General features: G+C 64.8%; 56 protein-coding genes and 1 pseudogene (2 of these 57 only partly in view). 29 read left to right on the forward strand and 28 right to left on the reverse strand.

What is annotated here, in order from left to right:
- On the reverse strand, positions 1-929 hold the 5' portion of the coding sequence (locus NMQ03_RS05060; protein ID WP_255174661.1) for a CdaR family transcriptional regulator. The gene continues 694 nt to the left of window position 1, outside the view; 929 of the gene's 1623 nt are visible here — the first part of the coding sequence; it begins with the start codon at positions 927-929; its stop codon lies beyond the left edge, outside the window.
- A gap of 140 nt (positions 930-1069) precedes the next feature.
- Between NMQ03_RS05060 and NMQ03_RS05065 the strand changes: the two genes are divergently transcribed.
- The 4 genes from NMQ03_RS05065 to NMQ03_RS05080 are packed head-to-tail and all read left to right on the forward strand — an operon-like array spanning position 1070 to position 5091.
- Complete coding sequence (locus NMQ03_RS05065; protein WP_255174662.1) at positions 1070-2338, forward strand: alpha-hydroxy acid oxidase; 1269 nt, start codon at positions 1070-1072, stop codon at positions 2336-2338.
- A 27-nt stretch (positions 2339-2365) separates the two neighbouring features.
- A complete protein-coding gene (locus NMQ03_RS05070) occupies positions 2366-3274 on the forward strand; it encodes an ABC transporter substrate-binding protein (RefSeq protein ID WP_255174663.1) in 909 nt (302 codons plus the stop codon).
- A gap of 6 nt (positions 3275-3280) precedes the next feature.
- Positions 3281-4327, forward strand: a complete 1047-nt coding sequence (locus tag NMQ03_RS05075; protein WP_255174664.1) for an amino acid ABC transporter permease — start codon at positions 3281-3283, stop codon at positions 4325-4327.
- Complete coding sequence (locus NMQ03_RS05080) at positions 4324-5091, forward strand: amino acid ABC transporter ATP-binding protein (RefSeq protein ID WP_303694825.1); 768 nt, start codon at positions 4324-4326, stop codon at positions 5089-5091. Before NMQ03_RS05075 ends, NMQ03_RS05080 begins: the two co-directional genes overlap by 4 nt.
- 10 nt (positions 5092-5101) lie before the next feature.
- Here the strand turns inward: NMQ03_RS05080 and NMQ03_RS05085 are convergent, their stop codons facing one another.
- Complete coding sequence (locus tag NMQ03_RS05085; RefSeq protein WP_255174665.1) at positions 5102-5992, reverse strand: potassium channel family protein; 891 nt, start codon at positions 5990-5992, stop codon at positions 5102-5104.
- A gap of 50 nt (positions 5993-6042) precedes the next feature.
- Between NMQ03_RS05085 and NMQ03_RS05090 the strand changes: the two genes are divergently transcribed.
- The 3 genes from NMQ03_RS05090 to NMQ03_RS05100 are packed head-to-tail and all read left to right on the forward strand — an operon-like array spanning position 6043 to position 7795.
- Complete coding sequence (locus NMQ03_RS05090; protein ID WP_255174666.1) at positions 6043-6555, forward strand: GNAT family N-acetyltransferase; 513 nt, start codon at positions 6043-6045, stop codon at positions 6553-6555.
- A complete protein-coding gene (locus NMQ03_RS05095) occupies positions 6552-7226 on the forward strand; it encodes a DUF1214 domain-containing protein (protein ID WP_255174667.1) in 675 nt (224 codons plus the stop codon). Before NMQ03_RS05090 ends, NMQ03_RS05095 begins: the two co-directional genes overlap by 4 nt.
- Positions 7223-7795: a DUF1254 domain-containing protein gene (locus NMQ03_RS05100; RefSeq protein ID WP_255174668.1), complete on the forward strand. Its 573-nt coding sequence runs from the start codon at positions 7223-7225 to the stop codon at positions 7793-7795. Before NMQ03_RS05095 ends, NMQ03_RS05100 begins: the two co-directional genes overlap by 4 nt.
- Positions 7796-7895: 100 nt before the next feature.
- Here the strand turns inward: NMQ03_RS05100 and NMQ03_RS05105 are convergent.
- Positions 7896-9570, reverse strand: a pseudogene (locus NMQ03_RS05105) (FAD-binding dehydrogenase).
- A gap of 62 nt (positions 9571-9632) precedes the next feature.
- Complete coding sequence (locus NMQ03_RS05110) at positions 9633-10085, reverse strand: SRPBCC domain-containing protein (RefSeq protein WP_255174669.1); 453 nt, start codon at positions 10083-10085, stop codon at positions 9633-9635.
- Positions 10086-10270: 185 nt separating this feature from the next.
- Between NMQ03_RS05110 and NMQ03_RS05115 the strand changes: the two genes are divergently transcribed.
- The 3 genes from NMQ03_RS05115 (at position 10271) to NMQ03_RS05125 (ending at position 12772) form a co-directional block, all read left to right on the forward strand.
- On the forward strand, positions 10271-11077 hold the full coding sequence (locus tag NMQ03_RS05115) for a slipin family protein (RefSeq protein ID WP_255174670.1): 807 nt from the start codon (positions 10271-10273) through the stop codon (positions 11075-11077).
- Between the two features lie 161 nt (positions 11078-11238).
- A complete protein-coding gene (locus tag NMQ03_RS05120; RefSeq protein WP_255174671.1) occupies positions 11239-12624 on the forward strand; it encodes an OFA family MFS transporter in 1386 nt (461 codons plus the stop codon).
- Between the two features lies 1 nt (position 12625).
- Positions 12626-12772 (forward strand): hypothetical protein, encoded by a 147-nt coding sequence (locus tag NMQ03_RS05125; protein WP_255174672.1) that lies wholly within the window; start codon positions 12626-12628, stop codon positions 12770-12772.
- Between the two features lie 229 nt (positions 12773-13001).
- On the opposite strand, the gene NMQ03_RS05130 is transcribed toward NMQ03_RS05125, so the two are convergent.
- The gene (locus tag NMQ03_RS05130) at positions 13002-13433 is read right to left on the reverse strand and encodes a DUF2177 family protein (protein ID WP_255174673.1); all 432 of its coding nucleotides are present in this window, start codon (positions 13431-13433) and stop codon (positions 13002-13004) included.
- Positions 13434-13704: 271 nt separating this feature from the next.
- Between NMQ03_RS05130 and NMQ03_RS05135 the strand changes: the two genes are divergently transcribed.
- Together NMQ03_RS05135 and NMQ03_RS05140 are read left to right on the forward strand one after the other, a co-directional pair.
- Positions 13705-14574: a DUF1295 domain-containing protein gene (locus NMQ03_RS05135; RefSeq protein ID WP_255174674.1), complete on the forward strand. Its 870-nt coding sequence runs from the start codon at positions 13705-13707 to the stop codon at positions 14572-14574.
- A gap of 218 nt (positions 14575-14792) precedes the next feature.
- A complete protein-coding gene (locus tag NMQ03_RS05140; protein ID WP_255174675.1) occupies positions 14793-15824 on the forward strand; it encodes a TerC family protein in 1032 nt (343 codons plus the stop codon).
- Between the two features lie 133 nt (positions 15825-15957).
- Here the strand turns inward: NMQ03_RS05140 and NMQ03_RS05145 are convergent, their stop codons facing one another.
- Positions 15958-17343 carry an MBL fold metallo-hydrolase RNA specificity domain-containing protein gene (locus tag NMQ03_RS05145; RefSeq protein WP_255174676.1) on the reverse strand — a complete coding sequence of 462 codons (1386 nt, stop codon included), beginning with the start codon at positions 17341-17343 and terminating at the stop codon, positions 15958-15960.
- 412 nt (positions 17344-17755) lie between these two features.
- Between NMQ03_RS05145 and NMQ03_RS05150 the strand changes: the two genes are divergently transcribed.
- Both NMQ03_RS05150 and NMQ03_RS05155 read left to right on the forward strand, forming a co-directional pair.
- Entirely contained in the window at positions 17756-18211 is a 456-nt protein-coding gene (locus NMQ03_RS05150) for a universal stress protein (protein WP_255174677.1), read from the forward strand.
- A 382-nt stretch (positions 18212-18593) separates the two neighbouring features.
- Positions 18594-19457, forward strand: coding sequence for a DUF1524 domain-containing protein (locus NMQ03_RS05155; RefSeq protein ID WP_255174678.1), 864 nt, complete (start codon positions 18594-18596; stop codon positions 19455-19457).
- A gap of 6 nt (positions 19458-19463) precedes the next feature.
- Here the strand turns inward: NMQ03_RS05155 and NMQ03_RS05160 are convergent, their stop codons facing one another.
- Positions 19464-19925, reverse strand: coding sequence for a hypothetical protein (locus tag NMQ03_RS05160; protein WP_255174679.1), 462 nt, complete (start codon positions 19923-19925; stop codon positions 19464-19466).
- 88 nt (positions 19926-20013) lie between these two features.
- On the opposite strand from NMQ03_RS05160, the gene NMQ03_RS05165 reads away from it, so the two are divergent.
- Positions 20014-20535 (forward strand): SRPBCC family protein, encoded by a 522-nt coding sequence (locus NMQ03_RS05165; RefSeq protein ID WP_255174680.1) that lies wholly within the window; start codon positions 20014-20016, stop codon positions 20533-20535.
- Between the two features lie 161 nt (positions 20536-20696).
- On the forward strand, positions 20697-20963 hold the full coding sequence (locus NMQ03_RS05170) for a hypothetical protein (protein WP_255174681.1): 267 nt from the start codon (positions 20697-20699) through the stop codon (positions 20961-20963).
- Between the two features lie 338 nt (positions 20964-21301).
- Here NMQ03_RS05170 and NMQ03_RS05180 read toward each other — a convergent pair whose 3' ends face one another.
- From NMQ03_RS05180 to NMQ03_RS05195, 4 genes are read right to left on the reverse strand one after another with little or no spacing between them, the layout of a single operon-like run.
- The gene (locus NMQ03_RS05180) at positions 21302-21904 is read right to left on the reverse strand and encodes a TMEM175 family protein (RefSeq protein ID WP_255174683.1); all 603 of its coding nucleotides are present in this window, start codon (positions 21902-21904) and stop codon (positions 21302-21304) included.
- A gap of 21 nt (positions 21905-21925) precedes the next feature.
- Positions 21926-22651 (reverse strand): hypothetical protein, encoded by a 726-nt coding sequence (locus NMQ03_RS05185; RefSeq protein WP_255174684.1) that lies wholly within the window; start codon positions 22649-22651, stop codon positions 21926-21928.
- A complete protein-coding gene (locus NMQ03_RS05190) occupies positions 22648-25359 on the reverse strand; it encodes a PEP/pyruvate-binding domain-containing protein (protein ID WP_255174685.1) in 2712 nt (903 codons plus the stop codon). The genes NMQ03_RS05185 and NMQ03_RS05190 overlap by 4 nt, the downstream gene beginning before the upstream one ends.
- The gene (locus NMQ03_RS05195; protein ID WP_255174686.1) at positions 25356-26042 is read right to left on the reverse strand and encodes a DUF998 domain-containing protein; all 687 of its coding nucleotides are present in this window, start codon (positions 26040-26042) and stop codon (positions 25356-25358) included. Before NMQ03_RS05195 ends, NMQ03_RS05190 begins: the two co-directional genes overlap by 4 nt.
- A 285-nt stretch (positions 26043-26327) precedes the next feature.
- Here NMQ03_RS05195 and NMQ03_RS05200 point away from each other — a divergent pair, with 285 nt between their 5' ends.
- On the forward strand, positions 26328-26648 hold the full coding sequence (locus NMQ03_RS05200; RefSeq protein WP_159632709.1) for a GYD domain-containing protein: 321 nt from the start codon (positions 26328-26330) through the stop codon (positions 26646-26648).
- Between the two features lie 443 nt (positions 26649-27091).
- Here NMQ03_RS05200 and NMQ03_RS05205 read toward each other — a convergent pair whose 3' ends face one another.
- From NMQ03_RS05205 to pxpA, 6 genes are all read right to left on the reverse strand, one after another.
- Positions 27092-27409: a hypothetical protein gene (locus NMQ03_RS05205; RefSeq protein ID WP_255174687.1), complete on the reverse strand. Its 318-nt coding sequence runs from the start codon at positions 27407-27409 to the stop codon at positions 27092-27094.
- 172 nt (positions 27410-27581) lie between these two features.
- Positions 27582-28568 (reverse strand): biotin-dependent carboxyltransferase family protein, encoded by a 987-nt coding sequence (locus NMQ03_RS05210; RefSeq protein ID WP_255174688.1) that lies wholly within the window; start codon positions 28566-28568, stop codon positions 27582-27584.
- Positions 28558-29463, reverse strand: coding sequence for an allophanate hydrolase subunit 1 (locus tag NMQ03_RS05215; RefSeq protein WP_255174689.1), 906 nt, complete (start codon positions 29461-29463; stop codon positions 28558-28560). Before NMQ03_RS05215 ends, NMQ03_RS05210 begins: the two co-directional genes overlap by 11 nt.
- Positions 29460-30809 (reverse strand): acetyl/propionyl/methylcrotonyl-CoA carboxylase subunit alpha, encoded by a 1350-nt coding sequence (locus tag NMQ03_RS05220; protein ID WP_255174690.1) that lies wholly within the window; start codon positions 30807-30809, stop codon positions 29460-29462. The genes NMQ03_RS05215 and NMQ03_RS05220 overlap by 4 nt, the downstream gene beginning before the upstream one ends.
- 9 nt (positions 30810-30818) lie before the next feature.
- Complete coding sequence (locus NMQ03_RS05225; protein WP_018770516.1) at positions 30819-31058, reverse strand: acetyl-CoA carboxylase; 240 nt, start codon at positions 31056-31058, stop codon at positions 30819-30821.
- Between the two features lie 13 nt (positions 31059-31071).
- On the reverse strand, positions 31072-31836 hold the full coding sequence (gene pxpA, locus NMQ03_RS05230; protein WP_255174691.1) for a 5-oxoprolinase subunit PxpA: 765 nt from the start codon (positions 31834-31836) through the stop codon (positions 31072-31074).
- 100 nt (positions 31837-31936) lie between these two features.
- On the opposite strand from pxpA, the gene NMQ03_RS05235 reads away from it, so the two are divergent.
- Positions 31937-33382, forward strand: a complete 1446-nt coding sequence (locus NMQ03_RS05235) for a helix-turn-helix domain-containing protein (protein ID WP_255174692.1) — start codon at positions 31937-31939, stop codon at positions 33380-33382.
- On the opposite strand, the gene NMQ03_RS05240 is transcribed toward NMQ03_RS05235, so the two are convergent.
- Positions 33379-34434 carry a LacI family DNA-binding transcriptional regulator gene (locus NMQ03_RS05240; RefSeq protein ID WP_255174693.1) on the reverse strand — a complete coding sequence of 352 codons (1056 nt, stop codon included), beginning with the start codon at positions 34432-34434 and terminating at the stop codon, positions 33379-33381. The two genes, NMQ03_RS05235 and NMQ03_RS05240, sit on opposite strands and share 4 nt — an antisense overlap.
- Before the next feature lie 267 nt (positions 34435-34701).
- Here NMQ03_RS05240 and NMQ03_RS05245 point away from each other — a divergent pair, with 267 nt between their 5' ends.
- Genes NMQ03_RS05245 through NMQ03_RS05275 form a run of 7 tightly spaced genes read left to right on the forward strand, consistent with a single transcriptional unit; the run spans position 34702 to position 41050 of the window.
- On the forward strand, positions 34702-35721 hold the full coding sequence (locus NMQ03_RS05245; protein WP_255174694.1) for an asparaginase: 1020 nt from the start codon (positions 34702-34704) through the stop codon (positions 35719-35721).
- A gap of 44 nt (positions 35722-35765) precedes the next feature.
- On the forward strand, positions 35766-36656 hold the full coding sequence (locus tag NMQ03_RS05250) for a polysaccharide deacetylase (RefSeq protein WP_255174695.1): 891 nt from the start codon (positions 35766-35768) through the stop codon (positions 36654-36656).
- On the forward strand, positions 36653-38044 hold the full coding sequence (locus NMQ03_RS05255; protein ID WP_159632693.1) for an MFS transporter: 1392 nt from the start codon (positions 36653-36655) through the stop codon (positions 38042-38044). The genes NMQ03_RS05250 and NMQ03_RS05255 overlap by 4 nt, the downstream gene beginning before the upstream one ends.
- Positions 38031-38798: an SDR family NAD(P)-dependent oxidoreductase gene (locus NMQ03_RS05260; protein WP_255174696.1), complete on the forward strand. Its 768-nt coding sequence runs from the start codon at positions 38031-38033 to the stop codon at positions 38796-38798. The genes NMQ03_RS05255 and NMQ03_RS05260 overlap by 14 nt, the downstream gene beginning before the upstream one ends.
- Positions 38799-38835: 37 nt before the next feature.
- A complete protein-coding gene (locus NMQ03_RS05265) occupies positions 38836-39576 on the forward strand; it encodes an SDR family NAD(P)-dependent oxidoreductase (protein WP_255174697.1) in 741 nt (246 codons plus the stop codon).
- A gap of 41 nt (positions 39577-39617) precedes the next feature.
- A complete protein-coding gene (locus NMQ03_RS05270; RefSeq protein WP_255174698.1) occupies positions 39618-39953 on the forward strand; it encodes a hypothetical protein in 336 nt (111 codons plus the stop codon).
- Positions 39950-41050, forward strand: a complete 1101-nt coding sequence (locus NMQ03_RS05275) for a tRNA-dihydrouridine synthase (RefSeq protein ID WP_255174699.1) — start codon at positions 39950-39952, stop codon at positions 41048-41050. Before NMQ03_RS05270 ends, NMQ03_RS05275 begins: the two co-directional genes overlap by 4 nt.
- A gap of 19 nt (positions 41051-41069) precedes the next feature.
- Here NMQ03_RS05275 and NMQ03_RS05280 read toward each other — a convergent pair whose 3' ends face one another.
- The 7 genes from NMQ03_RS05280 to NMQ03_RS05310 form a co-directional block, all read right to left on the reverse strand.
- The gene (locus tag NMQ03_RS05280; RefSeq protein ID WP_255174700.1) at positions 41070-41819 is read right to left on the reverse strand and encodes an SDR family oxidoreductase; all 750 of its coding nucleotides are present in this window, start codon (positions 41817-41819) and stop codon (positions 41070-41072) included.
- 901 nt (positions 41820-42720) lie between these two features.
- Positions 42721-43272 (reverse strand): TerD family protein, encoded by a 552-nt coding sequence (locus NMQ03_RS05285; protein WP_255174701.1) that lies wholly within the window; start codon positions 43270-43272, stop codon positions 42721-42723.
- A complete protein-coding gene (locus tag NMQ03_RS05290) occupies positions 43273-43716 on the reverse strand; it encodes a hypothetical protein (RefSeq protein WP_255174702.1) in 444 nt (147 codons plus the stop codon).
- A gap of 96 nt (positions 43717-43812) precedes the next feature.
- Complete coding sequence (locus NMQ03_RS05295; RefSeq protein WP_255174703.1) at positions 43813-45006, reverse strand: toxic anion resistance protein; 1194 nt, start codon at positions 45004-45006, stop codon at positions 43813-43815.
- Between the two features lie 102 nt (positions 45007-45108).
- The gene (locus tag NMQ03_RS05300; protein ID WP_255174704.1) at positions 45109-45690 is read right to left on the reverse strand and encodes a TerD family protein; all 582 of its coding nucleotides are present in this window, start codon (positions 45688-45690) and stop codon (positions 45109-45111) included.
- Positions 45691-45717: 27 nt separating this feature from the next.
- Positions 45718-46308, reverse strand: coding sequence for a TerD family protein (locus NMQ03_RS05305; RefSeq protein ID WP_255174705.1), 591 nt, complete (start codon positions 46306-46308; stop codon positions 45718-45720).
- Between the two features lie 23 nt (positions 46309-46331).
- A complete protein-coding gene (locus NMQ03_RS05310) occupies positions 46332-47396 on the reverse strand; it encodes a DUF475 domain-containing protein (RefSeq protein WP_255174706.1) in 1065 nt (354 codons plus the stop codon).
- A gap of 449 nt (positions 47397-47845) precedes the next feature.
- Here NMQ03_RS05310 and NMQ03_RS05315 point away from each other — a divergent pair, with 449 nt between their 5' ends.
- The 3 genes from NMQ03_RS05315 to NMQ03_RS05325 all read left to right on the forward strand — a co-directional run bounded on the left by NMQ03_RS05315 (position 47846) and on the right by NMQ03_RS05325 (position 50200).
- A complete protein-coding gene (locus tag NMQ03_RS05315; protein WP_255174707.1) occupies positions 47846-48613 on the forward strand; it encodes a VWA domain-containing protein in 768 nt (255 codons plus the stop codon).
- A 10-nt stretch (positions 48614-48623) separates the two neighbouring features.
- On the forward strand, positions 48624-49382 hold the full coding sequence (locus tag NMQ03_RS05320; RefSeq protein WP_255174708.1) for a hypothetical protein: 759 nt from the start codon (positions 48624-48626) through the stop codon (positions 49380-49382).
- Positions 49383-49456: 74 nt separating this feature from the next.
- Positions 49457-50200 carry a hypothetical protein gene (locus NMQ03_RS05325; RefSeq protein WP_255174709.1) on the forward strand — a complete coding sequence of 248 codons (744 nt, stop codon included), beginning with the start codon at positions 49457-49459 and terminating at the stop codon, positions 50198-50200.
- Positions 50201-50344: 144 nt separating this feature from the next.
- On the opposite strand, the gene NMQ03_RS05330 is transcribed toward NMQ03_RS05325, so the two are convergent.
- From NMQ03_RS05330 to NMQ03_RS05340, 3 genes are all read right to left on the reverse strand, one after another.
- A complete protein-coding gene (locus NMQ03_RS05330; RefSeq protein ID WP_255174710.1) occupies positions 50345-50806 on the reverse strand; it encodes a hypothetical protein in 462 nt (153 codons plus the stop codon).
- Positions 50807-51014: 208 nt separating this feature from the next.
- Positions 51015-52676 (reverse strand): thiamine pyrophosphate-binding protein, encoded by a 1662-nt coding sequence (locus tag NMQ03_RS05335; protein ID WP_255174711.1) that lies wholly within the window; start codon positions 52674-52676, stop codon positions 51015-51017.
- Between the two features lie 121 nt (positions 52677-52797).
- Entirely contained in the window at positions 52798-53301 is a 504-nt protein-coding gene (locus NMQ03_RS05340) for an Lrp/AsnC family transcriptional regulator (RefSeq protein WP_255174712.1), read from the reverse strand.
- 93 nt (positions 53302-53394) lie between these two features.
- Between NMQ03_RS05340 and hisC the strand changes: the two genes are divergently transcribed.
- On the forward strand, positions 53395-54427 hold the 5' portion of the coding sequence (gene hisC, locus NMQ03_RS05345) for a histidinol-phosphate transaminase (RefSeq protein WP_255174713.1). 77 nt of this gene lie beyond the right edge of the window; only the first 1033 of its 1110 coding nucleotides appear in the window; the start codon lies at positions 53395-53397; its stop codon lies off the right edge, out of view.

Below are 54427 nucleotides of genomic sequence, written 5' to 3' on the forward strand. Positions count from 1 at the left end.
CGGATGGAGTCCGCGGAGATACCGAGCCGGATAGCTGCCAGCTCGGCGCGTTTGGGTTCGAACAGCAGCGGCTGCACCATGTCCAACTGCCGCGTGAGGTTCGAAACGTAAGTGGTGCGCTTGTGCAGGATATGGAGTGCAGCCACGTTCGCCGCTTCCCGCAGGATCCGGGCTGCATCCTTATTCTGGTGACCGGCCCGTTCCAGGAGCCAGAGAGATCCCAGCACGCCCGCTCCCGCGCGGATGGATATGGCGGTGCGGCGCAGCTCCGGGTCTTCGGTCTTCACGTCCACCACATCGCTGGCAGCATGGACGCGCCGGTAGTCCCTGTCGGTCTCGGCAGAGCGCGGTACCTGCAGGCGCAGGATGGAACTGCGCCGCGTCTCATCGATGGGCTGGTCCGGGAGTGTTGAATAGGCAAGGATGGTTTGGTCGGGATCCACAATGGCCACGGCACCCCCTGCCTGCGCGGCCACTGTGTTGGCGAGATCGAACAGGTCGCCGGGACGGATGTCCACCAGTGTCCGCCCCGACTGGCGGTGCGGTATGACGGCCGCATCCATGATCTCTGCCAACTGGTTCCATGGCACTGAATCCGAGGCCCGAAAGAGCGCCATTCCCGTCTCGCGGGCGGCCGCCCGGAGCACGATGTCCGGTTTTCCATTGGTCTTGTAAACGATTCCCACATAGCCGGCGTCGGCGAGGTCCTGGACCTTGGCCCGCAGGCGCTTTCCGGACAACGAGAGGCCAATGGCCAGGGCAAGAGCCCCGGGATACTTCGCGGGCGGGGCCATGGAGTCGTACAGGACAGAGCCCGCCACCGCCTGCTGGTCATGGTCAGGCATCTCCACCAGGCGCACAATCTCCGAATCCGTGGAGCGTGCCACATCCGAAAGCGTGGGCAGGGAGAGGGGCTCGACGGCGGTCACGCGGCAGCGCCGAAGCAGTCACTTTGGTAGTTTGCGCTAATTCGAAAACTCCTGCCTTGTGGATTTCTCTATAGTCGCACAGCCCGCGGCTTCCTACGCTGAAGTCAACGAACGCAAGCGCAAGCAGTGGAAGGCCGTCATTGAAGATCAGCGAAGCCAAGGAGCTCATCCAGGTCAAAGCACCCGTATTCCCCCGGCGGCGCCGCGTGCTGGCCAACGCGTACAACGTGGAGGAATACCGGAAGTCCGCGCGCAAAGTCCTGCCCGCCGGAATCTTCGACTACCTCGACGGCGGGTCAGAGGACGAGGTGACGCTGCGCCGCAATCGCGCTGTCTTCGACTCCTGGGCCCTCATGCCCAGCTGGGGGCCGGTCGAGGGACCTGATACCAGTACAGCCCTGCTTGGCAGGACCAGCGCCCTGCCACTGACGCTGACCCCCACCGGCGCCACCCGGCTGTTCCACCCCGAGGGAGAGGCAGCCGTCGCGGCGGCAGCCGACCGCGCCCACATCCCTTACGGACTTGCCGGGCTCAGCACAGTGGCTATGGAGACCATTGCCCGGAGCCACCCCGGCTTGGACCGCTGGTTCAACTTCGGGCTGGGCTCGGACCCGCAGGCCGCGAAGGACAAACTGGCACGCTGCGAAGCTGCGGGATTCACCACACTGATTGTCGGCGTCGACACCCGTGCACTCGGTGCAAGGGAACGCGACCTCCACAACGGCTTTACCGCTCCGCCCGCCTTGACGCTTTCGACGATTGCTGACATTGCCCGCCGCCCATCCTGGTGGGTCAACTTCCTGAAGTCAGAGGGCATCAGCTTCCCCAATCTGGATCCACACAGTGCCGCTGCCACCCCCATGGTCACCCCCTCCATGTGGCAGCACATCCTGGGCCATTCGGACGCATCCAGCGGCTGGAAGGAACTCGAAGCACTGCGTCAGGCCTGGCAGGGCAAGATCGTACTCAAAGGCTGCGTCAACCCATCCGATGTGGACAAGGCAGCCCGGATCGGGCTGGACGCCGTGCAGTTGAGCAACCACGGCGGCCGCCAGCTGGACCACATGCTGAGCCCCATGGACGTCCTCCAGGAATCGCGGCAGCGGGTGGGTGACTCGCTGGAGATCTACGTGGACTCGGGAATCCGGCGGGGCAGCGACATCCTCAAGGCGCTGGCGCTCGGAGCAGACGCCTGCTCCATCGGCCGGGCCTACCTCTACGGTCTGGTCGCTGCGGGCTCTCCTGGCGTAGGCCGCATCATTGACATCCTCGCGGACGAACTCAGGCGTACCATGACGCTGGTAGGTGTTTCCAGCGTCCCTGAGCTGAAAGCCAGGGGTGGGGAGATCCTCCGGGACCTCCGTTCTTCCGGCGAAATTCTTGAGACAACGAAGTCAGGCAACAACTAAAGAAGATCCCTGAAAGCTAAGGAAGCCATGCGCACCAGATACGTACTCCCCGTCCTTACCGTAGCCTCGGCACTCGCGCTCTCCGGATGCGTGGACAACAGCCAGCCGGCCGCCACCGGGCCCGCCTCGGCGAGCGGCACCGCCGCCGCCGTCGACGTCAAAAAGAACGACTCCATCGCGGCGTCCCTGCCGGACAAAATCAAGAGTGCCGGGGTCCTGAACGTCGGCATGGCCAACAACTACCCGCCCAACGAGTTCAAGGATGACAACGGGGCGCCGGTCGGGTGGTCCGTTGACCTCACCAATGCACTGGGCAAGGTGATGGGCCTGAAGGTCAACTTCGATATCGGCACCTTCGACAACATCCTGCCCGCGGTGCGTGCAGGCAAGGACGACATGGGCATGTCCTCGTTCACGGACACCAAAGAACGGGAAAAGCAGGTGGACTTCCTCAATTACTACTCGGCCGTCATCCAGTGGGCAGCCCCCAAGGGTAAGACCGTGGACCCTAACAACGCCTGCGGACTGAAGGTGGCTGTCCAGGCAACCACTTATGAGGACACCGACGAAGTGCCCAAGAAGTCAAAAGCCTGCACCGACGCAGGCAAGCCCGCAATTCAGATCTTCAAGTTCGACGCGCAGGACCAGGCGACCAATGCACTGGCCGTGGGGCAGGTGGATGCAATGAGCGCTGACTCGCCCGTCACCCTCTATGCGATCTCCAAGACCAAGGACAAGCTGCAGACTGCCGGCGACGCATTTGAAGTGGCTCCATACGGCATCCCCGTCGCCAAGGGCAGCGACTTCACTCCGGTCCTCCAAAAGGCGCTCCAGTCGCTGATCGACGACGGCACCTACACCAAGATCCTGTCCAAGTGGGGAGTGGAAGCCGGTGGAATAAAGACGGCTGCACTCAACGTGGCATCCAAGGGGTAACAGAACATGAGCAGGGCGGAATCCGACGGAATGATTGAGGCGGACCACGGCAGAGGCCCGCGCAGCGGCAGCGGGCGCGCCGCGGACGATGCTCCGCCCGAGGCCATCGTCGCGATTCCGCTCCGCCACCCCTGGCGGATTCTGATTGCCGTTGTCCTGGTGCTCGGGCTGGCGGTGTTTGTGCTGGACGCCGCACAGCGCCCGGACTACGGCTGGCCGGAGGTGGGCAAATACATCTTTGACCGCCGGATCAGCCAGGCTGCGTGGGTGACATTGTCGCTGACCATCTACGCCATGATCGGCGCGATCGTCATCGGCCTGGTGCTGGCCATCATGCGCCTGTCGCCCAATCCGGTGCTGAAGAACATCGCCTGGCTGTACATCTGGATCTTCCGCGGAACCCCGGTGTACGTGCAGCTGGTCTTCTGGGGCCTGGTGTCCCTGATCTACCCGGTGTTCACGCTGGGCATTCCGTTCATGGACCCGTGGGTCACCATCCCGAACGGGATCTTCACCAACCTCTTCATCACCGCCGTCATTGGGCTCGGCCTGAACGAGGCCGCGTACATGTCCGAGATCGTCCGTGCAGGACTCTTGTCCGTGGACCGGGGCCAGGAGGAGGCCGCCACGGCGCTGGCCCTGTCCTGGGGCCAGACCATGAGGTTCGTCGTGGTCCCGCAGGCCATGAAGATCATCATTCCGCCCACCGGCAACGAAGTGATTTCCATGTTGAAGACCACCTCGCTGGTGGCCGCCATCCCCTTGAGCATCGACCTGTATGGCGTGTCCCGCGGGATCTCCGCCGTTACCTTCACCCCGGTCCCGCTGCTGATCGTGGCGTCGCTCTGGTACCTGCTTTTCACGTCAGTCCTGATGGTGGGCCAGCACTTCATCGAGAAGAGGTTTTCCCGCGGCACCGGCCGGGCGGACTCGGGCAGGCGGTCACCGACGTCGGACACGGCACAAGCGGCAGGCCCGACGGCAGCCCCCGGAGCGGTGCTTCCGGGAGAGCCAGGCGCGCCGCTTGGCAATGACTTTGGAGGTAAGGGATGACGGGCGTGCCGATGGTGCTTGCCGAGAAGGTTTCCAAGAATTTCGGTACGAACAAGGTCCTGCGGGGTATAAGCCTGGAGGTGGGCCGCGGCCAGGTGCTGTGCATTGTGGGGCCGAGCGGATCGGGCAAGTCGACGTTCCTGCGCTGCATCAACCATCTGGAAAGGGTCGACGGCGGCCGTCTTTCGATCGACGGCGAGCTGGTGGGCTACCGCCAGAAGGGCGGCAAGCTCTACGAGCTCAAGCTCTCGGAAGCGGCCTTTCAACGCCGTGAAATCGGGATGGTTTTCCAGCGTTTCAATCTCTTTCCCCACCTGACGGCCATGGAGAACATAACTTTGGCCCCCATCCGGGTGAAAGGCCTCTCCAAGGCCAAAGCCACCGCCCGGGCAAAAGAGCTGCTGGAGCGTGTGGGGCTGGGGGACAAGGGGGACGCCTACCCGGCCCACCTGTCCGGCGGGCAGCAGCAACGTGTGGCCATCGCCCGTGCCCTTGCCATGGACCCCAAGCTGATGCTCTTTGACGAGCCCACGAGTGCCCTGGACCCCGAGCTGGTGGGGGAGGTGCTCGAGGTCATGAAGGAACTGGCCAGGAGCGGCATGACCATGGTGGTGGTGACCCACGAGATGGGGTTCGCCCGTGAGGTCGCGGACACGCTGGTCTTCATGGATGAAGGGGTGGTGGTGGAGGCCGGGCCGCCGCGGGAGGTTCTCAATAATCCCCGGCACCAACGGACCCAGGAGTTCCTTTCCAAAGTGCTGTAACTTCTGGCGCTCACGCCCGCGTTTCCGGGGGCCGCCGGTGCCGGTGGTGGAGTTCGTAGTGGTCGAACACGTCGGAGGATGTGTCTCCCACATGGCCGAACTTTCCGCGCAGCACTTCTGCCAGGTCATCCAGGGCCGCGTAGAGCATGCGCCCGGCAAACCGCAGTTCAGGGTTGTCGCTGGCCTGGGCTTCCGAGGCCAACTGGTGGGCGTAGGCAACGGTGGTAAGCAGCGATCCCCGCTGTTCCACCTCGTGGAAGTAGTAGGTCTCGTGGAACGAAAGAAGGTCGATGCTGACGGAGGCCACGTTTTCGGCCATCGCCTCCAGCAGTCCCGCCGCATGACCGGCTTCCAGCGCGGCAATGCCGGAGGTTCCTGCCGCTTCCCGGAACAGGTTGAGCCGGTGGGCAAGGGCACGCCGCCGGCTCAGCGCCGGGTAGGTCTGCAGGATCCAGGAGACCGTGGCGGTCAGCAGGCCAAAACCTGCCACGGCCTGGAACGCCATCACCAGGCGAAGGACCGGATGGATGGCCACGATTTCACCGAACCCCGCCGTGGACAGGGCCACCAGGGAAATGTAAAGCGCTTCGGCGAAGTCCGCCTGCCGGGGGATGTCGTTTGAATAGGAGAAGCCGTCCGGCAGGTGGGGGAGGTACAGGAGCGCCCAGCCCACGGCAGCCAGGGTGGCCCATGCGGCGATGACCGCAGCCATGGCCAGCGGGGCGGCGACCGATGAGGCGCCGCCCCGCAGTTTCCTGGACAGCAGCCAGAACCCGCGCATGATGGTCCGGCCCACGGGACCGGAGCCATGCGGGTAGAGCAGTGTGTGGAAGACGTCGGCGATCATCAGCAGAATCAGCGCCGCGCCAACCGCCGTCAAAAGCACGCCCTCGAAGTCCATGCCTCATCTTAAGTGCCGCGGAGTGCCGGTCCGCTGGCTAGGCTGGCGCCATGGACTTTCGACTTCGCCAGGCCACCCCGGAGGACGCCGAGGCGGTGGTGCTCATGCAGACGCTGGCGCACGAGGAGTGCTACCCGCACCTGCTCTCGCCGGCCTTCTTCGAGCGGCGCCGGGCCGGCATCCCGGAACGGGTGGAGCGGCGGCGGGCGTTCCTGGACACCCATGAGCCGCGGATCCTCGCCTTCGACGCCGACAACCAGCTGGTGGGCTCCGCGGACGCCGGACCCGGGCGGGAGGCGGATGCTCCCGGGGCGCTGGAGCTCTACGCGATCTACACCCTCCGGCGCACCTATGGAACCGGCCTGGGGGCAGCACTGGTGCGTGCCGCCGTCGGCTCCGGTCCGACGTACCTGTGGGTGCTGGAAAACAACCCGCGCGCCCTGGCCTTCTACCTGAAACAGGGATTCCGGCCCGACGGGAAACGCAACACCCTGCCGCCCGAATGGGAGGCACTTCCCGAACTGCGGCTGGTCCGGAGGGCCAAGGAAGCAACGGAACGTTGAGGAGGGCCTATGCCTACTTCGCCGCGCTGGTGGGCATCATCTGCGTGGCGTTCATCCTTGCCATGCTCTTCCTCCCGCTGAACCGGACCGTCCGCAGCGATGTGCTGCAGGGCTTTCTGATTGGCTTTGGCCTGGCTTTCGTTACTGCCCAGGTGTACGCGAGGATCAAAGCCGTCCGTGTGAACGGGTGGGTCACCATGCCCGGCCTGGGCGATCCGGGCAACGGCGTGCTGATGCGCGCTGCCTGCGCGCAGTTGTTCCCGGGCCCGGTGAACACACCGGAAGAGGCGGTCTACTGGTGGGCCAACTCGGATGCGACGGGCGCCCAACTGACCGGCCGGCATGAGTACGTCCTCCGGTTCCCGCCGGGCGGTTTGCCGCCCACCAACGCCTTCTGGTCGCTGACGATGGGCGATGCCAGGAACCGCTTCGTGGCCAACCCCCTCCGCCGGTACAGCGTGAGCGACAGGTCCGGATTGGTCCCCGGCCCGGACGGCTCTGTTGAGGTCTGCATCCAGGCCACCCCTCCGGCAGGCCGCGAACGTAACTGGCTGCCCGCCCCGGACGGAAAGTTCATTCTCTGGCTGCGTGTCTACGAGCCCGGCCCGGCAGTCCTGGACGGAAGCTATGTGGTTCCGGCAGTGGCCAGGGCGGGAGGCGGGACGCCATGAGTCTGGAACACCTGCTCATCTTCGGCACGGTCATGGCGGCCACGTGGTTCGCTGCCACCTATTTTTGGCCCCGCATGCTCCTGTCCGTGTTCAAGCGGGCCATCGTGGTCAAGGGCTTCGGCGAAGGTCCCATTCCCGTCAATACCCTGTACACCCAGTCGCAGGCGCTCTTCGCCGACCCCCTCAATGTTCCGGCGGGCACCTCCCGGGTGGCATCGGCCGGTGTCAACCGGGACACCCTCCTGACCTTGGGTTGGCTGGACCTCTCGAAAGGTCCGCTGGTGCTCCACGTGCCGGACATGGGAGGGCGCTACTACAGCGTGCAGTTCACCAACCCCTCCAACAACACCAATTTCGCCTACGTGGGCAAGCGCACCACCGGCACAGGGGCAGGGGATTTCCTCATCACGGGGCCTGGATGGACCGGTGATGTCCCGGGCGGGATGGGACATATCGCTTCGCCGCGCCGCTCGGTGCTCCTCATCGGCCGCGTGCTGGTCTACGACGACGGCGACCTTGCAACCGCACACAGGCTCTCGACGCAGCTGCGACTGGCGCCCCTGCCGTAACTTCAAGAAGGCACAACGGACGACGGCGGCACAGGGCCGGGTGCCACAGCTGACTTTGGCGCGGCCCGGGCCTTGGTGCACCCCGGGCTACAGCGGGGGCTTAGAGTGCGGCGGCGAGCGTGCGGGCCACGGTGAGGCCGGTGAAGATGCACCCGCCCAGGAAAGTGCCTTCGAGCGCGTTGTACCCGTGGGCGCCGCCGCCGCCGAAACCTGCAGCTTCCCCGGCAGCGTAAAGCCCGGGAACGGGAACGCCGTCCCGTCCCATTGCCTGGCCTGTAAGGTCCGTCTGGATTCCGCCCAAGGTCTTCCGGGTGACCACGTGCAGACGCACGGCGATCAGCGGCCCGGCTTTCGGGTCCAGGATCCGGTGCGGCTTCACGGTGCGGAAAAGCCGGTCTCCCAGGTAGCGCCGCTGTTCCGGATGCTACCACCTGGCTGTCCTTGGAATAGGGATTGCGGATCTCGGCGTCGCGCTCCTCGATCTGCCGCCGGAGGTGCCCGTGGTCCAGCAGCGGCTGGTCCGTCAGGGCGTTCATCCCGCTGACCAGCTCCGCCAGGTTGTCCGCCACCACAAAGTCAGCGCCGTGCTCTTTGAACGCCTCAATGGGGCCGGACGCGCCGCGGCCCAGCCGGGTCTTCAGCAGGAGCTTGAGGTCCCGGTTGGTGATGTCCGGATTCTGCTCCGAGCCGGAAAGAGCGAACTCTTTTTCGATGATGCGCTGGTTGAGGATGAACCAGGAATGGTCGTACGGCTGAAGCTCGGGGGTGGTCCGGAGCAGGCGGAGGGTGCCCAAGGTGTCGTAGCCGGGCAGGCCGGGTGCGGGGAGCCGGCGGCCCAGGGCATCGAACCAGAGCGACGACGGCCCGGGCAGGATCCGGATGGCATGGTCCGGCCAGATGGGGTTCCAGTTCCGGATGCCCTCCGTGTAGTGCCACATGCGGTCACGGTTCACCAGCCGGACGCCGGAGTCGTCGGCGATGTCCAGCATCCGCCCGTCCACATGCTGCGGCACCCCGGTGACCATCCTGCCCGGCGGCGTCCCCAGCCGCTCCGGCCACCAGCGGCGCACCTGCCCGTGGTTGCCGCCGATCCCGCCGGACGCAATCACCACCGCCTGCGCCCGCAATTCGAAGTCCCCAACCATGTCCCGGGTGGAGGACACCCCGCGGGGGGAGTCATCAGGCGCCAGCACCGCGCCCCGCACCCCGGTGACCGTGCCGCCGTCGTACGTTAAACCGTCCACCCGGTGCCGGAAGAAAAACCTGACGGCGCCCGCCGCAGCAGCCGCGCGGGCCTTGTCCGCGAACGGTTCCGACACCCCGGTGCCGGTGCCCCAGGGGACGTGGAAGCGGGGGACCGAGTTGCCGTGGCCGCCGGCCCTGCCATCACCGCGCTCGGCCCAGCCCACCAGCGGGGTGAACCGGATGCCCTGCTGCTGCAGCCACGCGCGCTTCTCACCGGCGGCGAACTCCACGTACGCGCGCCCCCACCTGGCCGCCCATTCGTCCTCCGGGCAGGGGCCGGTGAGGCGGTCCCACTGCGCCGAACCCTGCCAGTCCTGCCATGCCAGCTCAGAGGAATCCTTCACGCCCAGCCGGCGCTGCATCGGGGTGTCCACCAGGAAGAGGCCGCCCAGCGACCAGAACGCCTGGCCGCCCAGGTTGGCCGCGTTCTCCTGGTCCACGATGGCCACCCGCCGTCCGGCTCGGACCAGCTCGTTGGCGGCCACGAGCCCGGCCAGCCCGCCGCCGATAATGATGACGTCCGCGTCCATGCGATCCCCGCCCTGCCTGACGATAAGTGAGAGTCCAGCATCAACCTACAGCAGGGCAGCGGCTACGCCCGTCCCGCGAGGACCGTGCCGAGTTTTTGGAACGAATCGCTCCAGCCTGCGGTGTGCAGTGCCAGCCGTTCTTCCGTCAGGAACGGTCCCTGCGAGAGGACCACATGGGTCCCGCTGTCGGCCCGGGCCAGGGAGAGATCGACGACGGTCTCCCGGTCGTCGGGTGCCGGTTCTTCCCACGAGAACGTGTAGACCACGCGCCAGGGCGGGTCGATTTCCAGGAACGTACCGGAGAGATGGAACGGCTCGCCCTCCGGCGGGGCCATGGTGAACCGGTAGCGGCCGCCGGCCACCAGATTGACCTCCACCGCCGGGATGGTAAAGCCGTGCGGGCCCCACCAGGCTGCCAGTTCGTCCGGTTCCGTCAGCAGCCGGAATGTTTCCTCCGGCTTAGCAGGGACCGTGCATTCCAGGTTCAGGACCAGGCCGGACGTGTGCTCGCTCATCGTTCCACTCTGCCACCACCGGTGTCCGGCGAACAGGTGGCAGTGGGACCCGGCAGGAGGCACATTCCGCCTGTGCGAGCCAGGCTTCCTTCGGCCAGTTGGTGGGACAATGGAGCCAGGACTCCTGTCACGGTGCCGGCCCCGGCACCGGCACCTTCCGCTCAACAAACCAGGAGGGGATCCTGATGGACCCCACCACTGTCATCGCGATTATTGTCGTCATCCTGCTGCTCATCGTGGCGAGGATGTCCATCCGGATTGTGCGCCAATACGAGAAGGGCGTGCTCTTCCGGCTCGGCAGGGTCATCGGTGTCAGGGATCCCGGGCTGCGGCTGATCGTCCCGGTCATCGACCGCCTGCCGCTGGTCAGCCTGCGGATCGTCACCATGCCCATCCAGTCCCAGGGCATCATCACCCAGGACAACGTGAGCGTGGACGTCTCGGCCGTGGCCTACTACCGCGTGGTGGACGCCGTGAAGTCCATTGTCGCCATCGAAAACGTTGCCGCGGCCATCGACCAGATCGCCCAGACCACCCTGCGGAAAGTCGTGGGCCAGCACACCCTGGACCAGACCCTGTCCGAGACCGCGCGCATCAACGCTGACATCCGGAAAATCCTCGATGTGCTCAGCGTCGAGTGGGGCGTGGAGGTCACGCTGGTTGAGCTGAAGGACATCCAGCTGCCTGAAAGCATGAAGCGGGCCATGGCCCGCCAGGCTGAAGCTGAACGCGAGAAGAGGGCAAAGATCATCGCCGCCGAAGGCGAGGCCATCGCCGCCACGGCGCTCGGCGACGCGTCGGACACCATGATGGCCCACCCGCTGGCCCTGCAGCTCAGGAACCTGCAGTCCCTCGTGGAGATCGGCGTCGACAAGAACACCACCGTTGTTTTCCCGGCGCCGCTTATGAGTACCATCGGCGAACTCTCGGCGTTCCTGGCCCGGGAGGGCCAGGCGGCATCGTCCGGTAAGCCACCCATCAAGGCCGCCTGAACGCCGCTCGCCGTAAAATCCCCGCCGTTCGGCGCGCCAACAGTACGTTTGCTGATGATTTGCATGATGATTGCCCAAGGCAAGGGGCCTGGGCTCATCAAGGTCTTACGCCTCTGGATCGATCAGACATCGACGTCATCGACAAGTAAAAGGAATCAACCATGGGCTTCCTGGACCGTGACCACTCCATCGCCCCGCCGGGCTTCAACCGCTGGCTGGTCCCTCCGGCGGCGCTCGCCGTCCACTTGTGCATCGGCCAGGCCTACGCCACCAGCGTGTACAAGACGGCGTTGGTCAAGCACTTCGGTGCCAGCCTCACCGAGGTGGGCGTGATCTTCTCCATCGCCATTGTCATGCTGGGCCTTTCCGCCGCGGTCATGGGCACCTGGGTGGACACCAACGGCCCGCGCAAGGCGATGTTCACGTCCGCGATGTTCTGGGCGGGCGGCTTCCTCATAGGCTCGGTGGGCATCTTCACCCGGCAGCTCTGGCTGGTCTACCTGGGCTACGGCGTGGTGGGCGGCATCGGACTGGGCATCGGCTACATCTCGCCGGTGTCCACGCTGATCAAGTGGTTCCCGGACCGGCCGGGCCTGGCCACCGGCATGGCGATCATGGGCTTCGGCGGCGGCGCACTGATCGCCAGCCCGGTATCCCAGGCCCTGCTCAAGGCGTACGATCCCAACTCCGGTACCCAGGGCTGGGTTGCCAGTGGTGACGCCGTGGGCAAGCTCTTCCTGACCCTCGCCGTCGTCTATCTCGCCTACATGCTGTTCGGCGCGTTTACCGTCCGGGTGCCCGCCGACGGGTGGCGCCCGGCCGGGTTCGACCCCTCCAAGGTCAAGGCGGCCAAGCTGGTGACCACGGAGAATGTCTCTGCCAAGAACGCCATCAAGACGCGCCAGTTCTGGCTGGTGTGGGTGGCGCTGTTCTGCAACGTCACGGTAAGCATCGGCATCCTGGAGCAGGCGGCGCCCATGATCCAGGACTTCTTCCGGCAGTCCGACGGTAAGTCCCTGGTGAGCGCCGGCGTGGCCGCAGGCTTCGTTGGGCTGCTGTCCATCGGCAACATGTCCGGCCGGTTCGCCTGGTCGGCCACCTCCGACGTCACGGGCCGCAAGCGGATCTACATGGTGTACCTGGGCGTGGGTGCCGTGCTGTACACGGTGCTGGCGCTGGCCGGTTCCAGCGCCACGGCCCTGTACGTGGTGCTCGCCTTCGTCATCATCTCGTTCTATGGGGGCGGCTTTGCCACCGTCCCGGCCTACCTGCGGGACCTGTTCGGGACGTACCAGGTGGGCGCCATCCACGGCCGGCTGTTGACCGCGTGGTCCGCCGCCGGTGTGGCCGGGCCACTGATCGTCAACAGCATCCTGGACGCACAGGGCAAGCCCGGCCAGCTGAACGCGGTGTCCTACCAGCCGGCGCTGCTGACCATGGTGGCACTGCTGGTGATCGGCTTTGTGGCCAACCTGCTGGTCAAGCCTGTAGACGCCCGGTTCCACGAATCCCGCCCCGAGCGGCACGAATCCACCATGGAGGCCTGAAATGAGCAGCACCGCACACACCCACGGCGCACACGAGCCGGTCCGCAAGTCCACCGGCAGGCTGGTCCTGGCCTGGGTCCTGGTGGGGATCCCGCTGGCCTATGGCGTCTTCCAAACGCTGACCCAGGTGGCCGCCCTGTTCGGTTGAGTTCTTGAGTTCTTGCTCCGAGTGTCACACTGGCCCGGTTTTGGCGGCCCAACGGCTGTGGTTGCCCGTTGGTTCCCGCGCCCTGCGCTGAAAACTGGGCCAGTCTGTCCGCCGGGCGTCACCCAGAGCAGGGTTTTGGCAGGACGGACGACGGCGGCCCCCGGAATTCCGGGGGTTCGCCGCCGTTTGGGGGTTTAAAGCGTGCCGTCCGTGACGCGGGTGCGAACCGTCAGGCCGCGGCAGGCTTCATGAGCCGCCGCCGCAGGATGGTGGCCGTCACCCACGTGACCAGGCTGCAGGCCGCGGCGCCCCAGAGGATGTCCGTCACGGCCACCAGCGCGGTGAAGTCCTTCAGCACGGCGAAACCGGTCAGCGCCCATGTGGCGTAGGTGAAGAACCCGAACAGGGCAGCGCCGGTGACGCGCTGCCCCAGCGTAGCCAGCGGGTCGTTGGGCCGGATGCCGTAGTGCACCATGCCCGCCACGAAGATGACATAGAACAGCACCGCGCCCAGCAGGTTGGCCTTGGGCGCCAGCAACCCGCCGATTTGGCTCTGGTACAGCGGGTTGGCCACCAGCAGGATCCATGCCACATCCAGCACGGCGAAAATCAGGGCGCTGACCACGTAGGCGGTCAACCAGTTCTTGGTGCGGGGGCTCATGGCGGGCTCCTTGGCTCGGGTGGGGCTCGGGTGCGGTTCAGGAGTGGTTCGCAGCCACGGCCGGGTGTGGACTGCCCGGATCCGCATACTTGCAGGAGTGGAACCGGCAACCGTGCCGGTTCCACCCCATACAGGATGGCCCCCGCTCCGAACACTTAGTGGACAAGGCCACCATGGCTGAGTTGTTGTTGGATACAGCCGTGCCCGGAGGGGCGCGGATGGGACCGGCCGTGCAGCAGCGCGCGGCAGACCAGGGGAAAGGAATCTGTCCGTGAACGAAAAGAGCCGCAAGGCCCTCATCAGCACCATTATCGCCGTGGTGGTCGCGGTGCTCATTGCCCTCGCAGGCAGCCAGGGCGGGTCGAGGATCGGCGGGTTCCCGGTGTTTGCACTGGGCGTTGCCATCGCCTTCGTGATCCAGTGGCTGGTGTTCATTCCGTCCTACAAGGCGCAGACGGAGAAGTTCTACGACCTCACCGGCGCCCTGACCTACATCTCCATCACGGTGTTCCTGGTGCTGGCGTCCCCCGGCGTGGATGCCCGCGGCATGCTGCTGGCGGCCATGGTGGTGCTGTGGGCCGCGCGGCTGGGGAGCTTCCTGTTCCTGCGGATCAGCAAGCATGGCAAGGACGACCGCTTTGACGAGCTCAAGCCGGACTTCTTCCGCTTCCTGAACACCTGGACCATCCAGGGCCTGTGGGTGGTGCTCACGGCGGCGCTCGCATGGGTGGCCATCACGTCGGACAAGAAGGTGGGGCTGGACGGGTTCTTCTGGGTTGGCCTGCTGGTGTGGCTTGTGGGCATCACCATCGAGACCGCGGCGGACCTGCAGAAGAACCGGTTCAAGGACGATCCCGCCAACAAGGGCCGCTTCATCAGCACGGGCCTGTGGTCCAAGTCCCGCCACCCCAACTACTTCGGCGAGATCACGCTGTGGGTGGGTGTTGCCATCATCGCCCTGCCCGTCCTGCAGGGCTGGCAGTGGTCGGCCCTGGTCTCCCCGGTGTTCGTGGCACTGCTGCTGACCAAGGGCAGCGGCGTGCCGCCCCTGGAGAAGAAGGCGGACAAGAAGTGGGGCGGCCAGGCGGACTACGAGGAGTACAAGAAGAACACGCCTGTGCTGGTGCCCAAGTTGAAGTAGGGCTCTCTCCAGCAGGACTAACGACGGCGGCATCCGGAACCGGGCGCCGCCGTCGCCCGTTGATCAGTTACGATTTAACCCATCAAGGGGAGTACTCCCGTCTGTGAGTGGCCCGTCAATACGGATGCAGCGAAGCATCCCGGGCCACCGGCTCCGGTTCCCACCGGGCGGAGGAGACCTTGGCGTACATGTCAACGCCTACCCTTTGGAGTACCGCCATGCAGGTAACACCCCTCGTCTGGATCATCACCATTGCTGTGACAATCCTGTTCTTCGTTTATGAGTTCTTCGCCCACGTCCGCAAACCGCACGAACCGTCCATCGGTGAATCGGCGCGCTGGTCGGCCTTCTACATTGGACTCGCGCTCGTCTTCGGCGCCGGGATTGGGATGGTCTCCGGCTGGACGTACGGCGGCGAGTACTTCGCCGGTTACCTCACCGAAAAAGCCCTGTCCGTGGACAACCTGTTCGTCTTCCTCATCGTGATGACCGGGTTCGCCGTTCCCAAGAAGTACCAGCAGAAGGTGCTGATGGTGGGCATCATCATCGCCCTCATCCTCCGCGGCGGGTTCATCGCCATTGGCGCCACGCTGATCGAAAACTTCTCCTGGGTGTTCTACATCTTCGGTGCCCTGCTGCTGGTCCTCGCTTACCGGCAGGCGTTCGGCGGCCATGACGCCAACCCGGCCGACGGGAAATTCATGACCCTGGTCCGCCGCGTCCTGCCGGTCACCCCGGACTACCACCGGGACAAGCTCACCGTGAAACTGGACGGCAAGCGTTTCGTGACCCCGATGATGCTCACCATTATCGCCATCGGCTTCGTGGACCTGATCTTCGCCGTCGACTCGATCCCCGCGATCTACGGCCTGACCAGCGAGGCGTACATCGTCTTCACCGCCAACGCCTTCGCCCTCATGGGACTGCGGCAGCTCTTCTTCCTCATCGGGGGACTGCTGGAACGCCTCGTCTACCTCGCCCAAGGCCTCGCCGTCATCCTCGCCTTCATCGGCGTGAAGCTGGTCTTCCACGCCCTGCACGTCAACGAGCTCCCCTTCATCAACGGCGGCCAGCCGCTCCTCTGGGTCCCGGAAATCCCCATCTGGCTCTCCCTGCTGTTCATCGGCGCCACGATCCTGGTGGCCACGGTGGCCAGCCTGCTCAAGACCCGCGGCGGCCATGCAGTCCATGGTGATGTTGACGCCCGCGAAGGTGAGGACTCGGATACGCCGGCCCGGGCCCCGCGCTAGCAGCCGGCTGGCTCCCTGCGCAGGACGTACGACGGCGGCACTCCAGGTGGGTGTCGCCGTCGCCCGGGTGACCGGCACCCGAGCCGGTAGCGGAGGAATCGGGTGGCGGAGGGCAGGGGTTTTCAATCGTCCCTTAAAGGGGCTTGTCCAGTGAGATGGTTTCCATGTGCTCGGGGACGCGGACCCTCCATCCGAGCTGGCGTTTGATTCTGGCCCGGAGGGCATCAGAGGCATCCGGCTCTCCGTGGGTGATGTAGGTCATTGCCGGCGCCTGGGGCGCGGCCTTCATCCACTGGATCAGTTCGTCGGAGTCGGCATGCGCGGACAGCCCTTCCATCTGGATGACCTCCGCCTCGATATTGACGTCCTGGCCGTAGATCCGGAGGTGTTTTTCGCCTGCGGCGAGGGAGGCGCCCCGGGTTCCTCCTGCCTGGTATCCGCTGAGAATGATGGCGTTGCGCCTGTCAGGTCCATAGGCAGTGAGGTGGTGCAGAATCCTGCCGCCAGTGAGCATGCCGCTTGCGGAGATGATGATCATGGGCCCGCCGCGGAGATTAAGCAATTTGGACTCATCAGGGCTGCGGACGGGCTTCGCCACCTTGTACATGGCCTCGAATTCGTGTGGCTTGAGCCTGTGTTCTTCGCGGTGGCGCTGGTACATGTCGGATGCATCGATGGCCATCGGGCTGTTGAGGTAGACCGGGACGGAGGGGATTGCCTGTTTCGCCAAGAGGCGAGAGATGTGCAGCAGCACTGTTTCGGCCCGGCCTACAGCGAACGCTGCGATCAGGATGACTCCATGCCGCTTGGCCACCCTTGTAATGATTTCCCCGAGTTCAGTCTCAGGATCTCCTGCCGGGTGTGCCCGGTTCCCGTAGGTGGATTCCGTGACCAGCACGTCCACGGGCTCAAGGCCCCGCGGCGGGTACATCAGCGGGTCACGGGCGCGGCCAAGGTCTCCGGTGAAGTGGATGGTGCGTCCGGCCAGTCTGAGATGCACCTGTGCGGCGCCGAGGATGTGTCCGGCGGGAAGGAATGATGCTTCGATTCCTCCGGGCAGGGGGAACGGGCGGTCAAAGTCCCGGGTTTTGAAGTTGTTGAGTGAACGGACGGCATCTTCGGCGGTGTAGAGGGGTTTGGGGGGATGGTGGGTTGATGATGCCTTGCGATCTGCGTAGCGGGCTTCCTCTTCCTGAAGGTAGCCGCTGTCGGGAAGCAGCAAAGTACACAGTTCTGCGGTACCAGCCGTCGCATAGACGGGGCCGTGGAAACCGTCCCGCACCAAGGCAGGGATATACCCGCTGTGGTCCAAGTGGGCATGGGTGAGGACAACTGCATCGATGTCGGCCGGTGTGACATGGAACGGTATGCGGTTACGGTCGCGGAGGAGCTTATAGCCCTGGAAGAGCCCGCAATCGACCAGGACCTGGTGTCCTTGGGAACGGACCAGGTACCGGGAACCCGTCACGGTGTCCGTTGCGCCGAGAAACTGCAGCATCGGGGGATGCTGTTCTCCCATGACTGCTCCTTGTTATTGCACTGTGGCGGTGGAGGAAAAAATTCCCACGCCAGCCACGCGTGATGGGAAGCTTCTTCGGTTCCGTGGCCTGCACTTCGTCGGGAAGCGGAGCGCGGACTTGCAGGACCCCGTTGGAAGGCGTTCTTGAGGTGCCGGCGTCAGTCCAGTTAATACCCACGAACGTTGGGCTGTTAGGGACAAAAGGCCCTCCTGCCGGGGGCCGTCGCTCGCGGATGGCCGCAGGTGTTTGTCCCGATGATTAGGGGATTTCGCCCCTGCCGGCAGGCGGGCAACGCGCTGTACTTTGTGATCGGGAGGGACGCCGGAAGGTAAGCATGCGGCCCGTCCACACCGTCTGCCCCAGGACCCTGAATGGAACTTCACCATCCAGGGGGCAGTGAAAGGAAGACACATGACTGGCACCGGTTCGTTCTTGATAATTGTCGGTTTTGACGGTTCCGAACATTCCCGGGCGGCACTGACCTGGGCGTTGGACGAGGCACACCGGCGCAACGGGCAGCTCCGCCTGGTCACAGCCTGGAACAAGCCGGCGATGGCATGGTATCCGGCTGTCCTGGAAACAGCGGCGGGTGAGATTGCCGCCGAAGAGTCTCCGGAGCACATCGCCCGGAGCCTCCAAGAAGACGCGCTAAAGTCCGCCGAAAATGCAGGCGTACCAGCTGCAGGGCGGCTGGTAGACACGCATTCACCTGCGTCGGCAATTCTCGATGCGGCCAGTGACGCGGACCTTATCGTCATAGGTTCCCGGGGACACGGAGGATTTCCCGGTTTGCAGCTGGGTTCCGTTTCTGCCCAGGTGGTCAACCACGCCGAATGTCCTGTCCTGGTGGTTCACTCCAAGGCATGATTCCAGCACTGCCCCCTGTTGGAGAAGCGGGTCCCGTCCTACACTTAAAGCGCCTGCAGGTAACCATCAGATGACGCCGGGTTGTTCAGGACATGAGAATGTCCGAGCCTTCTCTTAGCGAGATCGCGAAGGTACCTGCAGGTTCTGCGTCTGAAGACTCCGGTGCTGGTGGGGCCGTCCCTTTGCTGTCACCGTGCGCCGTATGTGGATGCCCCGGATCGTTCCCAGGCGCAGCGTTCGCGCAGGAGTCGGGAAGGATTGCCCGAGTTCCAGTGGAACCGGCCAATTGAGGGCATTCCCCGACGCTAAGCTCTTGCGTGGCGTCAGCGGTAATGGGGGCTGACGCACCAAACTTTTCCTGCACACAACCTGGGGAATCTGCATGTCCAGCCACGCGTCCTTGCCCGACACCACGCCTGCCTCCGGCACCCGCTGGACGGCCGCCGTCGTCCTTTCCGCGCTGCTGGCCCTCTTCGGCGCAAACCTGCCGGCGGTTGCCGCCGACACAGGCACCGAGCCGTCAGCAACAGTCCAGGCCGCGGACCTGCTCGAGACCCTGCCGGTCAAGGGCCGGGCACCCAAGACCGGGTACGAGCGCTCGCTGTTCGGGGCAACGTGGGCGGACGTGGACCAGAACGGCTGTGACACCCGGAACGACATCCTCAACCGGGACCTGACGGAGATCACGTACGTCACCGGCGTCCCGTGCACGGTCAAGACCGGCGTACTTGCGGACCCTTACACGGGCACTGTCATCAACTTCGTCCGCGGGACCACCACCAGCAGTGCAGTACAGATCGACCATGTGGTGGCACTCAGCGACGCCTGGCAGAAGGGTGCCCAGCAGCTGACCTCGGAGCAGCGGACGGCCTTCGCCAACGACCCGCTGAATCTGCAGGCGACGGACGGGCCCACGAACCAGCAAAAGGGCGACGGCGACGCCGCCACCTGGCTGCCTCCGGCCAAGGGCTTCCGGTGTGAGTACGTCGCCCGGCAGGTCTCTGTGAAGGCGCGGTACAGTCTGTGGGTGACGCAGGCGGAGCACGACGCCATCGCCGGGATCCTTGCCACGTGCCCCGGGCAGCAGGCACCGGCCACCGTAGCGGCCGCCTCCAGCGCCACGGTCGTCTACTACGCGAACTGCTCCGAGGCGGTGGCTGCCGGGGCTGCCCCGCTGTATGCCGGCACCCCCGGGTACCGTTCCGGACTGGACGGCGACGGCGACGGAGTAGCCTGCGAGGGGTAGCTCCCGCTATACCGCGTGAGGCCCTGTCCGGGGCGGCGCGTCCTTGTTCAGCGTCAGGCCTGCGATGATCGCGCCGGTCAGGAGGAGTATGAACGGCGTTTGGAGAATTGAACCCAGAAGTGCGTACCCCGAGTCCGCAATAGGTCTTGACGCCGCAATGAGGCAGGCAATGTCCATAGCCAGGGCCATCACGTAGCCGGCGACGAAAATGACCATCACCGCAGGCGGCCGGAAACCCTTGGTAAAGGCCCGCACTGCCGAGTCGTAGGCCACGAATTTCAGGCCGATGAAGATCGGCGTGAAGGTCAGCAGGTCCACGATATGCACATTGTCCGGGAATCTGCGCAGCGGCACGTTCGCGGCGCCTTGGTAGACGCCCTCGGAAAAGAACCACCGGGTGCCCAGGTGGATCCCGATCAACAGGGCCGACAGCAGCCCGTACCGCAGCCATGTTCCACGCCGTGTCATCCCCATCGCCCAGTATGGCTGTGCGTGCCATGTGGGTTTCAAGGCAGTTGCCGCAAACTTGAGGTGCCGGCGGGGGTGCAGGCCGTTCATGCTCTTCCCCGGACGGCCTGCAGATGGCAGATTGTTCCTTGGCACCGGGATAACCGGGGACGAAAAGACTCGCTTAGGGGCAGCCACGGCTCACGCCGAGAACCAGATCACCATCAGCCGTTCGCCCGACGAGGTTTACATGTTCCTGGCCGACGGGTTGAACAACACGGCGTGGCGTGCAGGCGTTCAGTCCATCTCGCTGAAGAGCGGTACTGCCGGAATGCCCGGCGCGGTGTACAGGCAGACGCTGAGCGGACCGGGCGGCCGGGCCATCGACGGCGACTACGAGATCATCGCCGCCGAACCCGGCAGGCTCCTCGGCTTCCAAGTGGTGGCCGGTCCTGCCCGCCCCTCCGGCGCCTACCACCTCGCGCCATCCGACGGCGGGACAACGGTCCGCTTCACCCTGGACCTGCAACCCAAGGGACTGATGAAACTCGCTGGGCCGATGGTCCAGCGCACCATGGACCAGGAGGTCGCCCAGCTGGCAAAGCTGAAAACAGTCCTCGAGGCACGGTAGGCACGGGCGGGTTTCGCCGGCGGGCCCAAGCCGCGCGGGACTAACACCGGCAGGGATGGACTTCCGCGTCATGAATCACGACGGCGGCACGCGGCAGGGTGCCGTCGGCATGGGGTTCGTGCGGCAGACTTGGGGGTGCTCCCCAACGAAAGCAGGACCACGTGATCACTCTCCAGCAGGACGCCGACGGCTTCGTCCGCATGAACCGCCATTACCCGGCCAGTGTCCGGATCCGGATTGCCTTCAACGACGGCAGCAGCGGCGAGTTTTCGGGCCGGACCCTCAACAACGCCTACGACGCCGCGCTTGCCGAGTTCCGCGCCCAGAACGGTCTCGACGCGAAGGGCTTTAACCGGACCCCGGCAGGCCGGACCAACTCAGGCAACAAACTGGATTTTGTTCCCGTGCACCCGGGCATGGGGGAGTAGCCGGAGCCGCATTACGGAAGCGGCAAGCCTGAGGGTGGTCACTCGGTAAGGGCATCGGCATGCCGGTGCGCAACCTTCCACTTGCCGTCCTCGCGCAGGTAAACCTGTGTGGCCCGGAGCGTGAGGCCTGCGGGCTCGCCGTCCCGTCGGAACGAGATGCGTTCGATGCCGGCGGTAGGCCACGTCCCCGCATGCCTGCAACTCGAACTCCCATGGGGTGCAGTCGGAAACGCTGTCCTCCAGGTACCTGAAGGTAAGTCCTCGCGGTCACTCATGCGTCAAGGTACGCGCGCCGTGCGGGCCCGGCAGGGGGGAAGCGCCGGTGCAGTAACCCGTGGTTACGCCTGCTCCGCGCTGTCCTGGTGGGCCGCCACCACGAAGTGTTCCACCCGCCGGTCCGGAACCAGCCAGATCAGCGCGACGATGGTGAAGACCGCGACTCCCAGCAGCGGCTGGACCAGGGTGAGGGCAATGCCGGTGAGGTAGATCAGCGGAGAAGCCTTGCCCTTCCAGTCTTTCCCCACGGCCTGGGCAAGCGCCCCATCTTTGCCCTGCACTGCGATCAGCCGCCGCTCCAGGATGAAGTAGGCGATCGCGGCGCACAGCAGGTTGACGCCGTACAGCAGCACGGGGACCTGCAGGAAACCGGACTCGTCCATCCACCGGGTGGTGAACGGGAACAGGGACAGCCAGAACAGCAGGTGGAGGTTGGCCCAGAGGATACCGCCGCTCACCCGGCTGGCGAGGTGGATCATGTGGTGGTGGTTGTTCCAGTAGATCCCCACGTACACGAAGCTCAGGAGGTAGGTGAAGATCGTGGGCAGGATGGCGGCGACGCCTGCCCACGTGGGTTCCTCGGGCGTGTGCAGTTCCAGCACCATGATGGTGATGATGATCGCTAGTACGCCGTCGCTGAAAGCCTCGAGCCGATTTTTGTTCACCCGAACATCATGCACGCAAACTCACGTGGCCAGGGTGTCAAACCACTGCCGGCCTCCCGGCGCCGCCGTCTGCGCTGGCCAGTAGCCGGTTACGAGCCGCTTGAGATTCGAGAACTGGCGGGTCTGCATGACCCAGTGCGACGGTTCCAGGATGGCTGCGCTCATGATGGGTTGAAGCCACGTGGGCCGCAGGGCCCAGTAGCCGCTGACCACCAGCCGGGTTCGCTCCTCGGGCAGGCTGCGCACGTCGAATCCCCAGAGGGAGTCGGTGTAAAAACGCGGCCGTGTCCCCGCCGGATCGAAGGGACGCCCCCGCAGATCGAGGGACATGCGGAGACCCAAAAACCGCTCCGGTTCAAGGGCCGCGACCTCCCACCACTCGCTGCCATCCGGCTTGGCGGCCAAATGCTGGCCGAGGGCGATGTCCTGCCACTCGGGATGGATGCTTTCAGCGCTGCGCCGCCCAAAGTTGTCGAGACGGTCCCAGCTGTACCAGCCTGCGCGGTCTGTGCCCATCTGCACCAACCAAGGCCATACGCGGGATGGGGGTGCATCGATGGTCACGGCCATGGTCGCGCTTCGGGAGCTGTCCGGAATCAGGTCTGCGCCCGGGTATGGCTCCTGGACTTCGTCGGGGGTAGCACCCCAGCGGAGCAGGCGGGGCCGCACAATGGACAGGTAAGCGGCTACACAGCAGGCCGCCGCACCCCCTGCCACTATTGCGCCCCTGCCTGTGCGGTGTGTCATCGTGCCCTCCCTTCATGCCCAGGATTCAGGTCGTCCAGGGAAGGCGCCCCGGAGCCAGCGGCGGCACCGGCGGTGGCCTCGATGGTGACCGTCCCCGCGTCGCCGTCCACGCTCACCTTCTGTCCACCGGCCAGCCGCTGCGTCGCCACCCCCGTGCCCAGGACGGCCGGGATGCCGTACTCGCGGGCCACGATGGAGCTGTGGCTCAGCGGCCCGCCCACATCGGTGACTACCGCGGAGGCCATCGCGAACAACGGCGTCCAGGCCGGAGTGGTCATGCGTGCCACCAGCACCTCGCCGGGCTGCATCGAGCCGAAGTCCTCCGGACCCCGCAGCACCCGGGCAGGTGCAGTTACCCGGCCGGAACTCGCGCCCGCGCCCTTGATCACGTCGCCGGACTGGTGCTGCGGTCCCGCCGGCATCATCGAGCCGAAGGCCTTCTCCATCCACGCTTTTTGCGGCAGCATCTGCGGGGCGTCGGCCTTCGCCTGGCCGCGCCACAGCATCCTGCGTTCCTCGACGGCGGCGGCACGGACCGGCCGCGACGCACCGGCCAGGGAAACATTTGCCTCCACGTCCGCGAGCCCAAACTCCACCGCACTCTGAAGTTCCTGGAAGCGCAGCCAGAACACGTCGTCGGGCGCGGCGATGACTCCTGACAGCACCAGCCGCCGGCCGAGTTCCCGCAGTATCCGCCGCAGCAGCGGCCAGGCGAGTCCAACGTCGGCCAGGGCGTCCTCACGCACCGGCGCCGTCTCCTGCGCCCACTTCAGCACCCGGAGGAACAGTGCCCGGCGCCGCGGACCCAGGCGCGAAGCCACCTCCCGGATCAGTGCCTCCCGGCGCTCGGTCAGCAGCCGCTGCCGCTCATGCGGGTCGGTGCCCTGCCCGCGGAGGTAGAACTTCACCGTTTCCAGCTGCGCGGACGGGTTGTCCGCCGGCACCGGGGTGGCGAAGTCCAGGTTGTAGACCGCGTGCCCGTAGAGGTCCAGATGTTCCTGGAAGGTGAACCGCCATTCCTGCCACAAAACGTCCTCCACGCCCTCCGGCGCGGAACCTGTCCGCAGGCACTCGGCAAGTTCCGGCGTCGGCCGTTCCAGCAACGCCTTCACCAGCGAAGGATCGCTGCGCGCCCAGCCCGCGAGGTCGTACAGGGACTTTTCCGCCCGGATGGGCTCGCTGTCAAAGCCCAGCAGGAACTCCTGGGCAGGGGGATCGCCGTCCCGCCGGACGGCCTTGTAGACGGCGCGGAAGGAGAGTTCGCTCATGTCGGCCATCGGAATGATGGACTGCACGGCCGTGTAGTACACGGTTCCGGCGTCCAGGAGGGCCTGCACGCCCGCGAGCAGCTGCTCTCCGGAAAGTTCTGTTGGTGGTTTCGCCGACCAGTCCTTGATGATGCGTTCGTAGCGCGGATGCGAGTAGTCGCGCCAGCCCGCGACGCCCATATGCGCCTTGCCACCGAACAGTGCCCCCATGGTAAGCACCGTCCTGCCCGTCATCCGCAGCATGGGCCAGGTGCGGTAGTAGTAGTAGGCGTAGCCGTTGACGGTGGGGAAGCGGACGTCGCCCTCGCGGAGGGAGCCCGGCCCCAGCGCCTGGTTCATCAGGGCGGACAGCGAGCGGGTCACTGAGCCGTCGACGAGGTCGGCGAAGAGCGGGGTGAGCGGCTCCGGCATTTGCTCCACGATGCTCGCCCGGAAGTAGAGGCCCTTGGGGTAGGGGACATGCCATTCCGTAGGGACGTCCGCCGCGGGTTCGGGCAGCGCGGTGATGGGCCGGGACTGGAGCAGGAAGAACCTCCCGTCCGCCCTGGCCCACTCGATGTCCTGCGGGGCTCCGAAGTGGTCAGCAATCCGCTGGCCCTGTGCGGCGAGCTCGGCCGCCGCGGCATCGTCCAGGACCGGCGCACGACGGCGGTCTTCCGCGACTTTTTCCTCGACCGTTCCGTTGTCCGAGGATACGGTCATGAGTTCCTTGTCGGCTGTCTGCCGCGTGAGGACTTTGCCCGTGTGGGTGTCCACGGTCAGGTCGTCGGTGGTGACCTGCCCGCTGACCACGGCCTCGCCCAGGCCCCAGGCCGCGCTGATCACCGTCTGGTCGCGGCGGCCGTTCGAGGGGTTGGCCGTGAACATCACCCCGGCCGCCTCGGCCTCCACCATCTGCTGGATGACGACGGCGAGGCGCACCTGGCCGGGCAGCACGCCTTCGCGGGCACGGTAGGCCATGGCGCGCGCCGTCCAGAGGGAGGCCCAGCAGTTAATGACGGCCATGGCCAGGGCGTCCAGGCCGCGGATGTTGAGGTAGCTTTCCTGCTGCCCAGCGAAGCTGGCGGAGGCGAGGTCCTCGGCGGTGGCGGAGGAGCGGACCGACACGGCGGTGTCCCCGCCGCCGAGGCGCTCATAGGCGGACTCGAGTTCGGCTTGGATGGCGGCAGGCATGGTGCCTTTGTGGAACAGGGTCCGGATCAGCGCGGACGCATGCTCGTACTCCTGCGGCGACGCATCAGGTGGCAGTGCGGCCAACTCCTGGATGGCCGCATCGAGGTTGTTTTCGGCGGTGAAATCCGCGTACGCGGCGGTGGTGAGGACCACCCCCGGCGGGACCGGCAGCCCGGCCTGGATGAGGCCGCCGAGGCCCACGGCCTTGCCGCCCGCCCCGGCGATGTCGCTCCGGTCCACGTCGCCCAGGTCCATGACGTAGGTCATGACGGTGCTCCCTTACTGTCCATCGCCGTCGGCCGTTTCCAAAGCACTGCCGCCAGGACCGCAACCCAGAGCAGGAACGCCCCGATGCTGATGCGCTCGCCGACGCCCAAGACGAGGTTCGGTCCCGGGGCTGCCATAAACGCGACCATACCCATGAGCGCTGACATTGCGAGCGAGACGATCGAGTAGGCGCGCATCCCGCCGTGGAATCCTGCCGCGACAAAGCACATGGCGGCGACCATGAGGCCGAGCTGCACGTTGGTGGCCACGATGTGCGCCGGGATGGACGTGTCGTCGCCGAGGCGCAGCGGGAAAAGTGCGCCCATGATGTTCCAGAGCCCGTAGGCGGTGAGCAGACCGGCGCCGATGCGCAGGGCCCTGTGCCCGCGGACCGAGGTCCAGACGCCCAGTCCGAACGCGGTGAACAAGACCGTGTAGAGCCAGGTGAGCGGGGCCACGACCTGGTAGCCGGGGGAGCCGACGGCCAAAAGTTCGCTCACCATCTGTTCGGTGCGCCGGTAGCCGGCCCATTGGGACGCCGCAATGCCGTCGGTGAACACCACGTAGAGCAGTGATGACAGCGGCCCGGCCGCGAGGAGGGCGATGCGCAGGGTTTCCTTGCCGCGGCTTTCGAACGGGACAGCCGGTCTTTGCCCGGGGAGTCGTCCTCCTGCAATTGACATCTTGGAATGTCCTCAGAGCCCGCACTCCAGCAACCGGTAGGCGCAGGGCACGCGGGCGGAAGCCTGGACGCCTACCTGTTCCAGCGTCTGCCCAGCGCGGATGCATGCCTAGGGCCGAACGGCCTTGGGGGCTGCGGTAGGGCAGGAACGCTGACCCCTATTCCTGTTATTGGGTATCCGGGAATCTTGACTGCACCCAGCCCCGGGAATACGTTCCGCCTTATCGGCGCCGGTCCCGGCAAACCACGGAATGAGGCGCCGGCGGACAGGCCAGGAGGAAAGACCATGCCGAAGTATCTGTTTGAAGCAACGTACGTGGGCCAGGGCATCAAGGGGCTCATGCAGGAAGGCGGTACCGCGCGGCGTGACGCCCTGACGGAAGCCCTGAAGTCTGTGGGAGGCACGCTGGAAAGCTTCTACTACGCCTTTGGGTACTACGACGTCCTGGGCGTTTTTGAGATTCCGGACGATGCCAGCGCCGCAGCGCTGTCACTGCTGATCAATTCGTCGGGGACCGTCAACGTCCGGCTGAAGCCGCTCCTTACCGTGGAGGACCTCGACGCGGCCGCCAAGAAGACCCCGTCCTACCGGGCGCCGGGACAGTAGGGGAGTGACGCGCCTGGCCGGCGGGCCGCCGTCGGAAATTACGACGGCGGCCTCCCGCCGCGTGGGCGAATTACTGCGGACACTGCCTGGCGGCGAGAAGCGCGAGATCGTAGATCAGCTGCTGGACTTCGCGCTCGCGGCCGCTGACCCTTGGGACCGGCGTCTGGGAGGGCGCGGTTCCTTTGCGCGGTGGTGCCGGAACGGGGCGGTGCGCTGCGGAATTACTTGGGCTGCCGGGTCCCGCGTTGCGGGCTCCGTCAGTGATATTGCCTTGAAATGCGTCCGTCGTGAGCAAGATATTTCCCCCTGGTCGAACCTGTGACCACCTTAGGAAGCGGCATCTGCATTCGGAAGGGCTTTTGTCCATTGAGGGGATTTATTGCCTCAATCTTGATCGAAACCTGTAGTAGGGGAGCGGCAGTCAGGAAATCCATGTCCTGCTGTTACGCGTTGCCTGCACCTTGCCCGGTGTCCTCCCACAGGACATCCAGGTTGTGGAAAATCACGGGCCCGTCGCACAGCTCGGCCATCCGGGCAGCGAACTCGGACGTCTCCGGCCGGTCGGAATTCTCCATGGCCGAGTCAAAGGAATCGAAGTCCACGATCGTGAAGTAGTGCCCAGGATGGTCCCGGTCAGCGGTGGCAATGATGTGGCGGAAGGTGGGCGGAGTGGTTCCCTCGGTTCGGGAAGGGCGGCCCAGCTCTTCGATCTCCTTGATGCGGGAGGACGTGAATTCGATGATCTGCACAAACCCGGCCATGATGGCTCCTCGACGGCGGTGGACGCTGATGCGCATCACGCTAGACCCGGTGGCGGCCTGCGCACAGGGGGAAAATTACCCTACTTCCCCCGCCGAAAGCGTGCCGCGCGGCAGATCAATCGGCCAGCGACGAGGAGCGGCGGGCCCTGGGCAGGGGACCCGCCGCTGCCCGTCAGCGGTTGGCGCCCAGTGCCGCCCAGGCCTTGTTCCGGCGGTCGGCAAGGTCCCTGCGGGCCGCCAGGGCATCAGCCAGGCTGACAGCGGCAAACCGGGTCGCCGTTCCGGGCGCCGCCCGGGCCACCAGGTCCATGTCAGCGCTGATCACGGTGCCCACCATCGCGTAGCCGCCGCCGGAGACGGCATCGCGGTGCAGGATGATCGGCTGGGTGCCACCGGGAATCTGGATAGATCCCACGGCATACCCCGCATCCACGATGTTGGAAGGGTCCGTGCCGGCGCCGAACGGCTGTTCGCGCTCCTTCCATTTCACCCCCGGTCCCGAGTAGCGCAGACCCATCCGGTCGGCCACGGGCGTCACTTTCCACTCCTCGTTGAGGAGATTGCCCAGGCCTTCCTCGGTCAGGCGGTGGTCGTACAACCCCAGCACAATCCGGACTTCCTGCTCCTTGGCGAAAACAGGCCGGAATTCATCCGGGACGCTTTCGGCCTGGGGGAGTCTTCCCCCGTTGAGGGGAGCGCCCACGGGGACAACGTCGCCCGCTTCAAGCTTGCGGCCCTTGAATCCGCCGATGGCGCCCAGGCTGTACGTGGACCGGCTGCCCAGCACCTCCGGGACGTCGATGCCGCCCTGGACCGCGATGTAGTAGCGGGTGCCGCCCTGGATCACGCCGAAGGAAAGCTGGTCCCCGGCCTTCAGCAGCAGGCGGCTCCACTGCGGCCGCGGCTCCCCGTTGACCTTCACCTCCACAGGGGCTCCGGTGACGGCAATAACGGCGTCGCTGTCGGTGGTCAGCGCCGGGCCCAGGTAGGTGCACTCCAGGACCGCTTCGCGTGCGGTGTTTCCCACCAGGGCGTTTCCCAGCTCGGCCGAGTACTGGTCCATGGAACCGCTTTGCGGGATGCCCACGTTGTAGTGGCCCGTGCGCCCCTGGTCCTGGACCGTGGTGGCCAGGCCCGGGTTTCCAATTTCAAATGCCATTGAGGGCCTCCATGAGTTCACGGTTGTAGCCTTCCGGGTCGGCCAGCGCCCTGGACAGCTCGAACGTCACCGGCGCCTGCCGGTAGCGGAAGGTGCCGGCGGAGATCTCCGCCTGGATGGCGTTGTATTCCGCCTCCGTGACCGGCTTGAACTTCACGATGTCCCCCGGGCGGAAGAACACCATGAAGTCCTTGAAGTCCGCCAGGGCCTGGTCGGGATCAAATATGGGGGCGGCGGCCACGCCGAACATCTGGTACCCGCCGGCGCCGCGGACGGAGTAGATGCAGCCGAAGCATCCACCATGCCCCACGGTCAGTTTGGGGGTGTCGGTCCGCGGGCTCAGGTACTTCGGGACCTCCAGCTGCTTCTCGCGGTCCACCAGCTGGAACAGGAACGGCAGCCCGGCCACGAAGCCAACCATGGATACCAGCCACGGCTGTTCGTGGTGCCGCTGGATGAACTCCGCGGCGTCCTTGAGGTGGTTGACCTTGGCCGCGTAGTCGATGTCGCTGCCTTCGGGCTCCTGGTGGAACCCTTCGCGGAACCGCTGTGCCACTTCCGCGGTGAACGGGTCCTCGTACCAGACGGGGACTTCAACGATCCGGGTCTCCAGTGCCCGTTCCTGGTGGGACGTCAGGTCCCGCTCGATGTCGCGCACGGCAGTTTCCAGCTGCTCAGGAGGCAGGACGTCCGGATCGAAGCGCACCAGCAGGGATGCGTTGGCCGGGCAGATATCCACGATTCCCGCGAGCCCGGCGTCGGATAGCCTGCCGGCGATGGACATGACCTTGAAGTTCGCGGGCAGGCTCATGGCCTCGGAGACTTCCACGAACAGGAATTCGTCCCCGCCCCAGGTGTAGCGCGCACCCGGGAGGACGGCGGCTTCGGTGGTCATTTTGCCCCCATGAGGTCGGCTGCGGTTTCAATGAACTTGGAGTGGTGGCTGACCTCTGCGAATTCGGGCCGGGCCAGTAGTGCCAGGTGCACGGGGACCGTGGTCTTGACCCCTTCGATGTGTGTTGCCTCCAAAGCCGCCACGGTGGCCGCGATGGCGGCATCCCGGTCCGGTGCGTGGACTGCCAGTTTGGCCAGGAGGGAGTCGTAGTAGGGGCTCACCACCGAGCCTGCTTCCACCCCGGTGTCCACCCGGATGCCCTCACCCGATGGCCAGTCCAGGGACCGGATGGTTCCCGGGCTGGGGAAGAAGTGGTGGTTGGGGTCTTCCGCGTTGATGCGGCATTCGATGGCGTGGCCGCTGAAGTGCACGTCGTCCTGGGAAAGGGTCATGGCTCCGGTGGAGGCAATCAGGAGCTGCTCGCGGACCAGGTCCACGCCGGTGATCTGCTCGGTGATGGGGTGCTCAACCTGGATGCGGGTGTTCATTTCAATGAATGCGGCTTCGTGGTTGACGGGGTCGTACAGGAACTCCACGGTGCCCGCTCCGTGGTAGCCGCACTGGCGGGCAAGGGCCACGGAGGATTCCCTGATGGTGGCGCGGACGGTGTCCGGGAGGTTGGGGGCGGGGGCTTCCTCCAGTACTTTCTGGGATCGGCGCTGCATGGAACAGTCGCGGTCTCCGAGGTGGATGAAGTTGGTCCCGTCGCCCAGGACCTGCACCTCCACGTGGCGGGCATGCTCCACGAACCGTTCCAGGTAGACGGTGGGGTCGCCGAAGACGGCGGCGGCCTCGCCCCTGGCCATCTCGATGGTTTCCAGGAGCTCGCTTTCGTCGTGCACGAACCGGATGCCCCGGCCGCCGCCGCCGGCGGATGCCTTCACCACCAGCGGGTAGCCTATGCCTCGAGCGATGTCGACGGCGTCGGCCTCCGGATCAAGGGGGCCGTCAGACCCCTTGAGCACCGGGACGCCGGCGTTGGCTGCCGCTTCCCGGGCCAGGGATTTGTTGCCCATCATGGCGATGGTGTCCGCATTCGGGCCTACCCAGGTGAGGCCGGCGTCGGCCACCTTCCGGGCGAAGTCGGCGTTCTCGGAGAGGAAGCCGTAGCCCGGGTGCACGGCGTCGCACCCCTGTTCCCGGGCGGCGGTGACCAGGGCGTCCTGGTTCAGGTAGCTGGCGGCGGCCTGGGCCGGGCCCACCACCACGTAGTGGTCGGCTGACCGGGCTGCCAGCGATTCGGCGTCGGGCTCGCTGACTCCCAGGACGGTTTCGATGCCCATTTCGCGGGCGGTCCGGGCGATCCGCACGGCGATCTCGCCGCGGTTTGCTATGAACAGTTTCATGGGCTGCCTTTATCCTTCCCGGATGACGACGATGGAGTCGCCCGGGTTGACCATGTCGCCTTCGTTGACTTCAAAGGATTCCAGGGTTCCGGCGACGTCGGACTGGATCTCGGTGAACTGCTTCATGATTTCCACGATGCCGATGGTCTGGCCGACTTCGATGGTGTCGCCTTCGTTGGCGAATGGGGGTTTGCCCGGCCCGGGCTTGCGGTAGAAGACTCCGGGAAGGGGTGAAACTATCGTGGCCATGTGCTGCTCGCTTTCAGGAGTGGGTGGATCGGGATGAGTCGAGTGCCTTGCGGACGGCGGAGGCGACGGCGACGGCGTTGGGTGCATCCGAGTGGACGCAGATGCTCTGGAAGGCGATGTTCAGGGGAGTGCCGTCGACGGCGGGCACGGGCCCGCCTGCCACAGCCCGGCTGACGCGTTCCGCGGCGGCGTCCGGGTCGGTGGGTGCGGGGCGTCGCTGGATGAGGAGCTCGCCGCCGGGGCCGTAGTTGAGGTCCACGTAGAGCTCCGCGACGAAGTCCACGCCCATGGCGCGGCACACGGATTCATGGGCGGTCCCGGCCAGGCCGTAGAACGGAACACCGAACTGTTTGGCGGTTCCGGCCGCTGCCTGCATGAGGTCTTCGTCGCCGGCGAGCATGCCGTAGAGCGCGCCGTGGGGTTTGATGTGGTTCAGGGACAGCCCGTTCTTCGCCAGGAAGGCAGTCAGCGCCCCGGTCTGGTAGAGGATGATGGACTCGACCTCCTCGGGGGTGAGCACCATGCGGCGGCGGCCGAACCCCATGGGATCGGGGAGCCCGGGGTGGGCGCCCACGGCCACACCGTGTTCGGCGGCCATGGCCACCGTCCGGTTCATGACGTCCGGGTCCCCGGCGTGGTAGCCGCAGGCGACGTTGGCGACGTCGATGATTTCCATGAGGGCGGCGTCGTTGCCGAACTCGTGCAAGCCGAAGCCTTCACCCATGTCCGAATTCAGGAGCACCTGGGCAGGCGTGGTTTCCGTCACGTTTTTTTGCATGCAGGCAACGGTACAGAGGCGGGGACCCGGCCGGAATTGGGCGGATCGCCGAATGTGGCCACGCAGATTATGCTTTTTGCACTAACCAGGAGGGCCTGCCATGCGTGTTGCCGATCTCGCCGCGGATTCCGCGCTGAACATCCGCCTTGCCGTGCCCGGAAGTCCGGGACGCCTGGCCCGGCCCATCGCCTGGTGCGCCCCCACGGAGCACATGGACCCCACGCCCTTCCTCAGCGTCAACGCGCTGCTGCTCACCAATGGGATGGGCCTGAACGTCAAGGACTACCGGATCTGGGATGCCTACGTGGAGCGGCTGATGTCCGTGCCCGTCTCGGGACTGGTCTTCGGCCTGGGCGCAGCGCACCGGGAACTGCCGCCGGGGCTGGTGAAGGCCTGCGAAGCGCATGGCCTTCCGCTGCTTGAACTGCCTCCGGAGGTGCCGTTCATTCAGGTGATGCGGCACGTGGATCAACTTATCGCCGCCGAACGCTATGCCGAGCTGCGCGCGGGGTGGGACCTGGCGGATGAGTGCACCAGGCTGGCGGCGGGCGGCCACTCGCTGGCGCAGGTCCTGGAACGGGTGGCCACGACCATCCGGGCGCGGGTGGCGGTCCTTGACCACAACGGGTTTGAACTCATGGCGGTAGGTACGGCCGGGGGCGGAACGGCCCGGACCATCCTGAGCCTGCCCAGCGGCGGAATCCTCCGGTTCAGGCTGGCCATCGAGGGAATCAAGAGCAGCCTGGTGCTGCAACCGCTGCTGGGGCCGGTGGCCGCGGTGATTGCCATGCAGCTGAGCTACACCCTGGGGTCCCGGTCGCCCCTGCATTCGCGGGAAGCTGCCCGGTTGATCGAGGCGCTCTATGAGGCCAGGGGGACTCCGGCGCCGACCCTGCGGCGCTACGCGGCGGAGGCCGGGTTCGAGCCGGACAGGGAGTGGGGAGTCGTGCTGATCGGCGGTGCGGGGGAGGTTGCACCGGCCAAGCTGCGGACCATCGCCTGGCGGGTGCGGGTGGGCCTGCAGGCTGAATTCGGGACCGTGCGGTTCATGGAGGAGGCCGGCCTCACCACGGTGCTGGTGCAGCGCGGGGAAGCGGGGATGGAACTCATGGACGCCGTCCAAAAGTCCTTCCAGGACGCGCCGGAACTGTCCGCCGTCGTCTCCGGGTGCGGGAACCTGGACGAACTGCCGCTGGTGCTCCAGCTGGCCCGCCGCCGGGTGGGCGAGCCGGGGCTCCATCAGGCGCCGGTCGCTGACCTGGCCGGCGTGGTGGAGGGCCTGCCCGGCGCCGGGCTGGTGGCCATGTCCCGGCGGCTCCTGGCCCCGTTGATGTCCGACGGCGGCACGGCCTTGCGCGAAACGCTTGAGGTCTACCTGCGGTACAGCGGGAATACCCGCGAGACATGCAGGGAGCTCTTCATCCACCGCAACACCCTGACGTACAGGTTGCGCAAGATTGAGGAGCTTCTCCGGGTGGACCTGGACGACGGCGAAGTGCGGGCCACCTGCCTGCTGGCACTGCGGATCGTCGCCGCCGGAACCTAGTTGGCCGCCATTTCCGCGGGCGCCCTGGCGGCGCTGCTTTCGCGGACGAACAGGGTGGGTTCCAGCTGTACGGCTTCGGGCTTTTCGCCCCGGAGCACGGCCTGGATGAGCTGCACCGCCGTCCGTCCAATGTCCGCCATCGGGGAGTGGACCGAGGTCAGGGGAATGGGAAGCTCGGCGGCCAGGGAGGTGTCGTTGTAGCCCACCACGGCCACGTCCTGTCCTACGGCGAGGCCCCGGGAGCGCAGGGCTCCCATCGCTCCGATGGCGGCGAAGTCGTTGACCGCGAAGATGGCGGTGGGGCGCGGCTTGCCGCTGGCGAGGATCTTGTCCCCGGCTTCCCGGCCGCCGGCGGTATCGAACTTGGACCAGACCACGTCGTCGTCGGAGATAGTGCCGCCAAGGGACCGCCAGCGGTTCAGGAACCCGGCGGTGCGGTCGACGGCGGTGCTTGCGTAGGGCTCGCCGGCGATCACCGCCACCTGCCGGTGGCCCATCTCCCAGAGGTGGCTGGCCACAAGTTCACCGCCGACGACGTCGTCGCAGGTGGCGGACGGGTAGCCCGGCACCCGGCGGTTCATCAGCACGAACGGGACCTTCCGGTCCGTCAGTTCCTGCAGGAGGCCGCCGTCAAGGTGGGCGTCGCCAATGATCAGGCCGTCCACCCGCCGGGCCAGCATGAGGTCGATCTTCCGCCGCTGTTCGTCGGGGTCATCGCGGGAGTTCATTACGAACGCGGAGTACCCCACCTCGGCTGAGGCTTCGTCGATGCCCTCGTACATGATGGCCAGGACCAGGTCCGAAAGGCGGGGGACGATGACGCCGAGCAGTTTTGTGCGGCGGGTACGGAGGCTGGCGGCCTGGGGATCGGGGGAGTAGCCGAGCTTGCGGGCCAGTTCACGGACGCGTTCGGCGGTGGCGGCAGAGGCCGCTCCCTTGGCCACGTCGGAACCGGAGTGCAGGACCCTGGAGACGGTGGACGGATGGACGCCCAGCTCCCGAGCCAAATCCTTCAGCGTGACTGTTCCGCCGCCGTCGGCCTTTTCTTTCATGTCCTTCTCCTGCCCACCGGGGCCACTGTAGCCCAGGTCCGCCCGCGGTGCCCGGAAGGGCACCAAGGCAACCCTTGACGTGATCCGCTTCACATCCTATAGTCGTTCATCAGCGCTACCCAAACGTTTGGGTAGTTGCGCATCCCGAACCTTCCCCGGCACCCCTACCCCCGGCGCCGCCCCTCGTGTCCATCGCAAATGCCCGTTCTGCGGAAAGTTACCCAATCGATTGGGCTGCGGATTGCGCAGCAAACCACCGGAGCTGAAATGACTGTTACCGACTCCCACGTCGTGCTGCTGGCTACCGGAGGCACCATCTCGTCGCGTTCTTCCCAGGCCGGCGGCGCGGTCGCCTCCGATACCGGCGAGCAGGTGTTCAAAGCCCTCGGCCCGCGGGTGTCCCACCCTGTCCGGGTGCTCGACGTGTTCCAGAAGGGGTCCTACCTCCTGACGTTCGACGACATGCTGAGGATCTGCGCCACCATCCAGGAAGTCCTCAAGGACCCCAACGTCCTGGGCGTGGTGGTCACCCACGGCACGGACACCATGGAGGAGACCGCCTACCTCGCGGACCTGACGCACGCCGACGAGCGGCCGGTGGTGTTCACCGGCTCGCAGCGCGCCGCTGACTCCGACGCTCCCGACGGGCCGGACAACCTGGCCCGGGCCATCGCCGTCGCCGGTTCGAAGGACGGGCGGGGCAAGGGCGTCATGGTCCACTTTGCCGGCACCATCTACCCGGCCGCCGGCGTCCGGAAAAGCCAAACTCTTCGGCTGGATGCCTTTGCAAACCCCGATTTCGGGGTACTTGGCCAGGTATCAGCCCAGGGAGAAGTTGCCATGGACGGCAGCGGCGGCAGGCTCGAGGCCCTGCCCCTGCCCCAGCCGGGCGGCGGCTCCCCGCGGGTGGACCTGGTTGCCGCCTACCCCGGCGCCGACTCCACCCTGATGCACGCCGCCCTTGAAGCAGGAGCGGAAGGCATCGTCCTGCAAGGAACCGGAAGCGGCAATGCAAACGCCAGCCTCTGCGCAGAGGTGGCCGCCGCCGTCGCGTCCGGCGCCGTGGTGGTCACCAGCACCCGCGTGGACGCGGGACCGGTGGTGCCCATCTACGGGGCCGGCGGCGGTGGCGAGGACCTGCGCGTTGCCGGTGCCATCAGCTCCGGCCACCTCCGGCCGTCACAGTCGCTGATCCTGCTCAGCCTCCTGCTCAGGATCAATCCTGACCGGGACCGGATCACCGAAATTTTTGCCCAACGAGGGAGGCCCCCTGAACCTTCCGCCTGACACCCAGAACATCCCGGTTTTGAACGAATTGAAAGGAAAATCTCATGGCTAAGGACATTCAAGTCGCCTTCGGCGTGGACGTAGACGCAGTGGCAGGCATGCTCGGCTCCTACGGAGGAGAGGACTCCCCGTGCGACATCAGCCGCGGCCTGTTCAGCGGTGAAGTCGGCGGACCCCGGCTGATCCGGTTGTTCCAGAAATACAATCTCCCGGCAACCTGGTTCGTGCCGGGCCACTCGATCGAAACCTTCCCGGAACTGACGCAGATGATCGTGGATGCCGGACACGAGATCGGCGTGCACGGATATTCGCACGAGAACCCGATCGCCATGACCCGGGAGCAGGAGACCGCCATCCTGGACCGCGCGATCGAACTGATCGAAAAGGTGTCCGGCCGCCGGCCCACCGGCTACGTTGCGCCGTGGTGGGAATTCTCGCCGGTCACCAACGAGATCCTCCTGGAGCGCGGCATCAAGTACGACCACTCCCTGATGCACCGCGACTTCGAGCCGTACTACGTCCGGGTAGGGGACTCCTGGAAGAAGATCGACTACACCAAGGACGCCCAGACCTGGATGGAGCCGTTGAAGCGCGGGCAGGAAACGGACCTGGTGGAAATCCCGGCCAACTGGTACCTCGATGACCTGCCTCCGATGATGTTCATCAAGGCATCCCCGAACTCGCACGGGTTCGTCAACCCCCGCGACATCGAAGAGATGTGGCGGGACCAATTCGACTGGGTCTACCGCGAAATGGACCAGGCCGTCTTCACCATGACCATCCACCCGGACGTCTCCGGCCGCCCGCAGGTGCTCCTCATGCTTGAGCGGCTCATCGAACACATCAACTCCCATGAGGGCGTCACCTGGTGCACCTTCGACCAGATCGCCGACTCTTTCCTTTCCCGCAGCCCCCGTAAGGACAACAAGTCATGAGCATCCAAGAACCGGTTGTCGACCTGTCGCAGCCCCGCCCGGACGAGAAGCGCCGCTTCCCGGTCTTTTCCAAGCGCCACACCACCACCGCTACCGTGCTTGCCCTGCTGGCCTGGACCGTGGCCGTCTTCGACTACGGCCTGTTCGGCACCCTGCTGCCGGCCATGCAGCAGGAATTCGGCTGGTCTGCCCCCGAGGCGTACGCCATCAACACCTGGATCGCCGTCGGCACCGCCATCGTCTGCTTCGGCATCGGGCCGGTCATTGACCGCCTGGGCCGCCGCAAAGGCATGATGACCACCATTGGCGGGACCGCCGTCGTCTCCGGCCTCACGGCACTGATCCCCACGGGGATCCCGTTCTTCAGCAACGCCATGCTGGTGGTGGTCCGTTCGTTCGGCGGCCTCGGATTCTCCGAGCAGGCCGTGAACGCCACCTACATGAACGAGGTGTACCAGGTCACCGAAGTCGCGGACAAGCGCAAGCGGCCCGGCTTCCACTACTCCTTCATCCAGGGCGGCTGGCCGCTCGGCTTCCTGCTGGCCAGCGCACTGGCCCTGGCCTTCCTGCCCTCCCTTGGGTGGCGTGCCCTGTACCTGATGGCCACCGTCCCGGCCGCCGTGATCGTCTGGGTCATCGCCCGGAAGCTCAAGGAAACGCCCCAGTTCGAACTGCACCACAAGCTGACCGAGCTGGAAAAGCACGGCAAGACTGAAGACGCGCACTCCCTGGCCCACGCGTACGGCGTCGAGCACTCCTCGGCAGCGCCACTCAAGCGCATCTGGGAGCCGCACCTGCGCCGGAACACCTTTGTCTTCTCGCTCGCGTGGATTGTGAACTTCTTCGGTATCACCATCTTCAGCGTTCTGGGCAGCTCGGTGCTCAAGAACGCGAAGGGCGTGGAACTCTCGGACGCGTTCTGGATGCTGATCGTCATCAACCTGCTGGCCTACTTCGGTTACGTGTTCCACGGCTGGCTGGGTGACAAGATCGGCCGAAAGCGGACCATCATTGGCGGCTGGATCCTCTCGGGCATCTCCTTCTCCATCATGCTCAGCCCCATCGCCACCAGCCCGTTCATGATCATCCTGACCTACGGCGCCGGCCTGTTCTTCCTGGTAGGTCCGTACGCGGCCATCCAGTACTTCATGGCCGAGTGCTACCCGGTGAGCTGCCGGGCCACCGGAACCGCCTTCATCGGCGCCATGAGCCAGCCCGGAACCATCCTCGGCGGTGCCATCTTCACGGCCATCGCCGCCGGTGCCGGCACCGGCACCGCAGCCCTGTGGGTCGGTGCCCTGGGAACCCTGGTCTCCGGGCTCCTGATGATCGCCGCCAAGCCCCCTGCTGAAGCCCTGATGGAGGACCACCCCCATGACGTCGCCTAACAGAGTCGCCATCATCACCGGTGCCGCCAGCGGCATCGGCCGTGCCCTCGCCGTCCACTACGCGCGCCAGGGGGTGGTGTCCGTCATCGGCACCTTCCCGGGCGATCCCCACGATCCGGAGGAAACCCTCCGGCTGGTCAAGGAGGCGAACGGTGAGGCGGTGATCCACGAGGTGGACGTCCGCACCACCGCCTCCGTGGATGCCCTGGCCCAGCGGGCCGTGGACGAGTACGGGCGGCTGGACTACGCCATCGCCAACGCGGGCATCCTCCGCAATTCCCCGCTGGGGGAGATGACGGATGAGCGCTGGCACGACATGCTCAACGTGGACCTCACCGGCGTGCTGCGCACGCTGCGGGCCGGGGCGGAGAGAATGACCGACGGCGGCGCGCTGGTTGCGGTCTCGTCCATCGCCGGCGGGGTGTACGGATGGGAGGAACACGCCCACTATGCCGCGGCCAAGGCAGGGGTGCTGGGCCTGGTCCGCAGCGTGGCCGTGGAACTCGGCCCGCGGCAGATCCGCGCCAACGCCGTGATCCCGGGCCTCATCGAAACCCCACAGTCCCTGGACCCGGTGAATTCCCTGGGTCCCGAGGGGCTGCAGCGGGCCGGGAATGACATCCCCTGGGGCCGGGTGGGCAAACCGGAGGAAGTGGCCAGCGTGATCGGGTTCCTCACCTCTGACGAGTCCCGCTACATCACGGGCCAGGCGCTGGTGGTTGACGGCGGACTCACCGTGAAGATGCGCGCCTGATGGCGCCCCGACAGCCGCCTCACAACGAAAGGACACCATGAACACATCGACTGCTGACCAAGCTTCCGGAAACGCCCAACCCTCGAACGGCCGCCGGGTGGTGGTCACCGGCGGTTCCAGCGGGATCGGCAAAGCCATCGCAGAGGCCTTCCTGGCCAACGGGGACCGGGTGGCCGTGCTGGACCGGGCCGGCGGGGATGGCGCCATCCGCGTGGACGTGGCCGATGAAGCCAGCGTGCGGGCGGCCTTCGCCGAGGCCCGGGAGAGGCTGGGCGGCATCGACGTCCTGGTCAACAGTGCGGGCCTGCTGACGGAGTCCCCGCTGGAGGACATGTCCCTGGCCATGTGGAACGAGACCCTCACGGTGGACCTGACCGGTGTGTTCCTGTGCTGCCGGGAGGTGGTGGGGGAGATGCGGCAGCGCAAGTGGGGCCGCATCATCAACATCGCCTCCCAACTGGCCATCAAGGGCGGTGTGGGGCTGACGCATTACAGTGCGGCCAAAGCCGGCGTCGTGGGCCTGTCCAAAGCCCTGGCCCTGGAAACGGCGGCGGACAATGTGCTGGTCAACTGCATCGCCCCCGGGCCCATCGAGACGCCGCTGGTGGAGGGCATCTCGGAAAGCTGGAAGGCCGCGAAGCGCGCCGAGCTGCCGCTGGGAAGGTTCGGCACGCCGGAGGAGGTGGCGCCCGCCGCAGTGCTGCTGGCCAGCGACCCCGGGGGAAACCTGTTCGTCGGGCAGACGCTGGGGCCCAACTCCGGCGACGTGATGCCGTAAGGAAAGGGAACAACATGTGCGGTGCCTGCGGAAGGACCACCGTGGCGGACCCTGCCCTGGGGCCGGTGCGGACCATGCGGCAACACCTGATCGTGGCAGCCACGGTCAACGCCGTCTGCACCGGCCTCCCGGGCGCCCCGAAGGTGACCGCACTTAAGGACGGCTGGCTGATGACCGGCGCGGCCGTCGCCTCCAGGCAGTGCCAGACTGTCGAAGAATTGTGGTCCGCCGTGGCCGTCTCCTTCACCGACGCGTCCGTTCTGGACCGGTTGCGAAGCCGGCGTCAGGCGTACGCGGCGGATCCGGCCAATGCGGGCCTGCCCGCCCGGGCTGCCGGTCTTGCCGGACCCGAACACTACCTAGGAGATTTTGCATGACTGATTATTCCCCGCTCTGGTCACCCATCCGGATCGGTGCCACCCAGCTGGACAACAGGGTGGCGCTGGCTCCCATGACGCGGATCAGCGCCACCGAGGACGGGCATGCCACGGAGAGGATGGCGTCCTACTACCGGACGTTCGCCCGCGGGGGTTTCGGGCTGCTGATCACGGAGGGCATCTACCCGGACACCGCCCACAGCCAGGGCTACCACTTCCAGCCGGGCATCGCCACGGAGGAACAGGCCCGGTCCTGGGCGGACGTGGTGGACGGCGTCCACGAGGCGGGCTCGAAGATTTTCGCGCAGCTGATGCACGCTGGGGCGCAAAGCCAGGGGAACCGGTATGTCACCTCCTCGGTGGGGCCCTCGGCGGTGGCACCGAAGGGGGAGCAACTGGGGTTCTACCGGGGCGAAGGTCCGTATCCCGTACCTTCCGCAATCACGTTGTCCCAAATGAAAGAGGTCCGGGACGGGTTCGTCACGGCGGCGCTGCGGGCGCAGCAGGCCGGGTTCGACGGCGTGGAGATCCACGGTGCCAACGGTTACCTGCTGGATCAGTTCCTCACGGACTACCTGAACCAGCGCGACGACCTCTACGGCGGCTCACCGGAAAACAGGGTGCGGCTTGCCGCTGAAATCTGCCACGACGTCCGCGAGGCCGTTGGCCCGGACATGACGGTGGGGATCCGCATCTCCCAGTCAAAGGTCAGCGACACCGAGCATAAGTGGGGCGGGGGAGTGGCCGAAGCCGAGGTCATCTTCGGCACCCTGGGCGCCACGGGGATCGATTTTGTCCACACCACCGAATACCGCGCCACCGAGCCGGCATTCGCGGATGCGGAGGAGACCCTTGCTGCGCTGGCCAAGCGGTACTCCGGGGTGCCGGTGATCGCCAACGGCAAGCTCGATGATCCGGATACGGCCGCGTCCATGCTGGCCGACGGCTCAGCGGACGTTGTCGCGCTGGGCAAGGGAGCCTTGGCCAACCGGAACTGGCCGCACCTTGTCCGCAACAACCTGGAATTCGGGGAGCTCGACCCCGCCGTCTTCGCTCCTTTGGCGGACGTCAAGGACTGGGAGCTGGAGGACAGGTAGGCCGGGGGAGCCTCGGCTTTTAAGCGGCATCGATGGCGTCGAGCCACTCCAGGAACGTCTGGCGTCCGACGGCGGATCCCGGCACCGGGATCAGGGAGCCGTTGCGCATGGCCTTGCCCATGGGGCCGGGCAGGTGCAGTGGAACGATCCGTTTCTTCTGCTGCGTTTTGGCGAGGTAGGCCGCGACCAGGCTTTTCAGCTGTTCGGTCCGCGGGCCGCCGAGGTCCGGGATGCGGCCATTCGGGCCGGCCTCGGCGGCGTCCACCAGGGCCGCGGCCACCTCCCTTGCCGCCACCGGTTGGGTGACCATCGTGGGAACGAAGACCAGCGGGCCCACTGATGCGGCCTTGATGGACATCGGGACGAACTCGTGGAACTGGGTGGACCGGAGGAGGGTCCAGGGAATGCCGCCGTGCTTGACTTCGTCTTCCTGCACCAGCTTCCCGGCGTAGAGTCCTGAGTTGGCTTTGTCGATGCCCACAATGGACAGTGCCACATGGTGCTTTAAGCCGGCCTTCTTCCCAGCGGCCAGCAGGTTCTGGGTGGCGTTAGTGAAGTAGTCCACGGCTTTCTTGGTGGACGTGGCCTGGATGCCGGAGACGTCGATGACGGTTTCAACATTTTGGAGTGCCTGATCGAGGCCGCGCCCGTTGACGAGGTCCACTCCCTCCGCGCGGCTGAGGCTGACCACCTCATGCCCGCGTTCCCTGGCGATGGCCACGACGTGGCGGCCCACTGTACCGGTTCCCCCTGCAACGGCAATCCTCATGGAAGCAATCCTAGGCGGGTCCTCCGACAAAAGATCGGGAATTAGGAAGCGGCCCGTTTGGCTTCGCGGGGAGGGCTCGGCGCAGGATGCTTGGCTAGGTGCATGCAGATGACCCTCGCAGGTCGGCGTCCATGCGCCCTAATAGGTACCGCGCCCTGGCGGGTAGCCTCCGGCACCTGCAGGTGCAGACACTGGCAGCGTCATCTGGAAACCGAACTCCGCCCAAATGTCGTCGTGGTTCTCGTTTGCCGTGTACTCCGCGCGTAGCTCAAGCAGCCCGTCTATCCGCGAGATGTACAAGAGGCCTCGTTGCCCGGTCGAGCTGAGGGGATGCAATGCGATGCGGGACCCTCCAAATGTCGTGACAACGAGGGGCCCCTCCGCAGGTATGACGAGGACACGCCTCAGTTGCCTAACGTGGCGGAGGGCGATGGCTACGGAGCCCCCATGGAACCCAGCTAAGGGCCGGTTTCCTGCTGTTTCGATACGGCTCCCGACAAGAGCTCCGTGGAGAGTCTCAGCGCCAGTTATCAGGTCATTGCCTTCCCAGGCCACGGCACCTGCACCAGCTACCAGAAGCGTTCCGATGCCGGACTGGCGTGCATTGAGCCGCGCCACCGGGTTATTTGTTGAGAGGTGCCCGACTTCCTCGATAGCAGGTGCAGAAAACAGCCGAGAAGCCAAGGTTTTTGGAGGCTGGCCAGCATGCTTCGAGGCTTCGGTTGTCGGTTCACGTTGCTGTTTCCTCTCCAAATGAAGTGAGGAGCGACTAACCGAATTGTTATCAGGGCTCGGCACTGTAGTTTGGCTCGACCCTCCAGCGGCTACAGACGGCACGGGCCGCTTGCGCCGAGTGATGTAGGTGATGTCCGGGCGAGGAGCCCTCGACGGAGGTGCCATGCTAAAGAATCACTTTGTAGTCGGTCGCAAGGGCCGACAGCCCATTCAGATATCCCTGCCCAATCGCACGGAATTTCCATCCGCCTCCGTGCCTATAGAGCTCACCGAACACCATCGCTCGAACCTGTGCTTGGTCTGCCAAAGGAATATCGAAGCGGACAAGTTCCCGGCTTCCCTGATCCGCTACACGGATATACGCACTCTTCACCGCGGCATATGTCCCAAGGCCTCTAACCTCTGGATCGACGTAGACAATAAAGACAATCTTTCTCACCGGCTCGGGTACTCGGTGGAGGTCAACGTCGATCTGTTCAACGTCATCCGAACCGACGAAGTGGAGGCCGTCATCCGGCGTCGACAGCTGGTTGAAAAACACAAGGTGTTCGTCCGAGATGGCTCGTCCGTCCGGGCCGCACATTATCGCCAATGGTACGAGCTCCGCCTGCGGTCCTCTGCTTGGGACCAGCGACCACCCAAAGCCGACCAGCGCCCTTCGTAGGTCGGGATTTTCTGCAGTCAGGGCTGCATTACTTCCAGGGGCCATGGAGGCCATCTAGTCATCCTCCAAGAGCAGACTGCCGAGATCGAACTTATCTTGCAGGAACCGCCCATGAATTGCTAATTCGGTCGAAGAGCCGTTGTGTATCTCACCCTCCAGTGTGGAGGCCGTCGAATGTAAGACCGCCAATTGTTCAAGCAGCAGTCGGGTTTCGGGGGAATCTGAGGCCCGATTGACTGCCGGGAGGGCTAGGTAAGTCCGCAACGACGTGGGCAAATAATCAGCCGACATTGCGGCCAAGAGGACTCGCTGGTCGATTGTGGATCCGATGTTCCCGGCATGCTCGACGAGTGCACGCAGTAGATCTGTGATCTGGGCGAACTGCGAGTAAGCCACAGTTGGTACGTCTGCACCGCTATTCCGCAGTTGGGCGGCCAACGAGCTGAGCGCCTCCCCAGCGGCACGCAGCTCGTCCTCTTTCTCGTCGCTGATGACCAACTGTTCTGGCCTCGGGTCCTGCGGGGAGCCAGAGCCGAACAGTGAACCGAAGAGCCTACTAGCCATTTTGGGGACAGGTATTGCTGAACTGGAGCATCAGTTTCCCTCTTGCTGCCTTACGCGTTCGAGGTAAGGCTTGGCCCTTTCAATGCCGGACTCGAGAGCGCGGACGGTTCCCTCCATGCTTTTGTTTGCCTGCGAGCGGAAGGTGTCGATGGCGTCGATCGTCTGGAAAACATTGTCAAAAGCCCGCTGAAGGGTCTCGACGCTGACTCCGGAACTGGCAGCCTGCTGGTGAATCCTGCTGGTCTGTTCCTTCAGCATCTCGCTGGTCTTCAGGATCATGTTGTTAGTCGTTGCATTGATGGCATCGATTTGATCGAGAACCAGCTTTTGATTCGCCAGCGCTTGCGCAACGATAACTGCAGTGCGCAGTGCGGAAAGAGTCGTAGTCCGGGCCCGTTCGACTCCTTTGATTAGTTCTGTGTTGTTCTTACGAATCATGTCGATCGCCAGGTAGCCCTGAACGGAAACGGCAAGCTGGGTCAGGATGTCCTGGTGGCGCTGACGAATCGGGAAGAGTACGTCGGAGTCCAGCTTGGCGGCGTCATCGATCTGCCCGTTGTTCCGCATAGCTTCAATCTTCGCCACCGTTGCATCGTCCAGCGCTTTCGCGAAGACACCGTATTCACTGAGGCTCTGCATCGTTTCCCACAGACGGGCTTTCTCTTGGGCGAGGCTTGCATTGTCCTTGAGAAGTTCGTCCTGCCCTGCCAACAGTGCCTTAATGATGTTGTCAAGCTGCTTCTGGGAGGATTCGTACTTCTGGAAGTACTTGACCAACTTGTTGCCGCCAGGGAAGACTCCGAGGATTTTCCGACCAAGGCTGAGGTCTGCTCTGTTCGGCGTCAGCTCCTCTACGGTGGTTCGCAACTCTCCCAATGTGGTTGCGACATAGATTTGGGCACTGTTGCCTGTCTTTTTGGCTCCAGCCACTGAAGTTGATGACCGTTCCAGGAGGCGATTGGACGTGTTTGAGGACGCGACCAATTGCTGCCCGGCAAGGCGGTTGATTCCGTCGATCTTGCTCGTGTACTCAGGGCTGGCTGGGTTTAAGGCAGCGACTTCTGCAATGAATGCTTTCGCCTGAGTGTTGATCTCGGCCTGCCGCTCGGGAGCGACCGGGATCATGGCTGCGGCGGTTTCTTCCCTGACTATTTCCGGTTCCTCCGGAGCCTTCAGCAAGAGGGCATCGTCTGCGGCGTCCGGCGGGGTGAGTTGAATACTCATGATGATCCTTTGCGTGTTGAAGAAGCCGAAGGAGAGGCCTGTGAGAAATGAAATGCTGTGGCTCCCCGGCAGCCACAGCGGCTGCCGGGGAGCCTAAGAAACTCAGTCCAGGCCGATGCCGAAATCTGTTGCGATTCCACGAAGGCCTGTGGCGTAGCCCTGGCCCACGGCCCTGAACTTCCAATCGCCGCTGTTGCGGTACAGCTCGGCGAAAATCATGCAGGTCTCGGCAGCGGCATCCTCGGTCAGGTCGTAACGGACGATCTCGCTATTCGTGTCCTCATTGACCACACGGCAGAACGCGTCCCGGACCTGGCCAAAGTTCTGGCGGCGAACGTCCGCTTGGTCAATGGAGACAACGATGACAATCTTTTCGATCTCGGCCGGTACCAGGCTCAGGTCGATCAATATCTGCTCGTCGTCGCCCTCTCCCTCACCGGTGCGGTTATCACCTTGATGAACAACGGAGCCGTCCTTTGAGGACAGTTGGTTGTAGAAGATGAAGTCATCGTTTGAACGGACTTTCCCGCTCGCGGTGACCAGCAATGCCGACGCGTCCAGGTCGAATTGCTCGCCTGCAGTGGTCCGTGGGTCCCACCCGAGGCCGATCATTGCGCGGCGAAGCTGCGGGTCGGCCTTGGTTAGCGAGAGGTTGCTTCCTTTACTCAGGGTCAGGGTTGCCAATTTTGTCTCCTTAATCTGTTCCGGATACTAAAGCGTTGCGGCTGCGGGCCGAACGACGTCGAATGCTGTCTTGCCATTGGCTGGGCTACCGATGGCCTGAAAAACCCATGCGCCCTGGGAGCGGGAAACTTTAGCCATGACCATGGCGGTGAAGTGGCCAGACTCGTTGAGCCGGTAGTGAGCCACTTCCGGGCTGCCGACAACCGAATCGTCGATGACCCTGCAGAAGGCATTCTGAATCATGTCGAAGGTCTGCTGACTGTAGCTGGTAATGACGAACACGATGTGTTGGACAGTCGGAGATACCGCGGGAAGATTCACGAGAATGGATTCGTCGTCTCCTTCGCCTTCACCCGTCAGGTTGTCCCCAGTGTGCTGTATGGAGCCATCTTTGCTCTTGAGTTGCTGGAAGTAGACCACGTCCAGTGGTTTCCTGTTGGCGTCGTAAAGGATTGCTGAAGCGTCCAGGTCGATTTCCGTGGTTTTAGATCGACCGAAAAAGCCGCGTTTGGCAGGTGCTGCCGCGTCCCATCCAAGCCCAAGGCGGATATGAGTTAGGGACTCGCCATTTTGCTTGATGAGCGACAGTGTCTGCCCCTTTTGCAAGCTCAACCCCATTGTTGTACTCCTGTCATTTCCTTCTAAACGGATGTGGATGAAAGTGTTTCGGGTGCGGAATCGGATGTCGGGACCTTTCGATTCCGAAGGACCGAGTAAGCAAAAGCCGCTCCGATAAAGACGACCCCAATTAGACCTGTGATCACTTCATTGACCGGGGCGGTAATGGTAACCATCAGAATGATGGCCAAGGCGCCGATTGCCCAGTGCGCACCATGATCCAGGAATTCAAACTCGTCCAAGGTTCCTTCCCGGACCAGGTACACAGTCAGCGAGCGCACGAACATTGCTCCGATGAGCCCCAGCCCGAGGGCAATGATTACGGGGTCGGCCGTTATGGCAAAAGCACCGATAACGCCATCGAAGGAGAAGGAAGCGTCGATGACCTCGAGGTATAGGAAGAGCATCAGCGCTGCCTTGCCGGCGACCCGTCCCGCGACGCCACGCGGCCGGGCCGCTGCTGACGCATCCTCAGCTTCGTCCTCGTCGACGTCGAAGAGATTGCCAAGCCCGTTCACGAGCATGTAGGTGATGATGCCGAGAAGTCCCGCCAGCAGCACGATTCCTTGTTTGTCTCCAGCAAGGAAGCCGGCGATGGTGAGGACGGCCAGTGCTGTGACCATCGATGCCCCCTCCAGCTTGCCGAACCGCGCCAGGGGGACTTCCAGCACCTTGATCCATTTCAGGTCCCGCTCCTCGAAAATGAAATCAAGGAAGATCATCAGCAGGAACAGGCCTCCGAAAGCCGCGATTTGAGGGTGTGCCTCATGCAGCAGGTACCCGTAAGTGCCGGGCGTCTGCGGATCACCCTTCTGGAGGGCGAGGTTTACGGCTTCAACGGGATTCAGGTGCGCTGTGACACCGACAATCAGAAGAGGGAAAAGCACCCGCATGCCGAAGACTGCAATCACGATACCTACGGTCAGGAACATCCGCTGCCAAAAAGGATTCATCCGCTCAAGAATCCGTGCATTTACGACGGCGTTGTCGAAGCTGAGGCTGATTTCCAGAATGCCGAGGATCAGGCAGAGAACAAGAGCGTGGGGACCTCCGTAAACGAAGGCTACAACCAAGGCGGCTGCGGTCACCCCAAATGACCATCCAAAAGTACGTACCAGCAAGGTTGTCTAACTCCCCATTTGTGGGTCTATTCGTTAGCGAAATGACCACGGACTTACGGGAGTGAGTAAGTCCCCCCGACTTGAATCACGATCGTAGCCAACGGTTCGCTTCCCAGTCATGCTGATTTCCGCTTCCTTTGTTAGAACTGGGACAATCTTTGGTGGTCCTTGATGGAAACTTGAGGATCAATATCAGGCTACTTACTAAGTCTCGCTGTTGCCGAAAAAAATTTGTGTTTGAGGCGACCACGAGAATATTTAGCGTGTAATGTCAAATCGTGCTGCTAGGAACGAACGTGCATCTTGAGTTGGCTACTTGCACGGATGAGATAGATTCCGGTTGCATCCACTCATAAAGCTTTGATCATGCCGGGAATGACCGCAGCGGTGTTTCCGAATCAAAAAAAGGATTTGTCATGGCCCTTTCCCTCGAAAAAATCAGCACCGAGGCGCCCGGTCTTCTTTCTCTGGCTAAGACAGCGTATGAAGCTGTCGATACCTCCGGTCTCAACGGGCAGAAAGCAAAGGTTGCGGTAGTTCTCGACTTCTCGGGCTCGATGGCAGCGGTTTACAGGTCCGGTGCCATGCAACGCCTGGTAGAAAAAGTGCTGGCCTTGGCCACACAGTTCGACGACGATGGGGCCATCGATTTCTTCGTTTTCGACACCAAGGCCTCCTACTTGGGTGAGATCAGCATCGGTGATTTTCCTGGTTCGGTTGACCGCCTCACCCGCGGTCGGAGCATGGGTAGTACCAACTACGCGCATGCGTTCCTCACTGTCAGGGAGCATTTTGGTTTCGCGCCCCAGCCCCTTCCGAAAAGGGGTTTGTTCGGTCTGCTCAAAGGACCGGCCGCGGTAGGAAACCCAACAGCTTCACCTTCCGACATCCCTGTCTTCGCGCTGTTCCTGACAGATGGTGCCCCAGACAGCAAGGATGCTGCCATCCAGGCCCTGACGGAAGTTTCCACGGCACCGATCTTTTGGAAGTTCCTGTCAATTGGCAGGAGGTCGATCGCATTCCTCGAAAAACTGGATGACATGAAGCAACGCTTCGTGGATAACGCCAACTACGAGCCCATCGGAGACGTTGATGCAATCAGCGACAGCCTGCTGTTCAAGAAGATGTTGCAAGAGTTCCCGGAGTGGCTCGATGAAGCACGTGCCAAGCGGCTGCTTAAATGAGGACTCCAGTATGGGTCACTTTGACACTTCCTTCGACTACAAATTCGACAAGCCAGCGAAGACCAAGCCGGACGCCGACAGGGATAGCCCTAGGCTCCGGATGCATCATCAGCTGCTGTGGACGAAGAAGTTGAACTCCGGCATCCTGTTCGCCCCGATAGCACCGTCCGTGCGTCGGAACGGCTACCTAATCTTTACCGATCCTTCCGGGGTCAGCCACTGGTACGGCAGCGACGCCATCACGAACTCCTACAGCACCTGGCTACGTCCGAAGGCTCTGGTTAGCGCTGTCGCCGGTCTGGACTCGGAACAGAAGTCTCGTTATCTGCACCCGGAGTACAGCATCGGCAGTGCGATGATTTGGCCTGTCAGGTCGAGGGACCTTCCCACGATGAACACGGCACGGGGGTTGCGCCCGCGCATCGCTGACCGCATCGACCTCACCCTTGAATGCATTCGGCGTCATTACGCGGGGGAGTCGGACAGCCCGCTCGCAGATGTCATCGCTGCCTACGCTGATTTCTTCGAACTTTTCGACGGGTTTCAGGAGTTCGTGGAGTTCTTCCATTTCCAGGACCTGGTTACTCCTGGCTTCGACGAGGTCGAGTTCTTCCTTCCGTTCGACAACTTCAGGCGACCAGGAACTCCGGCGACAACGGCGGAATATGTCACGTACCGGGAGGCCTCGCTGAATTTCATCGCAGGGCGCGGACGCCGGATGGCCAAATGGGTCACCGAAAACTGCCCTCAAATTGAGGTCTGCGAATAGCGTTCCCGTCCGGCTACTGCGACTGGCCGATTTCGTGTCTCCGGAACCATCACTTTGGCCTCGAAGGAGAACTCTTGGAAACTTCATCCACCGCATCCAGTTCAATCGTGGGAAAGCTTCTCGAAGAAATATCTTGGGAGAAAGCCAAAGACTATCGCGCCGACGGGCAAGGTCGCGAAAATGTCCTCACCGCGGAAGTGCTGATCGGATTGGATTTCTTGCCCAGAACCGAATTCCTCGCTGCCGTTGTCGGCGCGGCGTCCGGGGCCGACGCCGCGCGCAGCAAACTTGCCGCAGAGGTGGAGGAACTGCAAATGCACTTCCTGCCGGGTGACTTCAGCCCCAGTGCAAGCGGCGGTAAGCCAAAGCTGGTGGTTCAGCCCGACGCCATCTTCAAGACTCCGAGCACATACACCTTGGTTGAAGCCAAACGGATTCGATATGGCAGTTTTCAGCCCGAACAACTGGCCCGCGAGTACATCACTCTCATGTCTCGAGCCGAAGGTGCTGTCCCACTACTCCTGCTTTTGGGTGTCGCACCGCCCATCCGTGTCAAGGGGAATGGCCAACTCGGAATTGCGGAAGCTGTTGGTCGGTTCCTTGGCCCCGTCCTAGAGCGCCTTGGTGACCCAGCGCTTCCTTCCGAATCGGAACTTATGGAGCGGATTCAGGAGGTCTTTTGCTGGATATCCTGGCCGGACCTGGATGAACGCGTTCGCGAAGCTGCGGCCAAATACGGCGTGGGGCGCCATTCTGCCAATGCTTCTGTGCAGCGCGTTGCCTCATTCATCCGGAACGCGATCGCTTGGCATGCTTGAGCACTCCCGGTGAGGAATGATCTAGTCATCTCGTCTGCGCATTAGTTGGCAGAGCGAACGACGGCGGCACGCGCCAGGGCTTGAGATGGCTCAGTGGCTGCCCCTGCAGGTGCTGTCCTGCAGGGGCTTGCTATCGTGCAGGCGTCAGTTCTTCTTGAGGTTCACGGTCGTAGTGGTTCCCAACGCGCTGACCTTGTAACTGATAGTGCCGCCCTCGTACTTGAATTCCTTCGTCGCGTCACTGGATGCGAGGAGGGATGACTTGGTGGCCTCAACATCCCGCGTTGAAGTCCAACTGTAGGGCTCGTTCGCACTAGTTGGGCTTACGAACGTTCCGATCCAGTAGATCGAAGTCGTATTGCCGCCGTCGGAAACCCACTCGATAGTCATCTTGTCAGCCGTGACAGTGGCCTGCTGGTACGACTTTTCGCTGCTCGGGTTGCTCTGCTTCCATGAGCCGATTAGGTCAGGGACCTTCGGAGCCTCCTGCGTCGCTTTGGAGTCGGCAGCACCGGCTGCTGTGTTGCCCGTTCCGCTGCATCCGGTCAGGGCAAGAACGGAAACGAGCGCAATAGATGCGATGGACTTCTTCAAGGATTCCCCCATAAAAAGAATTGAATGATGCATCGAGAATCATATGCCGACTGACGCACCTCCTTGGCAGGACAGGTCATCCAGCCAAGATTGCTGCTCAGGCGATTTGGGCAGCGCAAAAGGTTCTTCAAGAGACGTTGAAGCTTTGCCAGCGGAGGCCAAGGTCTATCTGGTGACCTTTTTGTAAAGCCATCCTGGCGGCCCCTCACCTTGCGTCCCCTTAACCCGCTGCGCCCACAGCCGCTTTCGCAGCCTGGGACGCTTTCATCCACTCCGTCAGCCACGGAGCCCGGATGCTGGACGTGATCCGGCAGTCGGCCACGAAGGTTCCTTGGGCGCCGGCGTCGATCCAGTCCTGCAGCGCAGTCAGATCAGACAGCGACCGGATGACAGCAGACTGCGCACCCAACGCCCGCGCAACACCGCTGAAGTCCACCTCAGGGATCAGCATGGGCTTTTCGGTCAGGCCCTGGGAGCCGTACTGGTGGATCTCCGCCCCGTAAGCGGCGTCGTTGTAAATCACCACGATTGCGCTGCGGGCCGAGCCGATCAGCGATTCGAGGTCCGACAGGCCCATCAGGAACCCGCCGTCGCCGGAGGCCAGCACCAGGGTGCGGCCTTCCTCCACCGCGCGGGCTGCCCCGACGGCACTCGCCAGCCCCAGACCGATCGACTGGAACGCCGTCCCCACCATCACTAGGTCCTGCGGCCGCGGGATGTTCCAGTACATGGGCGCCCACCCGATGAAGTGGCCGCCGTCCTGCACCACAGTGCGTCGCTCCGGCAGCAGGGCGTCGAGTGCGGAGGCGAGGGCGCGCGGGTCCAGCCGGCCGTCCACCGTCTCGGCGGATCCGGGGGAGTGATCCGGTCCCGCAGCAAGACGCTTGGCGCCTTCCGAACGCCACGCTTCGCCAGCAGCCACACCATCAAGCAGAGACAACAGCCGGGAAGCTGCGGCCTTCACATCAGCCTGAACAAACGCATCAACCCGCGGATTCGTCGGCTCAACCGCGGTGTCGATCTGAATAACCGTCGCATCCGGGCCCAGCAGGTGCCCGAACCGCATAGTGAACGGGCTCAGGCTGGCGCCGGCCACCAGGACCACGTCGGCCTCGCCCATGAGCCCGGCCGCGGTGTCGGTGCCGAAACCGCCCGCGACGCCCAGGTACCCCTCGCCATTGAGGAGGTTGAGCGCCAGGGCGGTTCCGGCGGTCAGTGCGCCGAGCCGGTCGGCGAGTTCGCGGAGTTCCGGGCCGGCGCCGGCGAGGTGCGCGCCGCGGCCGGCGAGGATCAGCGGGCGCCTGGCCCCGGCGAGCAGGCGGGCCACCTGCCCAAGGTCCGTGCCGCCGTCGTGCGTTCCCTTGGGTGCCGGCGCCGGAAGGTCCTGGTCCTCGGCCTCGAGTGCCGCGAGGTCATAGGGGATGGCAATCACGACGGCGGTGCGCCGGGTGAGTGCGTACTCCACCGCCTGCCGGGTGATGGCGCCCGCGGCGTCGCGGGTGACGGTGAAGGTGGCCGCGCCGAGGCCGGCGGCGATGGCAGCCTGGTCCACGTCCTGCGGCCGGGCGCCGGTGGTGGGGGCGTCGCCGGTGACCAGTACGACGGGGATCTGCGCCTGGACGGCCTCGGCCAGTGCGGTGAGCGCGTTGGTGTAGCCGGGCCCGTAGGTGGTGGTGCCGGCGGCGAGCCGTCCCGAGGTGCGGTAGTAGGCGTCGGCCGCGGCGATGGCGGCGCCCTCGTGCCGGACCGGGGTGAAGCGCAGGCCCTGCTGCTCCGCGGCGTCCAGGAAGTAGACGTTGCCGTTGCCCATGACGCCGAAGACGTCGCTGACGTAGCTGCTGAGAACCTGTGCCACGCGGCCGGAGACGGTAAGTGAAGTCATGCAGGAATACTGTGACGCAGGCCTCAGGATCGGCAACACACCGGAATGCGGCTGGGACTTTTGGCAACAAGAGAACAAGAGAACTGCCAAAACGCCCAACTATGGCGCGCATCACCCTGAGTTAGCTGGATGCGGTGGATTCCTGCTCCGACAGTCGGCTGATCAGCCCGTCGTACCGAGGCGGCATGAGTTCCAGGATCGATATGGCCGTGCTGGTCCGCTCGATTCCCTCGATCTCCAGGATCTCGTTGGTAATGCGGTAGAGGTCGGCGGTGCCGCGGGCCACCACCTTGGCCATGAGGTCCGCGTCGCCGGTGGTGGCGTGCACTTCGATCACCTCCGGGATCGCGGCGAGCCCGTCCTCCACCGAGCCCGTCCGGGTCTGGCTGATCGACAGGGAGAGGAAGGCCATCAGCTCGTAGCCGAGCGCGGCGGGGTCCAGCCTGCGGCTGAAGGAGCGGAGCGCGCCGCTGCGCTCCAGCCGCGCCAGCCGGGCGTGAACGGTGTTGCGGGCGACGCCGAGCGTCCGGGAGAGTGCCAGGGCGCTGGCTTCGGGGTCCTTGTCCAGGGCAAGGATGATCCTGCCGTCGAGCGAATCGAGTGTACGGGAGGCCGTGATGGTCATATTTTCACCAGAGGTATTAGAAGTTGAGCAGAAGTCCCAAGCACAAAAGCGTATCTTGCATTGTGGTCCGGGTCACTTCCATGATCAGTCTCCATGACCCCTGAACAACTCCTGGCCGCACCCGCCACCGCGCTGCCCGCGCTGCGTGCCGCGGTGACCGGCCTGCCGGCCTACGTCCCGGGCCGGCGCAGCCTCGGCGCGGACATCGCCGCCCTCGCCAGCAACGAAAGCCACTACGAGCCCCTGCCCGCCGCCACCGCCGCGGTGGCCGCGGCGGCCGGCAGGATGAACCGCTACCCGGACATGGCCGCCGTCGAACTCCGCGAACGGATCGCCCGGCATGTGGGCGTCACCGCGGAGGAGGTGGCGGTGGGGCCCGGCAGCGTGGGCGTCCTGCAGCAGATCATCACCGGACTGTGCGACGCCGGGGACGAGGTGGTGTTCGCATGGCGCTCTTTCGAGGCGTACCCCATCCTGGTGGAGCTGGCCGGCGCCCGGCCGGTCCGCGTCCCGCTGGACGACGCCGAGGGCCACGACCTGGATGCCATGGCCGCCGCCGTCACCGGCCGCACCAGGGTGATCCTGCTCTGCACCCCCAACAACCCCACCGGCGTACCCATCAGCCATGACCGCCTCGAGGCCTTCCTGCAGTCCGTCCGCTCCGACGTCCTGGTGGTGATCGACGAGGCTTACGTGGAGTACGCCGACGCCGGCAGCGGCCCCGACTCCCTGGCGCTCTACCGCCGGTACCCGAACGTCTGCATCCTGCGCACCTTCTCCAAGGCGTACGGGCTCGCCGGCCTGCGCGTCGGGTACGCCATTACGACGGCGGCAATCGCCGAAGGTCTGCGGCGCACCGCCCTGCCGTTCGCCGTGAGCGCGCTGGCGCAGAAGGCCGCCATCGCGTCGCTGGACGCGGGGGAGGAGATGGCAGCCCGGGTTTCCCTGGTGAAGCGGGAGCGCGCCCGGATGGCCGCGGAGCTCGAGGTCCAGGGCTGGAGGCTGCAGCCGAGCCAGGGGAACTTCCTGTGGATCCGCGCCGACGCCCCGCTTCTGGCCTTGCTGGTGGAGGCGTTCGATGCCGTCGGCATCATGGTCCGGGCGTACCAGGGTGACGGCGTGCGGA

The organism is Arthrobacter sp. DNA4, from assembly GCF_024362385.1.
Lineage (GTDB): Bacteria > Actinomycetota > Actinomycetes > Actinomycetales > Micrococcaceae > Arthrobacter.

What these genes read in the sequence shown, in the direction of transcription:
- NMQ03_RS05070 (WP_255174663.1), top strand. Translation starts at nt 2,366, where the DNA reads ATGCGCACCAGATACGTACTCCCCGTCCTTACCGTAGCCTCGGCACTC.
- NMQ03_RS05075 (WP_255174664.1), top strand. Translation starts at nt 3,281, where the DNA reads ATGAGCAGGGCGGAATCCGACGGAATGATTGAGGCGGACCACGGCAGA.
- NMQ03_RS05080 (WP_303694825.1), top strand. Translation starts at nt 4,324, where the DNA reads ATGACGGGCGTGCCGATGGTGCTTGCCGAGAAGGTTTCCAAGAATTTC.
- NMQ03_RS05085 (WP_255174665.1), bottom strand. Translation starts at nt 5,992, where the DNA reads ATGGACTTCGAGGGCGTGCTTTTGACGGCGGTTGGCGCGGCGCTGATT.
- NMQ03_RS05090 (WP_255174666.1), top strand. Translation starts at nt 6,043, where the DNA reads ATGGACTTTCGACTTCGCCAGGCCACCCCGGAGGACGCCGAGGCGGTG.
- NMQ03_RS05100 (WP_255174668.1), top strand. Translation starts at nt 7,223, where the DNA reads ATGAGTCTGGAACACCTGCTCATCTTCGGCACGGTCATGGCGGCCACG.
- NMQ03_RS05110 (WP_255174669.1), bottom strand. Translation starts at nt 10,085, where the DNA reads ATGAGCGAGCACACGTCCGGCCTGGTCCTGAACCTGGAATGCACGGTC.
- NMQ03_RS05115 (WP_255174670.1), top strand. Translation starts at nt 10,271, where the DNA reads ATGGACCCCACCACTGTCATCGCGATTATTGTCGTCATCCTGCTGCTC.
- NMQ03_RS05120 (WP_255174671.1), top strand. Translation starts at nt 11,239, where the DNA reads ATGGGCTTCCTGGACCGTGACCACTCCATCGCCCCGCCGGGCTTCAAC.
- NMQ03_RS05125 (WP_255174672.1), top strand. Translation starts at nt 12,626, where the DNA reads ATGAGCAGCACCGCACACACCCACGGCGCACACGAGCCGGTCCGCAAG.
- NMQ03_RS05130 (WP_255174673.1), bottom strand. Translation starts at nt 13,433, where the DNA reads ATGAGCCCCCGCACCAAGAACTGGTTGACCGCCTACGTGGTCAGCGCC.
- NMQ03_RS05140 (WP_255174675.1), top strand. Translation starts at nt 14,793, where the DNA reads ATGCAGGTAACACCCCTCGTCTGGATCATCACCATTGCTGTGACAATC.
- NMQ03_RS05145 (WP_255174676.1), bottom strand. Translation starts at nt 17,343, where the DNA reads ATGGGAGAACAGCATCCCCCGATGCTGCAGTTTCTCGGCGCAACGGAC.
- NMQ03_RS05150 (WP_255174677.1), top strand. Translation starts at nt 17,756, where the DNA reads ATGACTGGCACCGGTTCGTTCTTGATAATTGTCGGTTTTGACGGTTCC.
- NMQ03_RS05155 (WP_255174678.1), top strand. Translation starts at nt 18,594, where the DNA reads ATGTCCAGCCACGCGTCCTTGCCCGACACCACGCCTGCCTCCGGCACC.
- NMQ03_RS05160 (WP_255174679.1), bottom strand. Translation starts at nt 19,925, where the DNA reads ATGACACGGCGTGGAACATGGCTGCGGTACGGGCTGCTGTCGGCCCTG.
- NMQ03_RS05165 (WP_255174680.1), top strand. Translation starts at nt 20,014, where the DNA reads ATGCTCTTCCCCGGACGGCCTGCAGATGGCAGATTGTTCCTTGGCACC.
- NMQ03_RS05185 (WP_255174684.1), bottom strand. Translation starts at nt 22,651, where the DNA reads ATGACACACCGCACAGGCAGGGGCGCAATAGTGGCAGGGGGTGCGGCG.
- NMQ03_RS05190 (WP_255174685.1), bottom strand. Translation starts at nt 25,359, where the DNA reads ATGACCTACGTCATGGACCTGGGCGACGTGGACCGGAGCGACATCGCC.
- NMQ03_RS05195 (WP_255174686.1), bottom strand. Translation starts at nt 26,042, where the DNA reads ATGTCAATTGCAGGAGGACGACTCCCCGGGCAAAGACCGGCTGTCCCG.
- NMQ03_RS05200 (WP_159632709.1), top strand. Translation starts at nt 26,328, where the DNA reads ATGCCGAAGTATCTGTTTGAAGCAACGTACGTGGGCCAGGGCATCAAG.
- NMQ03_RS05205 (WP_255174687.1), bottom strand. Translation starts at nt 27,409, where the DNA reads ATGGCCGGGTTTGTGCAGATCATCGAATTCACGTCCTCCCGCATCAAG.
- NMQ03_RS05210 (WP_255174688.1), bottom strand. Translation starts at nt 28,568, where the DNA reads ATGGCATTTGAAATTGGAAACCCGGGCCTGGCCACCACGGTCCAGGAC.
- NMQ03_RS05215 (WP_255174689.1), bottom strand. Translation starts at nt 29,463, where the DNA reads ATGACCACCGAAGCCGCCGTCCTCCCGGGTGCGCGCTACACCTGGGGC.
- NMQ03_RS05220 (WP_255174690.1), bottom strand. Translation starts at nt 30,809, where the DNA reads ATGAAACTGTTCATAGCAAACCGCGGCGAGATCGCCGTGCGGATCGCC.
- NMQ03_RS05225 (WP_018770516.1), bottom strand. Translation starts at nt 31,058, where the DNA reads ATGGCCACGATAGTTTCACCCCTTCCCGGAGTCTTCTACCGCAAGCCC.
- pxpA (WP_255174691.1), bottom strand. Translation starts at nt 31,836, where the DNA reads ATGCAAAAAAACGTGACGGAAACCACGCCTGCCCAGGTGCTCCTGAAT.
- NMQ03_RS05235 (WP_255174692.1), top strand. Translation starts at nt 31,937, where the DNA reads ATGCGTGTTGCCGATCTCGCCGCGGATTCCGCGCTGAACATCCGCCTT.
- NMQ03_RS05240 (WP_255174693.1), bottom strand. Translation starts at nt 34,434, where the DNA reads ATGAAAGAAAAGGCCGACGGCGGCGGAACAGTCACGCTGAAGGATTTG.
- NMQ03_RS05245 (WP_255174694.1), top strand. Translation starts at nt 34,702, where the DNA reads ATGACTGTTACCGACTCCCACGTCGTGCTGCTGGCTACCGGAGGCACC.
- NMQ03_RS05250 (WP_255174695.1), top strand. Translation starts at nt 35,766, where the DNA reads ATGGCTAAGGACATTCAAGTCGCCTTCGGCGTGGACGTAGACGCAGTG.
- NMQ03_RS05255 (WP_159632693.1), top strand. Translation starts at nt 36,653, where the DNA reads ATGAGCATCCAAGAACCGGTTGTCGACCTGTCGCAGCCCCGCCCGGAC.
- NMQ03_RS05260 (WP_255174696.1), top strand. Translation starts at nt 38,031, where the DNA reads ATGACGTCGCCTAACAGAGTCGCCATCATCACCGGTGCCGCCAGCGGC.
- NMQ03_RS05265 (WP_255174697.1), top strand. Translation starts at nt 38,836, where the DNA reads ATGAACACATCGACTGCTGACCAAGCTTCCGGAAACGCCCAACCCTCG.
- NMQ03_RS05275 (WP_255174699.1), top strand. Translation starts at nt 39,950, where the DNA reads ATGACTGATTATTCCCCGCTCTGGTCACCCATCCGGATCGGTGCCACC.
- NMQ03_RS05280 (WP_255174700.1), bottom strand. Translation starts at nt 41,819, where the DNA reads ATGAGGATTGCCGTTGCAGGGGGAACCGGTACAGTGGGCCGCCACGTC.
- NMQ03_RS05285 (WP_255174701.1), bottom strand. Translation starts at nt 43,272, where the DNA reads ATGGCCTCCATGGCCCCTGGAAGTAATGCAGCCCTGACTGCAGAAAAT.
- NMQ03_RS05295 (WP_255174703.1), bottom strand. Translation starts at nt 45,006, where the DNA reads ATGAGTATTCAACTCACCCCGCCGGACGCCGCAGACGATGCCCTCTTG.
- NMQ03_RS05305 (WP_255174705.1), bottom strand. Translation starts at nt 46,308, where the DNA reads ATGGGGTTGAGCTTGCAAAAGGGGCAGACACTGTCGCTCATCAAGCAA.
- NMQ03_RS05315 (WP_255174707.1), top strand. Translation starts at nt 47,846, where the DNA reads ATGGCCCTTTCCCTCGAAAAAATCAGCACCGAGGCGCCCGGTCTTCTT.
- NMQ03_RS05320 (WP_255174708.1), top strand. Translation starts at nt 48,624, where the DNA reads ATGGGTCACTTTGACACTTCCTTCGACTACAAATTCGACAAGCCAGCG.
- NMQ03_RS05330 (WP_255174710.1), bottom strand. Translation starts at nt 50,806, where the DNA reads ATGGGGGAATCCTTGAAGAAGTCCATCGCATCTATTGCGCTCGTTTCC.
- NMQ03_RS05335 (WP_255174711.1), bottom strand. Translation starts at nt 52,676, where the DNA reads ATGACTTCACTTACCGTCTCCGGCCGCGTGGCACAGGTTCTCAGCAGC.
- NMQ03_RS05340 (WP_255174712.1), bottom strand. Translation starts at nt 53,301, where the DNA reads ATGACCATCACGGCCTCCCGTACACTCGATTCGCTCGACGGCAGGATC.